At 70.2% G+C, this 55,599-nt stretch carries 54 protein-coding genes, 3 pseudogenes and 1 riboswitch (1 of these 58 only partly in view); of the genes and pseudogenes, 21 read left to right on the top strand and 36 right to left on the bottom strand.

Annotated elements, in window-relative coordinates:
• The 4 genes from HDC93_RS25110 to HDC93_RS25095 form a co-directional block, all read right to left on the bottom strand.
• Positions 1-1,149 carry the beginning of an AAA family ATPase gene (locus tag HDC93_RS25110; RefSeq protein ID WP_185013103.1) on the bottom strand. Its footprint begins 1,371 nt before the window's first position, so 1,149 of the gene's 2,520 nt are visible here — the first part of the coding sequence; the start codon lies at positions 1,147-1,149; its stop codon lies off the left edge, out of view.
• A gap of 457 nt (positions 1,150-1,606) precedes the next feature.
• Positions 1,607-2,410, bottom strand: coding sequence for a class I SAM-dependent methyltransferase (locus HDC93_RS25105; RefSeq protein ID WP_185013102.1), 804 nt, complete (start codon positions 2,408-2,410; stop codon positions 1,607-1,609).
• A gap of 683 nt (positions 2,411-3,093) precedes the next feature.
• On the bottom strand, positions 3,094-3,318 hold the full coding sequence (locus HDC93_RS25100) for a hypothetical protein (RefSeq protein WP_185013101.1): 225 nt from the start codon (positions 3,316-3,318) through the stop codon (positions 3,094-3,096).
• A gap of 24 nt (positions 3,319-3,342) precedes the next feature.
• On the bottom strand, positions 3,343-4,497 hold the full coding sequence (locus HDC93_RS25095; protein WP_185013100.1) for an inorganic phosphate transporter: 1,155 nt from the start codon (positions 4,495-4,497) through the stop codon (positions 3,343-3,345).
• Positions 4,498-4,602: 105 nt separating this feature from the next.
• On the opposite strand from HDC93_RS25095, the gene HDC93_RS25090 reads away from it, so the two are divergent.
• Positions 4,603-5,337: a VOC family protein gene (locus HDC93_RS25090; protein ID WP_185013099.1), complete on the top strand. Its 735-nt coding sequence runs from the start codon at positions 4,603-4,605 to the stop codon at positions 5,335-5,337.
• Here HDC93_RS25090 and HDC93_RS25085 read toward each other — a convergent pair.
• From HDC93_RS25085 to HDC93_RS25065, 5 genes are all read right to left on the bottom strand, one after another.
• Complete coding sequence (locus tag HDC93_RS25085) at positions 5,334-5,549, bottom strand: hypothetical protein (RefSeq protein ID WP_185013098.1); 216 nt, start codon at positions 5,547-5,549, stop codon at positions 5,334-5,336. The two genes, HDC93_RS25090 and HDC93_RS25085, sit on opposite strands and share 4 nt — an antisense overlap.
• A 10-nt stretch (positions 5,550-5,559) precedes the next feature.
• Positions 5,560-6,780 (bottom strand): RNA polymerase sigma factor, encoded by a 1,221-nt coding sequence (locus tag HDC93_RS25080; protein WP_185013097.1) that lies wholly within the window; start codon positions 6,778-6,780, stop codon positions 5,560-5,562.
• A 29-nt stretch (positions 6,781-6,809) separates the two neighbouring features.
• Complete coding sequence (locus HDC93_RS25075) at positions 6,810-7,223, bottom strand: YciI family protein (protein ID WP_185013096.1); 414 nt, start codon at positions 7,221-7,223, stop codon at positions 6,810-6,812.
• A gap of 85 nt (positions 7,224-7,308) precedes the next feature.
• Positions 7,309-7,626 (bottom strand): hypothetical protein, encoded by a 318-nt coding sequence (locus HDC93_RS25070; protein ID WP_185013239.1) that lies wholly within the window; start codon positions 7,624-7,626, stop codon positions 7,309-7,311.
• A gap of 26 nt (positions 7,627-7,652) precedes the next feature.
• Positions 7,653-8,237, bottom strand: coding sequence for a dihydrofolate reductase family protein (locus HDC93_RS25065; RefSeq protein WP_185013095.1), 585 nt, complete (start codon positions 8,235-8,237; stop codon positions 7,653-7,655).
• 111 nt (positions 8,238-8,348) lie between these two features.
• On the opposite strand from HDC93_RS25065, the gene HDC93_RS25060 reads away from it, so the two are divergent.
• Positions 8,349-8,981 carry a TetR/AcrR family transcriptional regulator gene (locus tag HDC93_RS25060; RefSeq protein WP_185013094.1) on the top strand — a complete coding sequence of 211 codons (633 nt, stop codon included), beginning with the start codon at positions 8,349-8,351 and terminating at the stop codon, positions 8,979-8,981.
• A gap of 24 nt (positions 8,982-9,005) precedes the next feature.
• Positions 9,006-9,371 (top strand): annotated as a pseudogene (locus HDC93_RS25055) (transposase domain-containing protein); the annotation flags it as partial.
• A gap of 136 nt (positions 9,372-9,507) precedes the next feature.
• On the opposite strand, the gene HDC93_RS25050 reads toward HDC93_RS25055, so the two are convergent.
• The 3 genes from HDC93_RS25050 to HDC93_RS25040 all read right to left on the bottom strand — a co-directional run bounded on the left by HDC93_RS25050 (position 9,508) and on the right by HDC93_RS25040 (position 13,155).
• On the bottom strand, positions 9,508-10,128 hold the full coding sequence (locus HDC93_RS25050; RefSeq protein ID WP_185013093.1) for an N-acetyltransferase: 621 nt from the start codon (positions 10,126-10,128) through the stop codon (positions 9,508-9,510).
• 339 nt (positions 10,129-10,467) lie between these two features.
• Complete coding sequence (locus HDC93_RS25045; RefSeq protein ID WP_185013092.1) at positions 10,468-11,637, bottom strand: family 2 encapsulin nanocompartment cargo protein polyprenyl transferase; 1,170 nt, start codon at positions 11,635-11,637, stop codon at positions 10,468-10,470.
• Between the two features lie 111 nt (positions 11,638-11,748).
• The gene (locus HDC93_RS25040) at positions 11,749-13,155 is read right to left on the bottom strand and encodes a family 2B encapsulin nanocompartment shell protein (protein ID WP_185013091.1); all 1,407 of its coding nucleotides are present in this window, start codon (positions 13,153-13,155) and stop codon (positions 11,749-11,751) included.
• Between the two features lie 255 nt (positions 13,156-13,410).
• On the opposite strand from HDC93_RS25040, the gene HDC93_RS25035 reads away from it, so the two are divergent.
• Positions 13,411-14,319 (top strand): 1-aminocyclopropane-1-carboxylate deaminase/D-cysteine desulfhydrase, encoded by a 909-nt coding sequence (locus HDC93_RS25035; RefSeq protein WP_185013090.1) that lies wholly within the window; start codon positions 13,411-13,413, stop codon positions 14,317-14,319.
• A 31-nt stretch (positions 14,320-14,350) separates the two neighbouring features.
• Here HDC93_RS25035 and HDC93_RS25030 read toward each other — a convergent pair whose 3' ends face one another.
• Positions 14,351-15,949 carry a Na+/H+ antiporter gene (locus tag HDC93_RS25030; protein WP_185013089.1) on the bottom strand — a complete coding sequence of 533 codons (1,599 nt, stop codon included), beginning with the start codon at positions 15,947-15,949 and terminating at the stop codon, positions 14,351-14,353.
• Between the two features lie 62 nt (positions 15,950-16,011).
• Between HDC93_RS25030 and HDC93_RS25025 the strand changes: the two genes are divergently transcribed.
• The 3 genes from HDC93_RS25025 to HDC93_RS25015 all read left to right on the top strand — a co-directional run bounded on the left by HDC93_RS25025 (position 16,012) and on the right by HDC93_RS25015 (position 18,100).
• The gene (locus tag HDC93_RS25025) at positions 16,012-16,272 is read left to right on the top strand and encodes a UBP-type zinc finger domain-containing protein (protein WP_185013088.1); all 261 of its coding nucleotides are present in this window, start codon (positions 16,012-16,014) and stop codon (positions 16,270-16,272) included.
• Between the two features lie 260 nt (positions 16,273-16,532).
• On the top strand, positions 16,533-16,946 hold the full coding sequence (locus HDC93_RS25020; RefSeq protein WP_003992877.1) for a hypothetical protein: 414 nt from the start codon (positions 16,533-16,535) through the stop codon (positions 16,944-16,946).
• 17 nt (positions 16,947-16,963) lie between these two features.
• Positions 16,964-18,100 (top strand): RNA polymerase sigma factor SigF, encoded by a 1,137-nt coding sequence (locus HDC93_RS25015; RefSeq protein WP_185013087.1) that lies wholly within the window; start codon positions 16,964-16,966, stop codon positions 18,098-18,100.
• 3 nt (positions 18,101-18,103) lie between these two features.
• Here HDC93_RS25015 and HDC93_RS25010 read toward each other — a convergent pair whose 3' ends face one another.
• Complete coding sequence (locus HDC93_RS25010; protein WP_185013086.1) at positions 18,104-18,553, bottom strand: hypothetical protein; 450 nt, start codon at positions 18,551-18,553, stop codon at positions 18,104-18,106.
• 116 nt (positions 18,554-18,669) lie between these two features.
• On the opposite strand from HDC93_RS25010, the gene HDC93_RS25005 reads away from it, so the two are divergent.
• Both HDC93_RS25005 and HDC93_RS25000 read left to right on the top strand, forming a co-directional pair.
• Positions 18,670-19,638 (top strand): diacylglycerol kinase family protein, encoded by a 969-nt coding sequence (locus HDC93_RS25005; protein WP_185013085.1) that lies wholly within the window; start codon positions 18,670-18,672, stop codon positions 19,636-19,638.
• Between the two features lie 321 nt (positions 19,639-19,959).
• The gene (locus tag HDC93_RS25000) at positions 19,960-20,217 is read left to right on the top strand and encodes a WhiB family transcriptional regulator (RefSeq protein ID WP_016639615.1); all 258 of its coding nucleotides are present in this window, start codon (positions 19,960-19,962) and stop codon (positions 20,215-20,217) included.
• 205 nt (positions 20,218-20,422) lie between these two features.
• Here the strand turns inward: HDC93_RS25000 and HDC93_RS24995 are convergent, their stop codons facing one another.
• Together HDC93_RS24995 and HDC93_RS24990 are read right to left on the bottom strand one after the other, a co-directional pair.
• Positions 20,423-21,889, bottom strand: a complete 1,467-nt coding sequence (locus HDC93_RS24995; RefSeq protein WP_185013232.1) for a sensor histidine kinase — start codon at positions 21,887-21,889, stop codon at positions 20,423-20,425.
• Positions 21,890-22,241: 352 nt separating this feature from the next.
• Entirely contained in the window at positions 22,242-22,931 is a 690-nt protein-coding gene (locus HDC93_RS24990) for a TetR/AcrR family transcriptional regulator (RefSeq protein WP_221517130.1), read from the bottom strand.
• Between the two features lie 97 nt (positions 22,932-23,028).
• Between HDC93_RS24990 and HDC93_RS24985 the strand changes: the two genes are divergently transcribed.
• Positions 23,029-23,781: an SDR family oxidoreductase gene (locus HDC93_RS24985; protein ID WP_185013084.1), complete on the top strand. Its 753-nt coding sequence runs from the start codon at positions 23,029-23,031 to the stop codon at positions 23,779-23,781.
• 147 nt (positions 23,782-23,928) lie between these two features.
• Here the strand turns inward: HDC93_RS24985 and HDC93_RS24980 are convergent.
• A pseudogene (locus HDC93_RS24980) lies at positions 23,929-24,138 on the bottom strand (glucosamine-6-phosphate deaminase); the annotation flags it as partial.
• Between the two features lie 323 nt (positions 24,139-24,461).
• Between HDC93_RS24980 and nagB the strand changes: the two are divergent.
• On the top strand, positions 24,462-25,247 hold the full coding sequence (nagB, locus tag HDC93_RS24975) for a glucosamine-6-phosphate deaminase (protein WP_185013083.1): 786 nt from the start codon (positions 24,462-24,464) through the stop codon (positions 25,245-25,247).
• Between the two features lie 193 nt (positions 25,248-25,440).
• Here nagB and HDC93_RS24970 read toward each other — a convergent pair.
• The 5 genes and pseudogenes from HDC93_RS24970 to HDC93_RS24950 form a co-directional block, all read right to left on the bottom strand.
• A pseudogene (locus HDC93_RS24970) lies at positions 25,441-25,545 on the bottom strand (IS481 family transposase); the annotation flags it as partial.
• A 64-nt stretch (positions 25,546-25,609) separates the two neighbouring features.
• Entirely contained in the window at positions 25,610-27,148 is a 1,539-nt protein-coding gene (locus HDC93_RS24965; RefSeq protein WP_185013082.1) for a glycoside hydrolase family 3 protein, read from the bottom strand.
• A 9-nt stretch (positions 27,149-27,157) separates the two neighbouring features.
• Entirely contained in the window at positions 27,158-28,000 is an 843-nt protein-coding gene (locus HDC93_RS24960; RefSeq protein ID WP_185013081.1) for a carbohydrate ABC transporter permease, read from the bottom strand.
• Positions 27,997-28,986, bottom strand: a complete 990-nt coding sequence (locus HDC93_RS24955) for a carbohydrate ABC transporter permease (protein ID WP_185013080.1) — start codon at positions 28,984-28,986, stop codon at positions 27,997-27,999. The genes HDC93_RS24960 and HDC93_RS24955 overlap by 4 nt, the downstream gene beginning before the upstream one ends.
• Positions 28,987-29,059: 73 nt before the next feature.
• Positions 29,060-30,340 carry an extracellular solute-binding protein gene (locus tag HDC93_RS24950; RefSeq protein WP_185013079.1) on the bottom strand — a complete coding sequence of 427 codons (1,281 nt, stop codon included), beginning with the start codon at positions 30,338-30,340 and terminating at the stop codon, positions 29,060-29,062.
• A gap of 312 nt (positions 30,341-30,652) precedes the next feature.
• Between HDC93_RS24950 and HDC93_RS24945 the strand changes: the two genes are divergently transcribed.
• The 3 genes from HDC93_RS24945 (at position 30,653) to mctP (ending at position 33,453) form a co-directional block, all read left to right on the top strand.
• Positions 30,653-31,417, top strand: coding sequence for a GntR family transcriptional regulator (locus HDC93_RS24945; protein WP_031109149.1), 765 nt, complete (start codon positions 30,653-30,655; stop codon positions 31,415-31,417).
• A gap of 144 nt (positions 31,418-31,561) precedes the next feature.
• Positions 31,562-31,828, top strand: a complete 267-nt coding sequence (locus HDC93_RS24940; protein WP_185013078.1) for a DUF3311 domain-containing protein — start codon at positions 31,562-31,564, stop codon at positions 31,826-31,828.
• The gene (mctP, locus tag HDC93_RS24935) at positions 31,825-33,453 is read left to right on the top strand and encodes a monocarboxylate uptake permease MctP (RefSeq protein ID WP_185013077.1); all 1,629 of its coding nucleotides are present in this window, start codon (positions 31,825-31,827) and stop codon (positions 33,451-33,453) included. Before HDC93_RS24940 ends, mctP begins: the two co-directional genes overlap by 4 nt.
• 82 nt (positions 33,454-33,535) lie before the next feature.
• On the opposite strand, the gene HDC93_RS38720 is transcribed toward mctP, so the two are convergent.
• Positions 33,536-33,712 carry a hypothetical protein gene (locus tag HDC93_RS38720; RefSeq protein ID WP_260419751.1) on the bottom strand — a complete coding sequence of 59 codons (177 nt, stop codon included), beginning with the start codon at positions 33,710-33,712 and terminating at the stop codon, positions 33,536-33,538.
• Positions 33,713-34,256: 544 nt separating this feature from the next.
• A riboswitch (cobalamin riboswitch) is annotated at positions 34,257-34,391 on the top strand.
• Between the two features lie 122 nt (positions 34,392-34,513).
• Between HDC93_RS38720 and HDC93_RS24925 the strand changes: the two genes are divergently transcribed.
• From HDC93_RS24925 to HDC93_RS24915, 3 genes are all read left to right on the top strand, one after another.
• Positions 34,514-36,913 carry a ribonucleoside-diphosphate reductase subunit alpha gene (locus HDC93_RS24925; protein ID WP_185013076.1) on the top strand — a complete coding sequence of 800 codons (2,400 nt, stop codon included), beginning with the start codon at positions 34,514-34,516 and terminating at the stop codon, positions 36,911-36,913.
• A complete protein-coding gene (locus HDC93_RS24920; RefSeq protein ID WP_185013075.1) occupies positions 36,913-37,920 on the top strand; it encodes a ribonucleotide-diphosphate reductase subunit beta in 1,008 nt (335 codons plus the stop codon). The genes HDC93_RS24925 and HDC93_RS24920 overlap by 1 nt, the downstream gene beginning before the upstream one ends.
• A 248-nt stretch (positions 37,921-38,168) precedes the next feature.
• Entirely contained in the window at positions 38,169-39,131 is a 963-nt protein-coding gene (locus HDC93_RS24915; protein ID WP_185013074.1) for a GlxA family transcriptional regulator, read from the top strand.
• A gap of 12 nt (positions 39,132-39,143) precedes the next feature.
• Here HDC93_RS24915 and HDC93_RS24910 read toward each other — a convergent pair whose 3' ends face one another.
• The 10 genes from HDC93_RS24910 to HDC93_RS24865 all read right to left on the bottom strand — a co-directional run bounded on the left by HDC93_RS24910 (position 39,144) and on the right by HDC93_RS24865 (position 49,227).
• Positions 39,144-40,514, bottom strand: a complete 1,371-nt coding sequence (locus HDC93_RS24910; protein ID WP_185013073.1) for a cytochrome P450 — start codon at positions 40,512-40,514, stop codon at positions 39,144-39,146.
• The gene (gene cyc1, locus HDC93_RS24905) at positions 40,511-41,596 is read right to left on the bottom strand and encodes an epi-isozizaene synthase (RefSeq protein WP_185013072.1); all 1,086 of its coding nucleotides are present in this window, start codon (positions 41,594-41,596) and stop codon (positions 40,511-40,513) included. Before cyc1 ends, HDC93_RS24910 begins: the two co-directional genes overlap by 4 nt.
• Before the next feature lie 295 nt (positions 41,597-41,891).
• Positions 41,892-42,542, bottom strand: a complete 651-nt coding sequence (def, locus tag HDC93_RS24900; RefSeq protein WP_185013071.1) for a peptide deformylase — start codon at positions 42,540-42,542, stop codon at positions 41,892-41,894.
• A 126-nt stretch (positions 42,543-42,668) separates the two neighbouring features.
• Positions 42,669-43,649: a hypothetical protein gene (locus HDC93_RS24895; RefSeq protein WP_031108068.1), complete on the bottom strand. Its 981-nt coding sequence runs from the start codon at positions 43,647-43,649 to the stop codon at positions 42,669-42,671.
• A gap of 117 nt (positions 43,650-43,766) precedes the next feature.
• Positions 43,767-45,014, bottom strand: coding sequence for an HD-GYP domain-containing protein (locus HDC93_RS24890; RefSeq protein ID WP_185013070.1), 1,248 nt, complete (start codon positions 45,012-45,014; stop codon positions 43,767-43,769).
• On the bottom strand, positions 45,011-46,348 hold the full coding sequence (locus HDC93_RS24885) for an HD-GYP domain-containing protein (protein WP_185013069.1): 1,338 nt from the start codon (positions 46,346-46,348) through the stop codon (positions 45,011-45,013). The genes HDC93_RS24890 and HDC93_RS24885 overlap by 4 nt, the downstream gene beginning before the upstream one ends.
• 154 nt (positions 46,349-46,502) lie before the next feature.
• Positions 46,503-46,814 (bottom strand): mycothiol system anti-sigma-R factor, encoded by a 312-nt coding sequence (gene rsrA / locus HDC93_RS24880; protein ID WP_031108065.1) that lies wholly within the window; start codon positions 46,812-46,814, stop codon positions 46,503-46,505.
• Positions 46,811-47,497: an RNA polymerase sigma factor SigR gene (gene sigR / locus HDC93_RS24875; protein ID WP_031108063.1), complete on the bottom strand. Its 687-nt coding sequence runs from the start codon at positions 47,495-47,497 to the stop codon at positions 46,811-46,813. Before sigR ends, rsrA begins: the two co-directional genes overlap by 4 nt.
• A gap of 256 nt (positions 47,498-47,753) precedes the next feature.
• On the bottom strand, positions 47,754-48,410 hold the full coding sequence (locus HDC93_RS24870) for an alpha/beta family hydrolase (RefSeq protein WP_398986324.1): 657 nt from the start codon (positions 48,408-48,410) through the stop codon (positions 47,754-47,756).
• A 1-nt stretch (position 48,411) separates the two neighbouring features.
• Positions 48,412-49,227: an SOS response-associated peptidase gene (locus HDC93_RS24865; RefSeq protein ID WP_185013068.1), complete on the bottom strand. Its 816-nt coding sequence runs from the start codon at positions 49,225-49,227 to the stop codon at positions 48,412-48,414.
• A 50-nt stretch (positions 49,228-49,277) separates the two neighbouring features.
• Here HDC93_RS24865 and HDC93_RS24860 point away from each other — a divergent pair, with 50 nt between their 5' ends.
• The 4 genes from HDC93_RS24860 (at position 49,278) to HDC93_RS24845 (ending at position 52,918) form a co-directional block, all read left to right on the top strand.
• Positions 49,278-50,000 (top strand): M50 family metallopeptidase, encoded by a 723-nt coding sequence (locus HDC93_RS24860; RefSeq protein WP_031108059.1) that lies wholly within the window; start codon positions 49,278-49,280, stop codon positions 49,998-50,000.
• Between the two features lie 111 nt (positions 50,001-50,111).
• Positions 50,112-51,428 carry a 3-phosphoshikimate 1-carboxyvinyltransferase gene (gene aroA / locus HDC93_RS24855; RefSeq protein WP_185013067.1) on the top strand — a complete coding sequence of 439 codons (1,317 nt, stop codon included), beginning with the start codon at positions 50,112-50,114 and terminating at the stop codon, positions 51,426-51,428.
• A gap of 17 nt (positions 51,429-51,445) precedes the next feature.
• Positions 51,446-52,456: a ribosome small subunit-dependent GTPase A gene (gene rsgA / locus HDC93_RS24850; protein ID WP_185013066.1), complete on the top strand. Its 1,011-nt coding sequence runs from the start codon at positions 51,446-51,448 to the stop codon at positions 52,454-52,456.
• 138 nt (positions 52,457-52,594) lie between these two features.
• Positions 52,595-52,918: a multidrug efflux SMR transporter gene (locus HDC93_RS24845; protein WP_185013065.1), complete on the top strand. Its 324-nt coding sequence runs from the start codon at positions 52,595-52,597 to the stop codon at positions 52,916-52,918.
• Positions 52,919-52,925: 7 nt separating this feature from the next.
• Here HDC93_RS24845 and HDC93_RS24840 read toward each other — a convergent pair whose 3' ends face one another.
• From HDC93_RS24840 to HDC93_RS24830, 3 genes are all read right to left on the bottom strand, one after another.
• Positions 52,926-53,531 (bottom strand): TetR/AcrR family transcriptional regulator, encoded by a 606-nt coding sequence (locus tag HDC93_RS24840; protein WP_185013064.1) that lies wholly within the window; start codon positions 53,529-53,531, stop codon positions 52,926-52,928.
• Positions 53,532-53,730: 199 nt separating this feature from the next.
• Positions 53,731-54,522 (bottom strand): ABC transporter permease, encoded by a 792-nt coding sequence (locus tag HDC93_RS24835; protein ID WP_185013063.1) that lies wholly within the window; start codon positions 54,520-54,522, stop codon positions 53,731-53,733.
• Positions 54,519-55,472 carry an ATP-binding cassette domain-containing protein gene (locus tag HDC93_RS24830; protein WP_185013062.1) on the bottom strand — a complete coding sequence of 318 codons (954 nt, stop codon included), beginning with the start codon at positions 55,470-55,472 and terminating at the stop codon, positions 54,519-54,521. Before HDC93_RS24830 ends, HDC93_RS24835 begins: the two co-directional genes overlap by 4 nt.
• Between the last annotated feature and the right edge of the window lie 127 nt (positions 55,473-55,599).

Raw genomic sequence — 55,599 nt, 5'->3', positions numbered from 1 at the left:
GCATATCGAACCAGGCGAAGTAATCTCCACAGCATCCTTATAAAGAGCATCCAGATGCTGAGCAATTCTCGGACTAGTCAGCTCGGGGGCACTTTCCAGTTTCTGGAACGCGCCATCCACGCCTGACATCGCCACTCTCAGGCGTTCTACGTCTGCGCCTGTGACTTCGACCGTGAGCGAGCCGGCGTCCACAAGATTATGTCGCGTTAGCCAGTCCTCGACATCATCATCAATTGCCGGCCAGGAAATGTCACCGATATTGACCGCTGACTCGTCGAGGCGAAATTTATGGTCAACCTCGGCGACCCGGGCTTTGCCATCCTTGAGAGCGGCATCGATTTTCTTTTTACTCGCCGAAGCAGCCTCACTCAACTCGGACACCAGGGCCTCTAGATGAGTGAACGCCCCTCCGAGCGCAAGGAGATTGGCAATATAGCGTTGCAAATCGTTACTCTGCTGAACACGCCGCTCCACCTCGGCGTACGAAAAGACAGGCGGATGTCCTTCCAGTGCATGACGCCACGCACTTCCCATATCAACACGGCATGCTTTGCCAGATGAGGTTGTCCATTCGCCGTAAGCATCCTTGACTTCGCCGTCGTCAGTGAGTTCACACCTCAGTACCAGCTCTTCACTGTTTCGCACAAGGGTGACTTCTGCCCAAGATTGTGCACTGTCACGAGCCCTGTTGATCTTTTCCCAGAGCGGATCAAATTTACTTCGCCCTGTCGGTGCGGCTACATCGGCCCACCATCCCGTTTTTCCGGAGATGGCGGTTCGAATACCGTCAGAAATGGTCGACTTACCAGATCCGTTCGGCCCGTGATAGATGCTGATCCCGGGAGAGGGATCGATCTGCATGAAAAATTCAGATGTAGTTCCCTGGAATCCGCAAAGGCGAAGTCCCTTTATTCCCCATGCCTCCCCCTGGGTAGGGTCAAGCGCACCTGCATTCTCGCCTTGGAGTCGAGCAATCAACGCTCGCAGGTTCTCCCAGCCCGCTTTCGTCTTAGTCGCACCAGCCTGCATCCTGGTTGCAGCCTCGGCCAGGTCGGCATAGGTGAGCAGGGAGAGCTTCTTCTCCTCATCGCTCGCCCCCGCACTCTTCGGGACCCCTGCATCAGGGGTTTCGTTGTCCGTGACGGTCATGCCGACTCCACTGCCATGGTGCTCGTGCCGCATCTAGGGGCGTAATGCTAGCCGTGGGGCGGTTCAGGAGTATGGGGTTTTTGTAGCTTCCCGGAACTCAGGGGGTATTTATATGCTTAGCCGGTTACGTCCTGATTCTGATCCATACAGACTGCAAGGCTCTGGCCATGACAGTCGTTGAGTCGTGATCGGGTAGCGGAGGATTGTGTAGGGGCGCGAGGACTAGATATCAAGCGCGCGATCGGGGAGGGCTGCGGCGCGGGATCCTCCAACTCTGCAGGTCGGGAGCGGATATGCAGGTGTGACCGGGGCAGTGAGCTGTTTCCAACCTCAGCTTGAGCAGGTCAGATGCAGGGTGAGGACCGCACCCGCAGCAACCGCTTCAAGCGCTGAACACTTCGCGAAGCGCTGCAGGCGGTCGCGAGCTGGCAGGTTGGCAACGACGACGAAAGGCGGATCAGCGCGCCGGCTCAGACGTGCCTCGCGTCTGGTCGCGGCTGGCGACCACCAGGTATCCATCGTTCTCGGGGTCGAAGGTGGTGGACTGCACCGTGAGCCCGACACTCCGCAACTGCGCCACGAGGTCCTCGTACCGGTAGGGCCAGATGGACAACCGCTCCGAGCAGGCTCGCACTGCCCCATCCGGCTCGATCTGGGCGACCACGATCTCGAGGAAGTGTTCCTGCTCCCAGCACTGCTCGATCTGCCAGTAGTAGCTGACGACCGCATCGCGGTCGTTGCGGCGGATGAGTCGATCGCGGACGTCTACCCGTGAGCCGGCGGAGCGCACGAGCTCCCAGTTGCGTGAGTGGAGCACAAGGCGTCCGCTCGGATTCAGCAGCCGCGACATCGCTTCCAGTGCGGTCAGGCGCCCGGCTGCGCCCTCGGCGTGCCCGAGCGAGTTGCCGACGCAGAACACCAGATCGAACGTGGAGTCCTCCAGGTGGTCGGGCAGCTCATCCCAGCTCGCGCGGAGGGCTCGAAGCGAGACACCCTGCTCGTCGGCGGCCTTCTCGGTCCGGCGAACCATCCCATTGCTGGCGTCTGCGGCGACCACGTCAAGGCCAAGACTCGCGAGACCGACGGCGAGCTGGCCGGTTCCACACGCGCAGTCGAGGACGCGCGCGTTGGGCGGCAGAGAGCCCGCGACATCGCTGTAGTAAACCGCGGCCGCCTTGGCGGGGGTCAACCTGTCGTCACCGATCAGCCACTCGTATACGTCGGAAAGCGCCCCATAACCAGCCACCGCGATAACCTCCATCACTCGACGCCACGCGGGCTAGACCGCGCCTGCGAGTCGGACCTTGCGCCTCGCACTGTGCCGGGCCGTGTCAGCGAAGCATTGAGCAGGACCCAACCACTTCCGGCCGCTGAGACTCCACCGGATTTCGTGGGAAACCGCGGCACGCCGCACCGACGCAGGTCCCCACTCCACCAGCGCCCCATCGGCCACGATGGGGACCGTGGTCGGCAAGCGCGCGTTCACTGCGGAGCGCTTTAGGCACAGCCATCCAAACTGATTGCCGAAACGCCGCGTCCGGATGAAGGACCGCCAGCGACCGCCTCTACTGCCAAGTATCCCGACGAAGTCCACGGTTTTTCCTACTTGGGCGTCATTTCAGTTGGTGAGCCTGCGGTGGCATATGAGGGTTGCGGCGATGGCGAGGAAGTGTCACTTACCGGAATGACTCGGGCCTGTCGACGTATCCGGATCGCTACTGCCCACGAGCGCCAGCGGTCCGCACCCAGTCCGCAAGACACCCGCTCAAGACCGTCGCACCCCATCGCCACCAATCACCAAAAGACCAGGTCAGCGCCCCACAGGAAAGATCCCCGCAGGCCACCGACCCGGCCCATTACTAGGAGACCAAGAAGGCCTGATCGCCTTCGTACGGCGAAGGGGCCCGACCGCGAACCGGTCGGGCCCCTTCGTCGTGGGCGCTGTCAGTGGAACTGAGGGACGATCAGGTAGATCCCGTACGCCACCACGGCCGCGCAGACGAGGAAGCACAGGGTGGCCTGGCCGAGGCCGAGGGCGGAGGTGCCGCCCTGCTGCGCGCGGGCGCCCTCCAGGCGGGCGAGGCCGAGGGCGAAGACGACGACCACGGCGACCGTGACGCCGACGCTCACCGCGGCGACCTCGCCGCGTGCGGTCCAGTCCGGATGCATGTCTGCATGTCCTGCTCCCGTCGTTCAGGCGGCCGTGCCGACCTTGGCCGGCGGCTCGGTGCGGATGCTGGCCTCGTGTGCGTCATTGACGTTGTGCGCGTGGACCGGGTTGCGGCGCGAGATGAGCACGATGCCGGCCGCGAGGGCCGCGCCGACCAGCGCGACGACCGCTGTGCCGAGGTCCCCGCCGTTCTGCACGACGGCGGCGGCCAGACCCCCGACCAGCGCGGCGGCGGGCAGGGTGACCACCCAGGCGACCGCCATCCGGCCCGCGACGCCCCAGCGGACCTCCGCGAGCCGGCGGCCGAGCCCCGCGCCGAGGATGCTGCCCGAGGCCACCTGCGTGGTGGACAGGGCGAATCCGAGGTGGGCGGAGGTCAGGATGACGGTCGTGGAGGCGGTCTCGGCGGCGAAGCCCTGCGGCGACTGGATCTCGGTGAGGCCCTTGCCCATGGTGCGGATGATCCGCCAGCCGCCCAGGTAGGTGCCCAGGCCGATGGCGAGGCCCGCGGACGCGATGACCCACAGCGGCGGGCCGGCGTGGTGGCCGAGCGCGCCGGCCGAGATCAGGGTGAGGGTGATGACGCCCATGGTCTTCTGCGCGTCGTTCGTGCCGTGGGCCAGGGAGACCAGCGAGGCCGAGGCGATCTGGCCGATGCGGAAGCCCTTGGTGACGGAGTCCCCTCGGGCCCGGTCGGTGAGCCGGTAGGCGAGGTAGGTGGCGATCAGCGCGGCGACACCGGCCACGATCGGCGAGGCCACCGCGGGCACCAGCACCTTCTCCACGACCTTCTCGAAGTTGACGCCCTGGCTGCCCGCCCCGACCCACACGGCCCCGATCAGACCGCCGAGCAGGGCGTGTGAGGAGCTCGAGGGCAGGCCGACCAGCCAGGTCAGCAGATTCCACACGATCGCGCCGACCAGTCCCGCGAAGATCATGCCCGCGGAGACGAGGGTGTCGTCCACGATGCCGCCCGAGATGGTCCTGGCGACCTCCGTGGACAGGAAAGCACCGACGACGTTGAGGACACCGCTGATCAGGACCGCAGTACGGGGTGCGAGCGCGCCGGTGGCGATGGATGTGGCCATCGCGTTCGCCGTGTCGTGGAATCCGTTGGTGAAGTCGAAGGCGAGCGCCGTGACGATGACGACCGCCACGAGGAACGTGATGTGGTCCATTCCTGAATGCAAACAAGCGCGGACCAATGGACGGGGAGCGGTGCGGCAGGGGCAGGTCAAGGTTCACGCAGGTGGCGGTGGCACGGCCCCTCTACGATCGCGCCCATGAGGATCAGCTGGACGTACGCCTTCATCGACCGCCCGCGTGAGGCCTTCGGCGCCGCCTGCGACTTCTGGGCGGCCGTCACGGACACCCGCCTGTCCGAACTGCGCGGAGAACACGACGAGTTCGTCACCCTGCTGCCCGACGGCGCCGACGCGTGCCTGAAGGTGCAGGCGGTCGGTCCGGGTTCCGGGGGCGCGCACATCGACTTCTGTGTGGACGACGTACAGGAGTTCGCCGCCACAGCGGTGCGGCTCGGTGCGGGCGTGGTGGCCGATCTGGGGTCGCTCGTCGTGCTGCGCTCGCCCGGTGGGCAGTTGTTCTGCGCGGACCCGTGGCGTGGGCAGTCGTCGCGGCCGGGTGTGGTGCGGGGCAGCCGGCTCGACCAGGTGTGCGTGGACGTCCCGGCCCCGGCCTTCGACAGGGAGGTCGCCTTCTGGAGCGCGCTGCTCGAGGGCTGGGAGTCGCGGCCGGGCTCCCGTGCGGAGTTCCACGTGGTCGAGCCGCCGCCCGGCCTGCCGGTCCGTCTGCTCCTGCAACGCCTCGACGAGGAACGCCCGGCCTCCGCCCACCTCGACCTCGCCTGCGCGGACGTCCCGGCGACCCGGGCACGGCACGAGGAACTCGGGGCCGCCTTCGTGGCCGCCTTTCCCGGCTGGACGGTCATGCGCGACCCGGCGGGCGGCACGTACTGCCTGACGACCCGCGACCCGGCGACGGGCGGGTTGCGCGCCTAGGGGGTGGTGACGTACGCGCAGGCCCGGGGCGTCGGGCACGGCGGCAGATGCTGCGCGTCGCCGGGGTCCGTTTGTTCCCAGACGTACGGGCCCGGTGGCTCCGTCGAGTCCTGCATCCACAGCGTCAGCCCGCCCGCTACGGCCACGGCCAGCGCCCACACGACCACGACCAGACGCCTCACGGTGCGGCGCCGCTCCCCCGGTATGCCCATGCCGTACACACTAGGCGCCCAACCGCGCCGCCCGGGACCGGAGATAGCGCTGCTCGGGCAGGCTGAGTGTCTGCGCGGCCGCCGACTCGTAGGCGGCCCGGGCGGCTTGGGGCTCGCCCGCGCGCTCCAGGAGGTGACCTCGTACGGCGTCCAGGCGGTGGCCCTTCAACTCGTCGGCCAGGGAATCCACTTCGGTAAGGCCCGCGCGCGGACCGTGGACCATGGCGACGGCGACGGCTCGGTTGAGGCGCTCGACCGGGCCGGGGACCAGGCCGACAAGGACGTCGTACAGGCCGAGGATCTCGGCCCAGTCGGTCGCCTCCGGCGAGGGTGCCTCGTCGTGCACGGCGGCGATCGCGGCCCGCAGTTGGAACGGCCCAGGCCGGCCCCGGGACAGGGCCCGGGTGATGAGCGCGACGCCCTCCTCGATCGCGGCGCGGTCCCAGAGGTCGCGGTCCTGCTCGTCGAGGGGGATCAGCTCGCCGTGCGGGCCGCTGCGCGCCTCGCGCCGGGCGTCGGTGAGCAGCATCAGCGCGAGCAGACCGGTCACCTCGCAGTCGCCGGGCAGCAGCCGGTGGACCGTGCGGGTCAGCCGCACGGCCTCGCCCGCGAGGTCGCGGCGTTGCAGGGTGGCGCCGGAGGTGGCCGTGTAGCCCTCGTTGAAGATCAGGTAGAGGGTCTGCAGGACGGACGGCAGCCGTTGATCCCAGCGGTCCGGGCGGCCGAAGCGCACGCCCCGCACCTTCTGCTTGGCCCGGCTGACGCGCTGCGCCATGGTCGTCTCCGGGACGAGACAGGCCCGGGCGACCTCCGCCGTGGTCAGCCCGCCCACGGCGCGCAGCGTGAGCGCGATCTGCGCGGGCGGCGACAGGTCCGGGTGGCAGCACAGGAACAGCAGCGAGAGCGTGTCGTCCTCGCGGGGTGCCCGCTCCCCCGGCGGCGGCGCCGTGAAGGCGTCGCGGGGCGTGAGCGCGGCCGCCCGCTCCTCGCGCCGGCGACGGGCCTGATCGCTGCGCAGGGCGTCGGTGAGCCGCCGCGAGGCGACCTTGATCAGCCAGCCGAGCGGATTACCGGGCACGCCCGCTTCGGGCCACTGCCCGGCGGCCGCGAGCAGCGCCTCCTGTACGGCGTCCTCTGCGGCGTCGAAGTGCCCGTACCGCCTGACCAGCGCGCCGAGGACCTGCGGCGCGCTGCCGCGCAGCAGGTCCTCGATCTCGGGTGTGCTTCGCACCAGCGTGTCCGTCGGCGTCGGGCGGTTCGTCAGATGTCCCCGGAACCGTCCATGATCGGGCGGATCACGACCGGGTAGTCGGGCGCACCGGGCGGCTGGGGGCAGCGGGCGACGCGGTCGGCGATCTCCGTGACCCGCTCCAGGCTCTCGCACTCCAGGACCCAGTAGCCGGCCAGCAGCTCCTTGGTCTCGCTGTACGGCCCGTCGGTGATCACGGCCTTGCCGTCGTCACCGAGGGTGACGTGCCGGGCCTGCGCCGGCTCGGCCAGGCCCTGCCCGTCGACGAACTCGCCGCTCTCGGACAGGTCGTCGTTGATGGCGCCCATGTAGGCGAACATGGTCTGCAGCTCCTCCTCGCTCCAGGCCGGAGAGTCCGCCGACGCCTTGCCGCGCATGGCTTCGTAGTCCGCCTGTGTGCCCTGCACCATGACCAGGTACTTCATGAGTCCGCTCCTTCGGCTCTCACCGCCCTGGTGGGCGGCTCTTCACAGGGAACGTCGGAGCCGGGCCGCGCATCTCGACAACGGGTCAGGGCTTCTTCGCGGCGGTTTCTCCCGGGGCCGGTTCGGGCGGGCTCGTGGCAGGTGGGGCGGTGGTGCCGGCGGGCCCGTCGCCTTCCGGGGGCCGGGCGCCCCGGCCGCCATCACCACTGCCGCCGTGGCCGGTATCGCGGCCGTGGCCGATATCGCCGCCGCGGGCGCCTTCCGCGTCGTAGGCCCCGCACTCGGGGTTGTGGCACGGGCCCGCCACCCACAGCGGGACCCATGTGCCCAGCGTCTTGTGGCGCCGGACGACTGTTTCCACTGGCTGTCCGCAGGTCGGACAGACGTGTTGTTCGCTGCCCATGACCTCAGAGTAGGCCGGTCGGAAGCTCAGCGCTTCCTGCTGTACGTGCGCACCAGTGCGCCGTTGCCGAACGTGCGCACCGACTCCAGGGCGAAGTCCGCGATCGTGACGCCGGAGCCGAACATCGGCATGCCCGCGCCGTACACCATCGGGTAGGTCTTGATGACGAGCTCGTCGACCTCGTCGAGCAGTTCACCGGCGACCGTGGATCCGCCGCACAGGTAGATGCCGAACTCGCCCTCCTCCGCCTTCAGTTCACGGACCTTCCCGACCAGGTCGTCCGCGATGATCTCGACGCTCGGGTCCGGCGACTCCGTCAGGGTGCTGGAGGCGACGTATTCGCGCAGGTGGGCGTAGGGGCTGGTGATGCCTTCCTGCAGGGCGAGGTCATAGCTGCCGCGCCCCTGGACGATCGTGTCGAACCGCTTGTTCGGCAGGTCGTCCATGCCGAGGGCCCGGCGACCATGGGTGGGCACCGCCTCGGGGTACTCCTGCCGGAAGAACTCGAGGAACTCCTCGTCGACGAAGCGGATCATCGCCGTTCCGTCGCCGCTCGGGTCGCCGATGAAGCCGTCGATGGAGCAGGCGATGTAGTACGTGAGCTTTCGCAAGCCGGTCTCTTTTCGTAGGATGGCGCTGCAACAACTTCATTTGTAGTACTCCTTCTGTAGTGGTTGCAAGGACTTAAGGCGCACCACCGAAAGTGGGAGAAGGGATTCCGCATGGTCAGCAACCCAGGGCGCCGGGCCGCGCTCGTCGACGCCGGTGTCGAGGTGCTCGCGCGCGAGGGGGCGCGCGGGCTGACGTTCCGCGCGGTGGATGCCGAGGCCGGCGTGCCCGTGGGCACCGCCTCCAACTACTTCACCGGACGCGCCGACCTGCTCCGCCAGATCGACACCCGGCTGCACGTACGGCTCGCGCCCGACCCCGGCGTGGTCGCCGAGCTCATGACCCGGCCGAGGGACCGTTCGCTGGTCACGGCCTTCATGCACGACCTCATGTCCCGAGCGACCCGCGACCGCACGGGCTACCTCGCCCTCATGGAGCTACGCCTCGAGGCCACCCGGCGCCCCGAACTGCTCGCCTCGTACACCGAGTCGGTGCGCGGGGACCTGGAGGAGGCCATGGAATTCCACCGCACGGCCGGGCTGCCCGGCGGGGACGAGTCCGTCGCCGTGCTGTACCTGGCCATGCTCGGGCTGCTCCTGGAGCATCTGACGCTGCCGGGCGTGCTGGACGGCGCCCTGCCCGGGGTGAGCGTGCCGGACGGGCTGGTGGAGCGGATCGTCGCGACGGTGCTGCCGGAGGAGGGCCGGGCGGGCGAGACGGGCGGGGCCTGGAGCCAATGCCGGTGACTCAGCCGTCCTGCCTCTCATCGGCTGCGGTGTGGTGAGTGTGACCAGGTCAGGTCGCGTACAGGTGAGCGGTTGTCGGACCGGATTGCGATCGGGGTGCTGACGCGGGCGTTTCCGCCGGACCTGGTCGATGAGGTGGTCGCGGACACCGGGCGGGCCGGGCAGCGCAGTCGTCTGTCGCCGGCCCGGGTGGTCGTGTACTTCGTGCTGGCGATGTGTCTGTTCTTCGGGCAGCCGTATGAGGAGGTGTCGCAGCTGCTGGGGGCGGGTCTGGGTGACGCGGGGCGCTCGTGGCGCGTGCCGACGACTGCGGCGATCGGGCGGGCGCGTCTGCGTCTGGGCGTTGAGCCGTTGAAGTTGCTGTTCGCCCGGGTGTGCCGTCCGGTGGCGGTGCACACCGGCATTGCGCCCATAAGACCGTTGAAGATCTTGCTCCGGCCGCCGGGACCGCCCCGGATTGCCGGTAAATGTCAATCGCCACGAACCGGTGCAAGCAGGGCGCAATTCCAAGATCTTCAGGGCACTCCTAGGCGGGCAGGTGCGGCCTGGGTTCGCGCCACATGGGCCACATCGCCGGGCCGTCCGGCAGGTCGAGAGTCGGTCCCGCGGGTTCGAAGCCGAGGCGCTCGTACAGCGCGCGACTGCGGGCGTTGCTGGCCTCCAGGTAGGCGGGCAGGCCTTCGCGGTCGCAGCGGTCGAGGACGGCCTCGATGAGGGCGGTACCCAGCCCCTCGCCCTGACGGCCGGGTGCCACACCGATCATCCACAGGTACTCGTGGGCACGCCCGGCGGGGTGGACGGCGGCCGTCAGCCGGCCGATCGCCTCGATGCGCTCGTTGTCCGGGTCGACGGCCTTGCGAACCTGAGCCGGACCTTCGTCGTCCCCGGCGTCGCCTTCGCCATGGCCCTCGTCGGCGGGCACGGGAAGCCACAGCGCGCAGGCCGAGCCGTCCTCCGTGACATCGATGCGGCCCGCCGCGAGCACGATATCGGTGAAGGCGGCCATGAGCGCGGGGTGCTTGGCGCGGCGGTCCGTCGTGCCCGGGAAGACCCAGCCGCTCACGGGGTCGTCCTGGAACGCGTCGTCCAGGAGCCGGACGATCAGCTCCCTGTCCCCTTCGCCCGCCGTCCGGATGGCCACACTCATGCCCCGCCCCTTCGCTCGACCCGACGGGCGTTGATCGTAGGGGCGTCGGCCCTCGCGGAGGGACGCGAGCAGGATCTTGGCGGGATTCAGTCGAACGTTTGCCCAAACCCGACGGATCCGCAGGGAGCCGGCAGAGGAAGGGGGCGGGCCCCGCACACCGTGGGGCAGTGCGGGACCCGCCGACCGGAGGCCGGTGGCCGTGCGGGGTCAGGAGCCGCACGGCCCCGGCGCTCCGGGGTCTTGCCCTTCGGTCACCCGAAGGTCGTCACAGATGCCGCCTATCAGCGGCCTGCCCTGGCCGGTCGTCGACTGCTGCCGGCCGACCGGCGTCGCCTGCCGTCAACTGGTCCGCCGTGTCACGAACTCGGCGAGCGCCAGCAGACCGCCCGCCGCCTCCGGGTCCGGCACCGCTCGGGCCAGCTGCTGCATCGCCCGGGCCATCCGGTCGGCCGCCTGGCTCTGCGCCCAGTCGCGGCCGCCCGCGCGCTCCACGGTCAGGGCGATATGGTCCAGGTCTCCCTCCTCGCTGGGTCGTGCGTACAGTCCGGCGAGTTCGGCCGCCGCCGGTGTGCCGGAGGCAAAGGCCGCCACCACCGGCAGCGACTTCTTCCGAGCGGCCAGGTCGGCACCGACGGGCTTTCCGGTGCGGCTCGGGTCACCCCATATGCCGATGACGTCGTCGATGAGCTGGAAGGCGAGCCCGGCTTCCCGGCCGAACGCGTCCAGCGCCGCCACTTCCTCGTCCGAGGCGCCCGCGTACAGCCCGCCGATCGCGCAGGCGCTTCCGAGCAGGGCGCCCGTCTTGGCCTCCGCCATGGCGAGCACCCTGTCGAGCGTGACCTCCGCGGGAGCGCAACGCTCCAGGGTCGTGTCCTCGTGCTGCCCCGCGCACAGTTCGATGACGCAGTCCGCGAGCCGGGCGGCGGCGGCCGGGGACACCGGGTGCGGGTCCTGGGCGAGCAGCCGCAGGGCCAGTGCCTGGAGGGTGTCCCCGGCGAGGATGGCGTCGGTGTCGCCGAACACGGTCCACGCGGTGGGGCGATGGCGGCGGGTGGCGTCCCGGTCCATCACGTCGTCGTGCAGCAGCGTGAAGTTGTGGACCAGTTCCACCGCGGCGGCGGCCCGGGCCGCCCCTGCCCGCGCCTCGGGTCCGCCGAGGGCGGCCGCCGCGGTCAGGACCAGCGCGGGCCGGATCGCCTTGCCGGAGCCGCCCTCCGCCGGACTGCCGTCGGACTGCTCCCAGCCGAAGTGGTAGAGCGCGATCCTGCGCATCGGGCCGGGCAGCGAGCCGAGCGCGGACCGCAGCACCGGATCGACCTCCGCCCGGGCCCGCTCCAGCAGCATGACCGCCTCGTGCCCTTCGGCCGGTGCGGCCCCGCCGTCCCGCTGCGTCCCGATGGGCCCCCGCCTTTCCGGTGCCCCGGACTTCTGCCCGGGCTCGGTGCCGCGCTGCCCGCAGGGTGCGGGCAGCGTCGTCTCCGTCCTGGACTCCGTGAGGGACTCACCCATGGGACCGCCTCGGAGAATGAGCGGGTGGTGGCGCTTCCGCTGCCGCTGGGCGCGTACCCCGAGGATGTACCCGCCCTGACGGGCGGGGACACGGCCGGCGTACCGGAAGTGTCACCGCCAGCGGCCGATCTCGACGTTCTCCAGGACCCCGAGCGCGTCCGGTACCAGCACCGCGGCGGAGTAGTAGGCCGTGACCAGGTATTTGATGATGGCCTGTTCGTTGATGCCCATGAAGCGCACCGACAGGCTCGGCTCGATCTCGTCCGGGATGCCCGAGGCGCGCAGACCGATGACGCCCTGGTCGGCCTCGCCGGTACGCAGGGCGATGATCGACGTCGTCCGGGCGTCCGAGACCGGGATCTTGTTGCAGGGGAAGATCGGCACACCGCGCCAGGTCGGGATGCGGTTGCCGGCCATGTCGATGGTCTCGGGGACCAGTCCGCGCTTGTTGAGCTCGCGGCCGAACGCGGCGATGGCGCGCGGGTGGGCGAGGAGCATCTTGGTGCCGCGGCGCCTGCTGAGCAGCTCGTCCAAGTCGTCCGGGCCGGGCACGCCGTCATGCGGCTGGATCCGCTGGTCGTACTCGCAGTTGTGCAGGAGCCCGAAGTCGCGGTTGTTGACGAGCTCGTGCTCCTGGCGCTCCTTCAGCGCCTCGACCGTCAGCCTGATCTGCTGCTCGGTCTGGTTCATGGGCTGGTTGTACAGGTCGGCCACGCGCGAGTGGATGCGCAGCACGGTCTGGGCGACGCTCAGTTCGTACTCGCGGGGCCGGGCCTCGTAGTCGACGAAGGTGTGCGGGATGTCCGGCTCGCCGGAGTGGCCGGCGGAGAGGTCGATCTCCTTCTCGCCGTACTTGTTGGAGCGCTGGGAGGGGATCGAGCGGCGCTGCTGGAGGTGCTCGCGCAGCGTGCCCGAGCGCTCCGCGATCTGCGCGAACTCCTGGCGGGGCAGCACCAGCACGGTGCACGCGGTGAGGGCGCGGGCCGTGTACTCCCAGATCGCGTCCTCGTTCAGCAGGGCGTCCTCGCCGAAGTAGGCGCCGTCGGCGAGGACTCCGAGGGACTCGTCCTCCCCGTACGGGCCCGTGCCGACCTTCTCCACCCTGCCGTGCGCGAGGAGGTACACCTCGTCGGACGGGCTGCCGAACGAGGCGATCACGTCGCCCGCCGGGACCTCGCGCTGCTCACAGCGGCGGGAGATCTCGAGGAGCACTTCCTCGTCCTCGTAGGACCGCAGCGCCGGCAGCTCGCCGAGCTCCGCGGGGATGATCTCGACCCGGTCGCCGGTCTTCACGAACGTCAGACGGCCGTCGCCCACGGCGAACGTCAGCCGCCGGTTCACCCGGTACGTACCACCCTGGATGTCGACCCACGGCAGCATCCGCAGCAGCCAGCGGGAGCTGATCTCCTGCATCTGTGGCACGGACTTGGTCGTGGTGGCCAGGTTCCGCGCGGCCGCCGTGCCGAGACTCTGCTGCGGCTTGGTCTGCTCCGTGCGGACCTCTTCGCCTACCGACATAGAGAACTGCCCTCCCGGTTGTGACCGACGCCCATATGCCTCGGGCATCGATGTGCACGGGCAAGCCTTCCCCACTCAAGGCGCTGATGCTATTACCCGAAAGAGCGGGAATGGATCTTTGCGAAGCTGGGCAGGGGGCCGCGCCACGGCGTTCAAAAGACGCCCGTGTCCGGCCCTCGGACCGGGGGCCCGCGCGTGGAGCGCGGCGTCAGCCCCGAACCCCACGCTTCCCCACTCCCGGGTGACAATGTGCCGGTGACCAGCCCCGAGACTCCCGGAATCGCCGCGCTGCGCCCCCGGCTGCCGTCGCCGGTGCAGGAGGTCGTGGACAGCCGCTTCGAGCGACGGGGCGTGCGGCTGCTGCTGAAGCGGGACGATCTCATCCACCCGGAGCTGATCGGCAACAAGTGGCGCAAGCTGGCTCCGAATCTGACCGCGGCGGCCGGCCGTACCGTGGTCACCTTCGGCGGTGCCTGGTCCAACCACCTGCGGGCCACGGCCGCGGCGGGCCGGCTGCTCGGCATCCCCACCGTCGGTGTCGTCCGCGGCGACGAGCTGGCCGGCCGGCCCCTCAACCCCTCGCTGGCCCGCTGCACGGCCGACGGCATGCGACTGCACTTCGTCGACAGGGCGACTTACCGAGGCAAGTCCGAGCCGCGGACGCTGGCCGGCATCCTGCGCGCGGCGGACGCGGAGGAGGCGTACGTCGTTCCCGAGGGCGGCAGCAACATCGAGGCTGTCCGCGGCTGCCGGGCGCTCGGCGCCGAGCTGCGCGGCCTGGCCGAGGTCGTCGCCGTGGCCTGCGGCACCGGTGGCACGCTCGCGGGGCTGGCGGCCGGTCTCGCTCCCGGCGAGCGGGCCCTGGGCGTCCCGGTGCTCAAGGGCGGCTTCCTGGCCGCCGAGACGGAAGCCCTGCAGTGTGCGGCTCTCGGTGGCAGGCGCGGCACCTGGAGCCTGGACGAGCGCTTCCACTGCGGCGGCTACGCACGCGTGCCCGCCGGGCTCGACGCCTTCGCGGCGGACTTCGAGCACCGGCACGGCCTGCCCGTCGAACGCCTGTATGTGGCCAAGCTGCTGTACGGACTCGTCACCCTGGCCGGAGAAGGCGCCTTCCCGCGCGGGACGGCGGTGGCAGCGGTGATCACCGGGCGCCCCTTCCCCTGAGAGGTCGCATGTCCCGGGCCGCGCCCGTCGCTCAGGCGGCCTCCCGGAAGGCCGCCGCCTCCTCCAGGTCCAGCCTGCGCAGCAGGGTCCGCAGCATCTCGTCGTCGATGTATCGGCCGTCCCGGAGCTTGACGAACACCTCACGCTCGGCGCTGATCATCTCCCGCGACAGCCGCCGGTAGGTGTCGTCGACGGACTCCTCGGTGACCGGGTTGGCCTGCCCCAGCCGCTCCCAGACGGCGTTGCGCCTGCGCTCCAGGACGATGCGCAGCCGGTCGGCGAGCGGGGCGGGCAGGGCGTTGCGCTCGTCGGCGAGGAGCTCGTCCAGGCGCCGCTCGGCGGCCCGGGAGGCCTGCGCCTGGGCGTTGGCCTCGGCGAGCGTCTCGGTCTGCGCGTCCCGCCCGGGGAACTTCAGCAGCCGGATCAGCGGGGGCAGGGTCAGGCCCTGCACGACCAGGGTCCCGATGACCGTCGTGAAGGTCAGGAAGAGGATGAGGTTGCGCTGCGGGAAGGGCACCTCGCCGTCGTGCATGGTGAGCGGGATCGAGAAGGCGATGGCCAGGGAGACCACGCCCCGCATCCCGGCCCACGCGATCACGAACGGCCCCTTCCAGGTCGGGTTCTGCTCCCGTTCCCGCACCCGGGCCGACAGCAGCCGCGGCAGGAAGGTGGCCGGGTACACCCAGACGAACCGGGTCGCGACGACGACAAGGAAGACGGCGATCGCGTACCAGGCGGCGTCGACACCCTCGTACTCCCCGAGGCCCCTGAGGACCACCGGCAGCTGCAGTCCGATCAGCGCGAACACCGCCGACTCCAGGACGAAGGCGACCATCTTCCAGACCGCCTCCTCCTGCAGGCGCGTCGCGAAGTCGACCTCCCACGCGCGGTGCCCCAGGTAGAGCGCGACGACCACGACCGCGAGGACACCGGAGGCGTGCACCTGCTCGGCGACCGCGTATGCGACGAACGGGATCAGCAGGGAGAGCGTGTTCTGCAGCAGCGCCTCCTTCAGGTGCGTGCGCAGCCAGTGGATCGGGGCCATCAGCAGCAGGCCGACCACGACGCCGCCGACCGCCGCGAGCAGGAACTCGCCGATGCCCCCGGCCCAGGTCGCGCCCTCGCCGACGGCTGCGGCCAGGGCCACCCGGTAGGCGGTGATCGCGGTCGCGTCGTTCAGCAGGGACTCGCCCTGGAGGATCGTGGTGATCCGCGACGGCAGCCCGACCCGGCGGGCCACCGCCGTCGCCGCGACCGCGTCCGGGGGCGCCACCACCGCCCCGAAGACCAGCGCCGCGGTCAGCGGCATGCCCGGCACGATCACGTACAGGGCCCAGCCGACGGCGAAGGTCGCGAACAGCACGTACCCGACCGACAGCATCGCGACCGGCCGCAGCTGCGCCCGCAGGCCGAGGTAGGAACTGTCGGTGGCCGCCGTGTGCAGCAGCGGGGGCAGGATGAGCGGCAGGACGACGTGCGGGTCGAGCGTGTACTCGGGCACCCCCGGGGCGTAGCTGACCGCCAGCGCCACGGCCACCAGCAGCAGCGGCGCCGGCACCGGGGTACGCCGCGCGGCCGCGGCGATCGCGGCGCTGCCCGCCACGAGCAGCAGCAGTGGCATCACACCCATCGTTATCGCCCGCCCTCATTTTTCGCCGCGGTCTTCCGGCCGACCGTCGTAACCTGGCAATCATGAAACAGTGCACGCACGCCGACGCGCTGCCGCACCCCGAACCCGGCCCGATCAGCGAGACGTGTCCGGAGTGCCTGGCAGAGGGCATGGATCCGGTGCAACTACGGCTGTGTCTGACCTGCGGTCACGTCGGCTGCTGCGACTCCTCGCCCGGACGGCACGCGGCGGAGCATCATAAGGAGTCCGGCCATCCCGTGATGCGGACCCACGAAGTCGGGGAGACCTGGCGTTGGTGCTTTGTCGACCATGTCCTGGTGTGACGCGACAGGACCCCGGCGGCGGACGGTTCGACCGTCTGACGTCTGGGTACGTCAATCCGGCGCGCGCTCTTCCCATTTGGGCCCGCCCAACCCCTAGACACGGAGCGTATCCACAGGTTTACTGTGAGTGACGACATGGGGTTGGGGTCCCGGGGACAGGACCGTCGAGAGCGCGATAGCGTCACCGCTGAACCACGTATCGCGTTATCCCGAGGGGCGACCCTCGGCCCTGAAACGCTTGTACCACCATGGAGGTGAGGGTGTCCCAGATCGCAGGCGAGCCCGCGACCCAGGACTTCGTGGAAGTCCGGCTGCCGGCCGCGGGTGCCTACCTGTCGGTGCTGCGTACGGCCACGGCCGGTCTCGCGGCCCGTTTGGACTTCACCCTCGACGAGATCGAGGACCTGCGCATCGCGGTGGACGAGGCCTGCGCGATCCTGCTTCAGCAGGCCGTGCCCGGCTCGGTGCTCAGCTGTGTCTTCCGCCTCGTCGACGACTCACTCGAGGTCACCGTCTCGGCGCCGACCACGGACGGCCATGCCCCTTCACGGGACACCTTCGCCTGGACGGTCCTGTCCGCCCTCGCGGGCAAGGTCTCCTCTGCCGTGGACAAGGACAAAACCGTTTCGATCAGCCTCTACAAACAGCGCGGCGCGGGACCCGGGCCGGCGTGAGGAGCGAGGACGGGCCGGTGCGGGACGAAGAGCGCGGCACACGAGAGCTGCCGGCCGAGGGCACGGGCACGAGCGGCCCGGGCGATGCCCGGCGCATGGCGGACGGCATCGACGGCATCCCCGAGCAGGCCCGACCGCATCCCGAGGACGACTCCGTGGAGGCCGTCCTCCCGGGCGGCGGGCGGCTGGACCGGGACGGTGCCGTGTGGAGCGCGCCTCCGGGCGGGGGGATCGCCGCATCCCCGGCCCAGGGGGGTCCCCCCACCCGCGCGAAGTCGAGGGTGGCGGAGGAGGCGAGCGCTCGGGGAAGGGCGACGGGCGGGACGATGAGCGAGCACGAGCGGAACTCCGAGGATCAGGCGCCGCGCGCACACCACACGCAAGGTGGGCATCACGGCTCTCCGGACCGCAGCGGTGCGCGCGAGATGTTCCTCAAACTGCGCACGCTGGACAGCGGCAGCCCCGAGTACGCGGAGCTGCGCAACCAGCTGGTCCGGATGCATCTGCCACTCGTGGAGCATCTCGCGCGCCGCTTCCGCAACCGCGGCGAGCCGCTGGACGACCTCACCCAGGTCGCCACGATCGGTCTGATCAAGTCGGTCGACCGATTCGACCCGGACCGCGGCGTGGAGTTCTCCACGTACGCGACTCCCACGGTCGTGGGCGAGATCAAGCGGCACTTCCGCGACAAGGGCTGGGCGGTGCGCGTCCCGCGCCGGCTGCAGGAGCTGCGCCTGGCGCTGACCACGGCCACGGCCGAGCTCTCGCAGCTGCACGGCCGCTCCCCCACGGTCCACGAGCTCGCCGAGAAGCTGGCGATCTCCGAGGAGGAGGTCCTGGAGGGCCTGGAGTCCGCCAACGCGTACTCCACGCTGTCCCTGGACGTCCCCGACACCGACGACGAGTCCCCGGCGGTCGCCGACACCCTCGGCGCGGAGGACGAGGCGCTGGAGGGCGTGGAGTACCGGGAGTCGCTCAAGCCGCTGCTGGAGGACCTCCCGCCGCGCGAGAAGCGGATCCTGCTGCTGCGGTTCTTCGGCAACATGACCCAGTCGCAGATCGCGCAGGAGGTAGGCATCTCCCAGATGCACGTCTCCAGACTGCTGGCGCGCACGCTCGCGCAGCTGCGGGAGAAGCTCCTCGTCGAGGAGTGACGGCTACTTCTCCAGGTTGCCGGGGTTGCCGGGCCCGCGGATCCCGAGGGCCCGGGTCGTCTCGGGGTTCACCAGCAACACGAGCGACGCGACGGCCACGACCGCGAGGGCGATCCCGGCCGGAATGGCCATGCTGTCGGCCTGCAGCAGGTTGTAGGCCACCGGCAGCGCCATGAGCTGGGTGATGACGGCCGGGCCGCGGCTCCAGCTGCGGCAGCCGAGCAGCCCGCGGGCGGCGAGCAGCGGAAGCAGTGCGAGCACGACCAGCGTGATGCCTCCGGTCACGGCCTGCTGCCGGTCGTCCGGATGCCCGGTGAGGCCGAGGACCAGGATCCAGACGCCGCCGACGACCAGCGCGATCCCCTCCAGCGCGGCCAGCAGCGCCGCGTACGTCAGACGCCGGGGGCGGGTGCCGGTGGTTTCCTCGGTGGTGGGGGTCTGCTCACTGCTCACCCCTGAAGAGTAGCCCCCGCCGTACACGCCCCCCGTGGCCCGGTTCACCCCGGTCCTCTTACCTGATCCCTACCTCGGTATGGGCCCGGTACCACCCAGTAGGTACGCTGCCAGTCATGCGTGCACTCCTCGTGGTCAATCCGGCGGCAACCACCACAAGTGCGCGCACGCGCGACGTGCTGATCCATGCGCTCGCCAGCGAGATGAAGCTGGAGGCGGTCACCACGGAGTACCGCGGCCACGCGCGCGACCTGGGCCGGCACGCGGCCGACAGTGACGACATCGACCTGGTGGTGGCCCTCGGCGGCGACGGCACGGTCAACGAAGTGGTCAACGGCCTCCTGCACGCCGGCCCCGCCCCGGAGCGTCTGCCCGGACTCGCCGTGGTCCCGGGCGGCTCCACCAACGTCTTCGCCCGCGCCCTGGGCCTGCCCAACGACGCCGTGGAAGCCACCGGCGCCCTGCTGGACGCCCTGCGCGACGGCAGCGAGCGAACCGTCGGCCTGGGCCTGACCTCGGGCACGGCGGGCACGGAGGACGAGGCGGTGCCGTCCCGCTGGTTCACCTTCAACGCGGGGCTCGGCTTCGACGCCGGTGTGGTGGGCCGCGTGGAGCAGCATCGCGAGCGCGGCAGGAAATCCACACACGCTCTCTACGTGCGCCAGGTGATGCGTCAGCTCCTGGGCGAGCCGAACCGCCGCAACGGCACGATCACGCTGGAGCGGGCCGGCCATGACCCGATCACCGATCTGGTGCTGTCCATAGTCTCGAACACCTCGCCATGGACGTTTCTGGGCAATCGCCCGATCTACGCGGCACCTAAAGCCTCGTTCGATACCGGGCTCGATCTCTTCGGTCTCAACCGCCTGTCGACCGCGGCGGTTGCCCGGTATGGCACCCAGTTGCTCACTTCGTCCCCTGAGCGTGGACCCCATGGCAAGCACGCCACTTCTCTGCACGACTTGACAGAGTTCACCTTGCATTCGAAGGTCCCGCTCCCCCTCCAGATGGACGGTGACCACCTGGGGCTGCGAACAAGCGTGACGTTCACAGGCGTACGCCGTGCACTGCGTGTGATTGTGTGAGCAGAACTGGCTAAAGTCCTTTCACTCGAACGTTTAGGCCAGGATCCACCCCATGGAAGTACGGCTGTGACCTAGTCGACACCGAAGAATCAAAAAAAACTTTCCAGAAGGGGTTGTATCCGCCGCTGAGGTTTGCGAGTCTCTACATGGCGATCGAGACGGCCCGCAACACCGGCCTCCACTGATCACCAGAACCCCTCTTCAACTCACAGGACCTTTGCCGGGGAACCTGGCAGTCGGCCCTTCACGTGTTGAGGGATTCGTGAAAGCGTTCACATTCACAAGCAACCCTGCACGTAATACCAAGGAGAGGTAGCAGCCATGGACTGGCGTCACAACGCCGTTTGCCGCGAGGAAGACCCCGAGCTCTTCTTCCCCATCGGCAACACCGGTCCTGCGCTGCTGCAGATCGAGGAAGCCAAGGCCGTCTGCCGTCGCTGCCCGGTTATGGAGCAGTGCCTGCAGTGGGCGCTCGAGTCCGGCCAGGACTCCGGCGTCTGGGGTGGTCTCAGCGAGGACGAGCGTCGCGCCATGAAGCGCCGCGCCGCCCGCAACCGGGCCCGTCAGGCCTCTGCCTGACAACCCACCCCTGCTGACAGCCTGAGCTTGGCGGCGCGTACAGCGAGTACGCATCTCCCGCCCCCGAGCCGCAGCGCGCAGTTCCCCCGATGCGCTTAGTTAAGCAGCAACGAGCTTTAGCCCCGGGCCACTTGGTGGCCCGGGGCTCATTGCTTCACTGGGCCCCTTTGCAAAGACTCCGGATTCCGTTGCTTGCGCGATCCCGTTACTTCGGCGACGGCACCGGGATGTCGAGGATCACGCGGGTGCCGCGCTCCGGGGCCGGAACCATGTCGAAGGTGCCGCCCAACTCGCCCTCCACCAAGGTCCGCACGATCTGCAGGCCGAGATTGCCGGCGGTGTGCGGATCGAACCCTTCGGGCAGACCGACCCCGTCGTCCTGGACCGTGACCAGCAGCCGGGCCTCCTTGGCGGTGCCCCCTCGGACCGCCGAGACCTCGACCGTGCCGGTGTCGCCCTCACGGAAACCGTGCTCCAGTGCGTTCTGCAGCACCTCGGTCAGCACCATCGACAGCGGGGTGGCCACCTCGGCGTCGAGAATGCCGAAGCGGCCGGTGCGTCGGCCCGCGACCTTGCCCGGGGAGATCTCCGCGACCATGGCCAGCACACGGTCGGCGATGTCGTCGAACTCCACCCGCTCGTCCAGGTTCTGAGAGAGCGTCTCGTGCACGATCGCAATCGATCCGACGCGCCGCACCGCCTCTTCGAGGGCCTCGCGCCCGCGGTCGGACTCGATGCGCCGGGCCTGGAGGCGGAGCAGCGCCGCCACCGTCTGGAGGTTGTTCTTGACGCGGTGGTGGATCTCCCGGATCGTCGCGTCCTTGGTGATCAACTCGCGCTCGCGCCGGCGCAGTTCGGTGACGTCGCGCAGCAGTACGAGGGAACCGATGCGGGTGCCCTTCGGCTTGAGCGGGATCGCACGGAACTGGATGACCCCGTCACTGGCCTCGATCTCGAACTCGCGCGGCGCCCAGCCGCTGGCGACCTTGGCGAGCGCCTCGTCCACCGGTCCCCGGGTCGGGGCGAGTTCGGCGGTGGTCTTGCCCAGGTGCTGGCCGACGAGGTCGGAGGCGAGGCCGAGCCGGTGGTAGGCGGACAGGGCGTTCGGGGAGGCGTACTGGACGATGGCGTCGGCGTCGAGCCTGATCAGACCGTCGCCCACCCGGGGCGAGGCGTCCATGTCGAGCTGCTGGTTCGCGAACGGGAAGGACCCGGCGGCGATCATCTGCGCCAGGTCGGAGGCGCTCTGCAGATAGGTGAGTTCCAGGCGGCTCGGGGTCCGCACGGTGAGGAGGTTGGTGTTGCGGGCGATGACGCCGAGGACACGCCCTTCTCGCCGTACGGGGATCGACTCGACCCGGACGGGAACCTCCTCGCGCCACTCGGGGTCTCCCTCGCGGACGATGCGTCCCTCGTCGAGGGCGGCGTCCAGCATGGGCCGCCGGCCGCGCGGCACGAGGTGGCCCACCATGTCGTCCTGGTACGAGGTCGGGCCGGTGTTGGGCCGCATCTGGGCGACCGATACGTACCGGGTGCCGTCGCTGGTGGGGACCCACAGGACCAGGTCGGCGAAGGAGAGGTCGGAGAGCAGCTGCCACTCCGAGACCAGCAGGTGCAGCCACTCGAGGTCGGTGTCGTCGAGTGCGGTGTGCTGGCGTACGAGTTCGTTCATGGAGGGCACGTCTGCGAGCGTACCCGGGGGTTCGTACGGCCCTGAAACACCCGCGGGCCGCGGCGCCTGAGAGGGACCCTCAACCCTCCCGGCACCGCAGCCCGGAGCAGCATCGGCCGTGGGGTGTGCGGTCCCGGTCGGCCGAAGGATGAGGAGCCGGGGCAGTCAGGGCAGAGAGCCTCGGTTCCTCGGTCCGTCCTCCTGTGCGGGGAAGACGGAGGCTGGTGCGCGTTGCACACGCGCTCTCGTCACGCATTGTGGACTAGACCACTTGCGGGTGTCCATGCGTGGGAGGCTGTTCGTTGTTGTCGTTTCCGCGACACGTCGGACGCACCGGCGTCCAGCAGACAGCCTATCCCGTGCGGGTTCCTGTGCGGGGCCAGATCGAGAGGGCAATTTCCGCGACCGCCTCCAGTTCCTCCCGGCTCGCCCCGTCGCGTGCCTGTTGTGACATGCCCTGGATCATCGCTCCGGTGTGGCGGGCCAGGGCGGCGGCATCGGTGGCCGGCGGCAGCACGCCGGCGGCGACGTCGGCCCTGATGCGGCTCTCGAATGCCGCGATGTTGGCGTTGCGGCGGTCCCGCAGGGACTGCTCCACCTCGAGATTGGAGCAGTTCGCCGCCGCGTGGACGACGAGGCAGCCGTGCGGGTGGCCGGGTTCGGTGTACGCGGTGGCGGCCTCGCGCAGGGTGCGCTCCACGGCGGCCCGTGCGGTCGGCTCCTCGGCGAGGGCGCGGTCCGTGAAGGATCCGTATCTCGTGCCGTACACGCGGACGACCTCCTCGAAGAGGGACCGCTTGTCGCCGAAGGCGGCGTAGAGGCTGGGGGCGCCGATGTCCATGACGCGGGTGAGATCGGAGACGGACGTGGCCTCGTAGCCGTGCTCCCAGAAGGCGAGGAGGGCCTTCTCCAGCGCGGTCTCGCGGTCGAAGGAGCGGGGGCGGCCGCGGGGCCTGGTCCTGGCCTTGCCGTCCCCGGCGGCTCTCGCGCTCGCGGCTTCGGGCCCCTCCGAGGCCGTGGCGGTTCCGTCGTCGTTCACCATGGGGTGCATTTTATAGCGGGCACTAGAGAAATGTCTGCGGGCTGCTGTACGGTCATTTGTGTAGCGACCGCTAGAGAAATGAGAAGGGGGCGCCACCATGGGCGTGCTCACGGGCAGGACCGCACTCGTCACGGGGGCGAGCAGGGGCATCGGGCGCGGAATCGCCGAGCGGCTGGGACGCGACGGCGCGCGGGTCGCGGTGCACTACGGCAGGAACGAGACGGCTGCGAAGGAGACGGTCGCGGCGATCGAGAGGGCCGGGGGCTCGGCGTTCGCGGTGGGTGTGGAGCTGGGAGTGCCGGGTGACGCCGAGGCGCTGTGGGCGGAGTTCGACCGGCACGCGGAGGGGCTGGACATTCTGGTGAACAACGCGGCGATCGGCAACACCCGGCCGATCGGGCAGCTGGAGGAGCGGGAGTTCGACGAGGTCTTCGCGGTGAATGTGAAGGCGCCGTTCTTCATCCTCAAGCAGGGCATGACGCGCCTGCGGGACGGCGGCCGGGTCGTCAACATCTCGTCGGGGCTGGCCCGCACGGCGGCGATGCCGGACAACGTGGCCTACGCGATGACGAAGGGCGCTCTGGACGTCTTCTCCCGGGACCTGTCCAAGGTGCTGGGGCCCCGGGGCATCACGGTCAACTCGGTGGCCCCGGGGATCATCGACACGGACAACACGGCGGAGCTGCTGCGCGGCACCCCCGACGGCTGGGCGAAGGCCTCGGCGATATCGGCGCTGGGCGGGGTGGGCGAGCCCGCCGAGGTCGCCGACGTGGTGGCGTTCCTGGTGTCGGACGGGGGACGCTGGGTGACGGGCAGCTGGGTGGATGTGACGGGGGGATCGCTTACCTAACCGGGGCGGTCGGCCGGGCGGTGGGGTGAGAGCGGATGGAGTGGGAGGAATGCGTTGACTTCACCGGCCGCGGTGACCTGACCGCCGTGCACGTGGCCGGCCAGGTCTCTCCCGCCGACCGCGATGACGTTCACGGACTCCCCGCCTTCAGCGGGTCTCCGTCACCTTCGCCAGCGCCCGCGGCGCGTCCGGGTCCTGCCCCCGGGCGATGGTGACCTCGTAAGCCAGGAGCTGGAGGGGGATGATCTCCAGCACGGGCTGGACCTCCTCGGCCACGTCGCCGGTGGGCATGACGAAGCCGGCCGACGCCTGCTCGACCTGGCGCCCGGGGCCGATGACGACGAGGTCGGCGCCGCGCCACGGGCCATGGCCCGGCCCGGGAGTTCGCCGAGGGGGTCCGGGGTGGCGGCGGCTGTCATGGCGGGATCCTTCCGGGGTGGGGCGGCTGCAGATCCCATTCCACTCCCCCGGACCGCGCTGCGCCCGCCCGGGAGGCCGTCGCCCTGCCTCCGTATCCTCCGTGTGGTGGCCCGATCGGCACGGCAGCGCTGCCCGCGTGGAAGCAGCGGTGTTCACCCTGGGAGGGACAGAGCCGCTCTGTTAGATTGGTCTAAACCACCACACGACCCCTCCCGGGTCCAGTCCCAGTTGAGCACTCCTCTCAGATCGGCAGGCCCAGCGTGGAAGTTGTCATCGTTCCGGACGCCAAGGCGGGCGGCGAGCTCATTGCCGAGGCCATGGCCAAGCTGCTGCGGCGCAAGCCGGACGCCCTGCTCGGTGTGGCCACCGGCTCGACGCCGCTTCCCGTGTACGAGGCGCTGGCGGCGAAGGTGCGCTCCGGTGCCGCGGACGTCGGGCGGGCTCGGATCGCGCAGCTCGACGAGTACGTGGGGCTGCCGGCCGATCATCCGGAGTCCTACCGCTCGGTGCTGCGCCGTGAGGTGCTGGAGCCGCTCGGGATGGGGATGGACCAGTTCACGGGCCCGGACGGCACGGCGGATGACGTTCAGGGGGCGTGCGAGGCCTACGACAAGGCACTGTCGGACGCCGGGGGTGTGGACCTTCAGCTCCTCGGGATCGGGACGGACGGGCACATAGGCTTCAACGAGCCGTGCTCCTCGCTGGCTTCGCGGACGCGCATCAAGACACTGACCGAGCAGACCCGGATCGACAACGCGCGCTTCTTCGACGGCGACATCGACCAGGTGCCTCACCACGTGATCACGCAGGGCATCGGCACCATCCTGGAGGCCCGGCATCTGGTGCTGCTCGCCACCGGTGAGGGCAAGGCGGACGCCGTCGCGGCAACGGTGGAAGGGCCGATCGCCGCGGTGTGCCCCGCGTCCGCGCTCCAGCTCCACCCGCACGCGACCGTCGTCGTCGACGAGGCCGCCGCGTCGAAGCTGAAGCTGGCGGACTACTTCCGGCACACGTACCTCAACAAGCCGGAGTGGCAGGGGATCTGAGGCCTCTCACAGGCCGCCGGACCCACCGCGAGCTCCCGCGCCCCGGGCGTGATGGGTGCCGGGGCGACGCTCGCCGACCGGCACCCGACAGCGGCCCGCTTTCCCCCCGCCTGATCCGGACGAGAGACCGTCCGCCGAGGGCCCAGCCCCCCCCCAGAGCCCCGGCCGCCCAGAGCCCTGGCCGCCATGAGCCCTAGCTGGTCTGACCCGTGAGGTTGGGGACGCGGCTGGCGGGTGGTTGCCCTTTCAGCGCGGTGTGTCCGCGGTGGTGATTGTAGGTGTGCAGCCAGCCGGGGAAGGCGTCGCGCCCGTCGGGACAGTCCGCGTGAGGGCCCTCCCAGGCCCCGGCTCCCCCCCAGTTGTCACAGCCCCGGAGCCCCGGTGATCACCTCGGCCGCGGCCCGGCCGCAGACGCGGGCCGCGCCGTGGGTGGCGATGTGCAGGGCGCCGCGGGGGGAGGCCTGAGGGACGCCCATCTCGACGACGATCGTGTCGGGACGGGCCGCCAGCAGGGCGTCGAGGGCCGCGGCCATCCAGGGGTGGCGGTGTTCGTCGCGGACGACGGCGACGATGCGGCGGGGGCCGGCCGCCTGGAGGGCGGCCCGGCCCGCGCTCTCCCCGGCCTCGTTCTCCGGGCCGTCCCCGGCGGAGAAGCTGCCCGTCACTGTGCCCGGCAGGAGGTGGATGAGCTCGGCGGCGACGCCCCACGGGGTCTCGTCGCCCACGGCGATGTTGGCGACGGGGGTGAGGGCGGCGACGTAGGGCGGTTCGGTGAGGGGCTCGAAGGTGTCAGGGCTGCCGAGGCCCGGCGCGGCGGTCACGGTGAGGGCGCGGCGGGCGGCGTGCAGGCCGATCCCGGTGCCGTGGGTGCTCTCGGCCGGGCTGCCCGCCGCGCCTGCCCAGCGGGCCAGTGCCCGGACACGGTCGGCGGCCTCCGCGAGGCGTTCCTCGGGGAGTTCGCCCGCCCGCACGGCTCCGACCAGGGCGTCCCGCAGGCGCAGGACGGTCGCGTCGTCGGCGAGGCCGCCGCCCACGCAGATCGCGTCGGCGCCCGCGGCGATGGCGAGGACGCTGCCGCGTTCGATGCCGTAGGTGCCGGCGATGGCCCGCATCTCCATGCCGTCGGTGACGATGAGGCCGTCGTAGCCGAGCTCGTCGCGGAGCAGGCCGGTGAGGATGCGGCGGGAGAGGGTGGCCGGGCGGTCCGGGTCCAGGGCGGGGACCAGGATGTGGGCGCTCATGACGGCCCGGGTGCCGGCGGCGATGGCGGCGCGGAAGGGGGCCAGTTCGCGTTCGGCCAGCACGTCGGCGGAGACGTCGATGCGCGGCAGGGCGTGGTGGGAGTCGACGGCGGTGTCGCCGTGGCCCGGGAAGTGCTTGGTGCAGGCGGCGACACCGGCGGACTGCAGGCCGGTCACATAGGCGGCGGTGTGCCGGGCGGCCAGTTCGGTGTCGGCGCCGAAGGAGCGGACACCGATGACCGGGTTGCGCGGGTCGGAGTTCACGTCGGCCGACGGGGCCCAGTTGAGGTTGACGCCGCAGGAGGCGAGGCGTCGGCCCAGTTCGTGGGCGACCTGGTGGGTCAGCTCCACGTCGTCGACCGCGCCGAGCGCGTGGTTGCCCGGGAAGGAGGAGCCGCTGCGCACCTCCAGGCGGGTCACGTCGCCGCCCTCCTCGTCGATCGCGACGAGGACGTCGTCGCGCTCGGCGCGCAGCTGGGCGGTCAGCGCGGCCAGTTGGCCGGGGGAGGCGATGTTGCGGCCGAACAGTCCGACGGAGGCGAGGCCCTCACCGAGCCGGCGCAGCAGCCAGTCGGGAGCGGTGGTGCCGGTGAAGCCGGGCTGGAGGACCGTCAGGGCGTCGCGGGTGAGCGTGTCGGTGCCGCTGGCGAGTGTCGTCATCGGGTGAGGTCATCCCTTCACTGCGCCCGCGGTCAGGCCCGCGGCCATCTTGCGCTGGACGAGGAGGAAGAGGGCGACGATCGGCACGGCCATCATCGTGGCGCCGGCCATCATCGGGGCGTATTCGGTGCCGTGTTTGGTGGTGAAGTTGCCGAGCCAGACGGTCGCGGTCTGGTTCTTCTGGCTGAGCAGCATCAGGGCGTAGAGGTACTCGTTCCAGGCCTGGATGAAGCCGTAGACCGAGGTGGCGACCATGCCGGGGGCCAGGAGGGGGAAGACGACCCGGAGGAAGGCGCCCGTGCGGGAGCAGCCGTCGACCATGGCCGCCTCCTCCAGTTCCTTCGGGATGTTGACGATGAAGCCCCGCAGCGTCCACACGGTGAACGGGAGGATGAACGTCAGATACGTGATGATGAGGCCGGTCAGCCGGTCGTACTGGCCCAGGTCGTTGAGCAGCAGGAACACCGGGATGATCATGGCGACCAGCGGGACCATCTGGACCGCGAGGATGCCCACGATCACGATTTTGCGGCCGCGGAAGGCGAACCGGGAGATGGCGAGCGCCGCCAGCAGCCCGACGATCATGCCGATGACGACCACGGCCAGCGACACCACCAGGCTGCGGCCCACCGGACCCCAGAAGTCGGCGATGTCCAGCGCCCGGCCGAAGTTGTCGAAGGTGAGGCCGGTCGGCAGCAGGCTCGGATCCGAGTCGATGGCGTCCTTGGCGGGCTTGAACGCCGTGTTGAGCATCCAGTAGAGCGGGAAGCCGGCGACGACGAAGACGAGGAGGCCGAGGAGGTTCCAGCCGAGCCGCGACTTGCGGCGGCCGGCTCCGACGAGCGTGCTCATTCGACCTCTCCGATCTTCAGCATCTGCCGCATGTAGACGGCGACCACGCCGAGCAGCAGCAGGACGGTGATCAGCGCGATGGCCGAGCCCTGGGCGTAGTCGTTGACCACGAACGCCCGGTCGTAGGAGTAGGTGTTGAGGACCTGGAACTCAGGCTCGGGGTGGCCGTTGCGCATGACGAACACCTGGGGGAAGACGCCCATGTCCCAGATGACCGACAGGGTCGTGAGCATCACGATGATCGGCTTGAGGACGGGCAGGGTGACATAGCGGAAGACGCCCCAGGAGCCGGCGCCGTCCAGGCGGGCGGCCTCCTCCAGCTCCCTGGGGATCTGGGTGAGACCGGCGCTGAGGGTGATGACCACGAAGGGCACGGCTCCCCAGATCACCAGCAGCATGATCACGGCCAGCCCCTCGGGGCCGCTCGCGAACCAGTTGTGGCCGATCATCTCGACGCCGGGCAGCTTGCTGAGCAGCGCGTTGAAGACACCGTAGTCGGAGTCGAAGAGCCACTTGAAGACCGTGGTGGCGACGATCACCGGCATGCCCCAGCTGGCCACCAGCACGATGTTGATGAGCATCTTCAGCCAGCCGGAGACCCGCTGGAGCAGCAGGGCGAGGGCCATGCCGATCACCATCGTGAAGACGACGGCGCCGGCGGCGAAGACCATCGTGCGCAGGACGACGGCCCAGAACTCGCCGTCGCCCAGCACCTTGGCGAAGTTGTCGAACCCGACCGTCTCGGCCGGCTGGAAGCCCCACAGCTGGGACTGGCCGAACTTCTGGAAGGACAGGGTGACCAGGCGGGCCAGCGGATAGCCCATGACCAGGGCGAGGATCAGCAGGCAGGGCGCGAGCAGCAGCCACGGCGCGGAGGCCCCGCCCGACGTGCGCTGCCCGCGGGTCCGCCGGTCCTTCGGGGGCGGCGGTGGTGCCTGCCGTGGTGGCGGCACCTTGGCGGGGGTGGTGGTGTCTGCGGCACTCATCGCGCGCTCCTCGGCGGTCCCTCAGGTCTTGACGGCGGCGGGGCTCCGCAAGCCAGGGAGCCCCGCGCGCAGGTCACTTGGTGTTGATGACCTTGTCGATCGCGGCGTCCGCGTCCTTGGCGGCGGCCTCGACGGACTTCTTGCCGGTGCCGATGCTCTGCAGCATGGTCTGCAGGATCTGCGCCTTCTCGACCTGGCCCCAGCCGGGGGCCATCGGGACGAACCAGTTGGACTCGGCCGCGGTGGCGGGGACCGCCGTCTTCGGGTCGTTCTTGAGCGTCGCGAGGTCGGTCTTGTTGTTGGGCAGGTTGCCCTTGGCCATCAGGCCCTTCTGCCCCGAAGAGCCGGTGAGGGCGTTGATCCACTCGGCGGCCAGAGCCTGCGCGTCGGACTTCACCGGCACGGCGAGGTCCGAGCCGCCCAGGAAGACGGGCATGTTCTTGCCGGACGGGCCGGGCATCACGAAGTTCTCGAGGTTGCCCTTGAGCGTGCCGGTCTTGTCGTTCTTGGGGTCCTCGGCGGTCGCGCCCTCCCAGGCCGCCGCGAAGATCATGGCGGACTTGCCCTGGCCGTAGACGATGTAACGGTCGGACTCGTCCTTGGTCTTGTCGCCGTGCATGTACGAGTCGACGACGTTCTTGAACTCGGTGAGGCCCTTGAGGGACTCGGGCGAGGAGAGGGAGGCCTTCCACTGGCCGCCGGACTCGGTGGCGATGGCGCCGCCGGCGTCGTAGACGAAGGACATGGCCGCGTACCAGTCCCGGGTGGGCTGGTACCAGGCGTTGTACTTGTCGCCCTGCTTCTTCTGGATCTTGTCCAGGGCGGCGGTGAGCTCCTTGTACGTCTTGGGCGTCGACTTCACCCCGACGGAAGCCGCCACGTCCTTGCGCCAGTTGGCGACGCGGCCGCCGGCGTAGTACGGGACCCCGTAGGTCTTGCCCTCGTAGGTGACGGAGGCCTTGAGGCCGTCCAGCCAGGCGTCGGAGTTGTCGAACCTGGCCTGGTCGAGGGGGGCGAAGGCGCCCTTGACCATGTAGCCGAGCATCTCGGTGTTGCCCATCTCGACCACGTCGGGAGTCTTGTCCGTGGCGAGGACGGCGTCGAGCTTGGCGTTCTTGTCGGGCCAGCCGTAGTACTCGTGGTTGATCTTGACGCCGGGGTGCTTCTTCTTCACCGCGGCGTCGGCGGCCTTCACCAGCTCCGGCCAGTTGTTCTGCGCGTCGACGGTGAGCCAGACGGTCAGCTCCTTGGCGTCCGCGCCCTTGTCGGAACCCCCGCCGCCCTCGCCGCCGCACGCCGCGATGGAGACCATCATTCCCGCGATACCGATCGCGGCTGTCAGCTTGCGCTTCACGCCACCCTCCTCAGGGATCCCACAACCCCCCTGGCTCCCCGCAGTGAACGTGGGGCCGGGCCTGGACCAATGGTGTAGACCAGTACGGGGAGCTTGGACCAGACCAGAAGGCCTGTCAAGGGTCGCGTTACAGCCCTGACCAGCCGTTATGCGACCTACATATGCAGGAACCTTTAAGTAAGAAGCCAGCGAAAATCCCGGCGGGCACGGCATACTGCGGGTAGACCACAGCGATTGGTGGACTAGACCAAAAGAGGCGCCGACGGTATACAAGTGGGATTGTGTCGGCAGACCCAGCCGGGAAGGCGGAGCATGAGCACCGACGTCAGCAGTGCGGAGAACGAGAACGGGGTGCCCGTCCGTACCGCGCGCGTGCCCAAGTACTACCGCCTGAAGAAACACCTGCTCGACATGACGGAGACCCAGGCGCCCGGCACGCCGGTCCCGCCCGAGCGCACCCTGGCGGCGGAGTTCGACACCTCGCGCACCACCGTGCGCCAGGCGCTGCAGGAGCTGGTCGTCGAGGGCCGGCTGGAGCGCATCCAGGGCAAGGGCACGTTCGTCGCCAAGCCGAAGGTCTCGCAGGCACTGCAACTGACCTCGTACACCGAGGACATGCGCGCCCAGGGCCTCGAACCCACCTCACAGCTGCTGGACATCGGCTACATCACCGCCGACGACCGCCTGGCCGGGCTGCTCGACATCACGCCCGGCGGACGCGTGCTGCGCATCGAGCGCCTGCGCATGGCCAACGGCGAGCCGATGGCGATCGAGACCACGCACCTCAGCGCGAAGCGCTTCCCGGCGCTGCGGCGCTCGCTGGTGAAGTACACGTCCCTCTACACGGCGCTGGCCGAGGTCTACGACGTCCACCTCGCTGAGGCCGAGGAGACCATCGAGACGTCCCTGGCCACCCCGCGCGAGGCCGGCCTGCTCGGCACGGACGTGGGGCTGCCGATGCTGATGCTCTCCCGGCACTCGCTGGACCGGAGCGGCCAGCCGGTGGAGTGGGTGCGGTCGGTCTACCGGGGCGACCGGTACAAGTTCGTGGCGAGACTGAAGCGGCCCGCCGACTAGGGGCACCCAGAGCGCTTCCGCCACTGCTGAGGCCTGGTTTCGGTTGGGTACCGCATTGCGGACGAGGGGTTCCGCTATCGGCACGCCCTGACCTAGATTGCCTGCGCATTACACAGGTGATCACCAAGGGGACGGAGCCGCCTGATGTCGCAAGCCCCAGAAGCCAGTGGAGGGCCGGTGGTGACGCCCCTGCGCGTCGTCATCGCCGTCTGCCTCATAGCGCCGTTCGTGGCCATGCTGTGGGTCGGCTCGTACGCCAAGACCGACCCGGCCTTCATCGGGATCCCGTTCTTCTACTGGTACCAGATGGCGTGGGTGCTCATCTCCACCGTCCTGACGATGATCGCCTACAAGCTGTGGCAGCGTGACCAGCGCGCCCGCTCGGCCGCGAAGGGCGGTGCGTCGCAGTGAAGGACGGCGTGAACGGCGTCGCGCTCGGCGTCTTCATCTTCTTCTTCCTGGCCGTGACGGTCATGGGCTTCCTGGCCGCGCGCTGGCGCAAGGCCGAGAACGAGCACAGCCTGGACGAATGGGGCCTGGGCGGCCGGTCGTTCGGCACCTGGATCACCTGGTTCCTGCTCGGCGGCGACCTGTACACGGCGTACACCTTCGTCGCCGTGCCGGCGGCGATCTACGCGGCGGGCGCGGCCGGCTTCTTCGCCGTGCCGTACACGATCCTGGTTTACCCGCTGATCTTCACCTTCCTGCCCCGCCTGTGGTCGGTGTCGCACAAGCACGGCTACGTCACGACGTCCGACTTCGTGCGCGGCCGCTTCGGCTCGAAGGGCCTGTCGCTGGCGGTGGCCGTGACCGGCATCCTGGCGACGATGCCGTACATCGCGCTCCAGTTGGTCGGCATCCAGGCCGTGCTGGACGTGATGGGCGTCGGCGGCGGCGAGAACACCCACTGGTTCATCAAGGACCTGCCCCTGCTGATCGCGTTCGGCGTGCTGGCGGCGTACACGTACTCCTCGGGTCTGCGGGCCCCCGCGCTCATCGCGTTCGTGAAGGACACGCTGATCTACATCGTCATCGCGGTGGCGATCATCTACATCCCGATCAAGCTGGGCGGCTTCGACGAGATCTTCGCCAAGGCCGGTGAGGCGTACAGCCAGACCAACCCGGCGACGGGCGCGCCGCGCGGTGCGCTGACACCGGCCGAGCCGGGCCAGTGGACGTACGCCACGCTGGCGTTGGGCTCCGCCCTGGCGCTGTTCATGTACCCGCACTCGATCACGGCGACGCTGTCCTCGAAGAGCCGTGAGGTGATCCGCCGCAACACCACGATCCTGCCGCTGTACTCGCTGATGCTGGGTCTGCTGGCGCTGCTCGGGTTCATGGCGATCGCGGCCGGCATCAAGGTGCAGAACGGGCAGCTGGCGATTCCGCAGCTGTTCGAGACGATGTTCCCGGACTGGTTCGCGGGCGTGGCGTTCGCGGCGATCGGCATCGGCGCGCTGGTGCCCGCGGCCATCATGTCCATCGCGGCCGCGAATCTCTTCACCCGCAACATCTACAAGGACTTCATCAAGCCGGACGCCACTGCGGCGCAGGAGACCAAGGTCTCCAAGCTGGTCTCCCTGCTGGTGAAGGTCGGCGCGCTGGCCTTCGTCCTCACCATGGACAAGACGGTCGCCATCAACTTCCAGCTGCTGGGCGGCATCTGGATCCTGCAGACCTTCCCGGCCCTGGTCGGCGGCCTGTTCACCCGCTGGTTCCACCGCTGGGCGCTGCTCGCCGGCTGGGCGGTCGGCATGATCTACGGCACGGTCGCCGCGTACGGCGTCGCCTCGCCGACGCAGAAGCACTTCGGCGGCTCCGCGAAGGAGATTCCGGGCATCGGCGAGATCGGCTACATCGGCCTCACGGCGTTCGTCCTGAACGTGGTGGTGACGGTGGTCCTGACCTTCGTCCTGAAGGCCCTGAAGGCCCCCGACGGCGTCGACGAGACCAAGCCGGAGGACTACACGGCGGACGCGGGCGACCCGGGGGTCCAGGTGGAGCTTCCGCCTGCGACCGCGGGATCCGCGCACTGAGTCCTGCACAGCGGGGGCGGGCCGTCGGGGGATCCCGGCGGCCCGTCGTCGTATCCTCCCAGGGGCACACCTACCCCGTGCCCTAGTCGCGCGTGCGTGTGGCCATGGCATGCCAGAAGCGGTCCAGTTCGCGGACGCGCATGCTCACCCAGGGCGGTGTCTTCCGGCGCAGCAGCCTCGGGAACCAGCGGCGCAGGCGTCCGGGCAGCAGAGCCTGCTGCTGGCGGCAGAACGGCTCCCGGATCTCTCCATGGGGCACGCCCCGTGACGGGTACGGGCAGAGTCGGAACTGCAGTCGGGCAGGCATGTGGTGCCGGGCTGGGGCGGGGTCGCGGTACCGGGCCGCAGCGGTTCGCGGTTCGTACGGAGACACGGCGGAAGCGGCATGCCGGACTGCTCCGCGCGGATCATGCGCTCCTCGACCTCGTCGGGGCGCCCGTCCCTTCTTCGGGCGGGTGGTGCCTCGGGCCTCAAGACGGATGGTCAGACTGTGCCAGTGGCCGACGAAGCCGCGGCTGGTCCACTTTGCCGCCCGGCGCAGATCACTGTCACCGTCGGCGCGTTGCGCGGCCGCTCCTTGCCCGGCGTGCGACGGACGGCCCTCGTCATGGCGTTTGCTCCCTCCGAGAGGGTTCCCGCTGCGGAGGATCTGACGGGCGCCGGCACCTACTTCCATGGAAAGCACTCCAAGGCGCCCCGCAACCCGGTGGGACATGCCCCGAGGGATCACTCTCCTCATCCATCAGCTGACGCTCCGACACCACCGCGACACAACATCTGGGGGTGCCGACCGAGCCCGGCACAAGATGTATGCTCATGCTCGCTGTCGCCGCAGGGGAATCCGGTGGGAATCCGGAACTGTCCCGCAACGGTGTACCCATGCCCATATAGGCGCACGGGAGTCAGTCCGAGGACCTGCCGACAGCGCACCCGGCCACCCGGCCGGTGTGCCCTGACGTCCGGGCCTCGTGGAATGGGCCGGTGGACGCGACGCCGCGTGCGCTCGTGTGCTGCCCCCCGCCCTCGACGAGGCCCCGTGCCGAGCGAGGGAGAGCCCCACGTGACCATCGCGCCAGCCGAACCGGTCTCAGCCGCCGAGGAGGAGCACGACGCTCCCGGTACCGCGCTGCTGCGGACCCTGACCGAGCTGACCGCCGACCTCCCCGACGCCGACCCCGGCCGGGTCGCCGCCGCCGCGCTGCGCGGCCGGTCCGCCGCCGCGGACGAAGCGGAGTTGCGGGGGCTTGCGACGGAGGCCGCGGCCGGTCTGATCTCCGAGGACCCCGCCTACTCCCGGCTGGCCGCCCGGCTGCTGACCATCGGCATCCGCGAGGAGGCCGCCTCGCAGGGCGTCACGTCCTTCACCGAGTCCGTGGCGGTCGGCCACCGCGAGGGCCTCATCGCCGACCGGACCGCCGAGTTCGTACGGCTGCACGCGGCCCGGCTCGACGCCCTGATCGACACCGGCGCCGACGACCGCTTCGGCTACTTCGGCCTGCGCACGCTGCACAGCCGCTATCTGCTCCGGCACCCGATCACCCGCAAGGTGGTCGAGACACCCCAGCACTTCATGCTGCGGGTGGCGAGCGGCCTCGCCGAGGACGACACCACCCGCGCGCTGGAGGAGGTGGCGTCCCTGTACGGGCTCATGAGCCGCCTCGACTACCTCCCCTCCTCCCCCACCCTCTTCAACTCGGGCACCCGGCACCCGCAGATGTCGTCCTGTTACCTCCTCGACTCCCCCAAGGACGAGCTGGACTCCATCTACGACCGGTACCACCAGGTGGCCAGGCTGTCGAAGCACGCCGGGGGCATCGGGGTCGCCTACTCCCGCATCCGCGCCCGCGGTTCGCTGATCCGCGGCACCAACGGGCACTCCAACGGCATCGTCCCGTTCCTGAAGACCCTCGACGCCTCGGTCGCCGCGGTGAACCAGGGCGGCCGGCGCAAGGGCGCGGCGGCGGTCTACCTGGAGACCTGGCACGCCGACATCGAGGAGTTCCTGGAGCTGCGCGACAACACCGGCGAGGACGCCCGCCGCACGCACAACCTGAACCTGGCGCACTGGGTGCCGGACGAGTTCATGCGGCGCGTGAACGCCGACGCGCAGTGGTCGCTGTTCTCCCCCTCGGACGTGCCCGAGCTGGTCGACCTGTGGGGCGAGGAGTTCGACGCCGCGTACCGGGCGGCCGAGGCGAAGGGCCTGGCGAGGAAGACCCTGCCGGCCCGTGAGCTGTACGGCCGCATGATGCGCACCCTCGCGCAGACCGGCAACGGCTGGATGACCTTCAAGGACGCCGCCAACCGCACCGCCAACCAGACGGCCGAGCCGGGTCACGTCGTCCACTCCTCCAACCTCTGCACGGAGATCCTGGAGGTCACCAGCGACGGGGAGACCGCGGTCTGCAACCTGGGCTCGGTCAACCTGGGTTCCTTTGTCGACACATCGACCGGCGACCTGGACTGGGAGCGGCTGGACGAGACCGTCCGTACGGCCGTGACGTTCCTCGACCGGGTCGTCGACATCAACTTCTACCCGACCGAGCAGGCGGGCCGCTCCAACGCCCGCTGGCGCCCGGTCGGCCTCGGTGCGATGGGCCTCCAGGACGTCTTCTTCAAGCTGCGCCTGCCCTTCGACTCGCCCGAAGCCAAGGCCCTCTCCACCCGCATCGCCGAGCGGATCATGCTCGCCGCGTACGAGGCCTCCGCCGACCTGGCCGAGCGCCCCCGAACACCTACGACAAGCTCCGGTGCAGGGGGGACCCCCATCGGCCCGCTGCCGGCCTGGGAGAAGACCCGTACGGCCCGGGGCGTGCTGCACCCCGACCACTACGACGTCGAGCTCACCTGGCCGGAGCGCTGGGCGGCCCTGCGCGAGCGCATCGCCACGACCGGCATGCGCAACTCCCTGCTCCTCGCGATCGCCCCCACGGCCACCATCGCCTCGATCGCGGGCGTGTACGAGTGCATCGAGCCGCAGGTGTCCAACCTGTTCAAGCGCGAGACGCTGTCGGGCGAGTTCCTCCAGGTCAACTCCTACCTGGTGGACGAGCTGAAGCGGCTCGGCGTGTGGGACGCCCGCAGCCGGGAGGCCCTGCGCGAGGCCAGCGGCTCGGTGCAGGACTTCGCCTGGATCCCCGAGGACGTGCGCGCCCTCTACCGCACGGCGTGGGAGATCCCACAGCGCGGCCTGATCGACATGGCGGCGGCCAGGACCCCGTTCCTGGACCAGTCCCAGTCCCTGAACCTGTTCCTGGAGACGCCGACCATCGGCAAGCTCTCCTCCATGTACGCCTACGCCTGGAAGTCCGGGCTGAAGACGACGTACTACCTGCGCTCGCGCCCGGCGACCCGCATCGCCCGCGCCGCCCAGGCCACCGTCCCCGCGCAGACGACCCCGGACCCCGAAGCGGTCGCCTGCTCCCTGGAAAACCCCGAGTCCTGCGAGGCCTGCCAGTAATGAGCACCCAGAACCTTCTCGACCCCGGCTTCGAGCTCACCCTGCGCCCCATGCGCTACCCGGACTTCTACGAGCGCTACCGGGACGCCATCAAGAACACCTGGACCGTGGAGGAGGTCGACCTCCACTCGGACGTCACCGACCTCGCCAAGCTGTCACCGGCGGAGCAGCACCTGATCGGCCGGCTGGTCGCCTTCTTCGCCACGGGCGACTCGATCGTCGCGAACAACCTGGTGCTGACGCTGTACAAGCACATCAACTCCCCCGAGGCGCGGCTGTATCTGAGCCGTCAGCTCTTCGAGGAGGCCGTGCACGTCCAGTTCTACCTGACGCTGCTCGACACCTATCTGCCCGACCCGGAGGACCGCGCGGCGGCCTTCTCGGCCGTGGAGAACATCCCGTCCATCCGGGAGAAGGCCTCGTTCTGCTTCACGTGGATGGACTCGGTGGACAAGCTGGACCGGCTGGAGACCCAGGCCGACCGGCGCCGGTTCCTGCTCAACCTGATCTGCTTCGCGGCGTGCATCGAGGGCCTGTTCTTCTACGGCGCCTTCGCGTACGTCTACTGGTTCCGCAGCCGGGGCCTGCTGCACGGCCTGGCCACCGGCACCAACTGGGTGTTCCGCGACGAGACGATGCACATGTCCTTCGCCTTCGACGTGGTCGACACCGTCCGCAAGGAGGAGCCGGAGCTGTTCGACGACCGGCTCCAGCAGGAGGTGACGGACATGCTCCGGGAGGCCGTCGAGGCCGAGCTGCAGTTCGCGCGCGACCTGTGCGGTGACGGCCTGCCGGGCATGAACACCGAGTCGATGCGGCAGTACCTGGAGTGCGTCGCCGACCAGCGGCTCACCCGCCTCGGCTTCGCTCCGGTCTACGGCTCGGAGAACCCCTTCTCCTTCATGGAGCTCCAGGGGGTTCAGGAGTTGACCAACTTCTTCGAGCGACGGCCCTCCGCATACCAGGTGGCGGTGGAGGGCACCGTCGACCTGGACGAGGACTTCTGAGCCGGAAGCTCTCCGCGGGCCTCCTGAGCCTCCCGGATCTGCCGGTCGATGCGCCGCTCGCGCACCAGGCCGATCACGGACGGGAGGATCAGGAGCACCAGGATCCCTAGTGTGGCGGTCAGTCCGATCAGTGCTTCGATCTGGTTCGTGTTCATGGACACCACTGTCGCGCCGATCGCTCCTTACCGTCAGTGGCAGTACTGCCGTAGACCCTCGAATTACTGCCAACGGCGAGGCACACTGGATCCATGCTGCAGAACGTGGCCGTCGCCCTCCTCGACGGCGTGAACCCCTTCGAACTCGGTGTGGTGTGCGAAGTCTTCGGCACGGACCGGAGCGACGAGGGCCTGCCGGTCTACGACTTCGCGGTCGCCTCGGCCGAGGGCCCGGTGCTGCGGATGAACTCGGGCTTCTCGCTCCAGGTGGAGCACGGTCTCGAGCGGCTGGAGACGGCCGACCTGATCGCCGTGCCCGCGGGGCACAGCTACGCGTCCCGGGACTTCCCGCCTGAGCTGCTGGACGCCCTGCGCGGCGCGGTCGACCGCGGCGCGCGGGTGCTGAGCGTCTGCTCCGGTGTCTTCGTGCTGGCCGCGGCCGGACTGCTGGACGGCCGCCGGTGCGCCACGCACTGGAAGCACGCGAAGGACCTCGCCCGGCTGTACCCGCAGGTGGTCGTCGAGCCGGACGTGCTCTACGTCGACGAGGATCCGGTGATCACCTCCGCGGGCACGGCCGCCGGCATCGACGCATGCCTCCACCTGGTGCGCAAGGAGCAGGGCACCGAGGTCGCCAACAAGATCGCCCGGCGGATGGTGGTGCCGCCGCACCGCGACGGCGGCCAGGCCCAGTACATCGAGCGCCCGCTCCCCCAGCCCGAGGGCGACACGATCGGCGAGGTGCTGGCGTGGATGGAGCGCCATCTCGACGAGGAGGTGACCGTCGAGCAGCTCGCCGCCCACGCCCTCATGTCTCCGCGCACCTTCGCCCGCCGTTTCCAGCAGGAGACCGGGACCACTCCCTACCGCTGGATCCTGCGCCAGCGCGTGCTGCTGGCCCAGCGGCTGCTGGAGGCGACGGACGAGACCATGGACGCGATCGCCGGCCGAACGGGGTTCGGCAACGCGGCCACACTGCGCCACCACTTCGTCCGGGCGGTCGGGACGACCCCGAACGCCTACCGGCGGACGTTCAGGGGTCCCGAGGCGGCCTGAGCCCGGGTGCCCTCACCTCGCCACCGGCCGCACCCGCAGGTCGTGCGGCCGCAGCGTGATCCCGACGCGCGTGGCGTCCTTCGACCCCGCCACCTGCTCGAAGCGGTACCGCGTGGCCAGCGCCGCCGTGACCAGCGTCAGCTGGGCCATGGAGAAGTGGTCGCTGGGGCACTTGCGGTTGCCGACGCTGAAGGGGCTCATGGCGTGCTTCGGGATGTCCTTGACCCGGTCCGGGAGCCAGCGGTCGGGGTCGAACTCCAGGTGCCGCTCGTACGACTTCGGGTCGCGCTGGATCGCGTACGGGCTGTAGATGATGTCCGCCCCGGACGGAATACTGTATCCACCGAGTTCCGTGTCCCGCACCGCCCGACGGGTCAGAATCCAGACGGCCGGGCTCAAACGCATGGACTCGACGACGACATTGTTGGTGTGCCTGAGTCGTCGGACGTCTGCGAATGCCACCGGCCTCCCACCGGTGACGGCTTGCACTTCGGCATGCACCCGGTCGGCGTGTTCGGGGTGCTCCGCGAGCATATGCAACAGCCACATGATCGTGGAGGCGATGGTTTCGCTGCCGGGGGTGAGGATCGCGACGACCTGATCGTGGATCTCCTGTTCCCCGATCGGGTCGCCATTCTCGTCCTTCGCCTCCAGCAATGCCGTCAGCAAATCGTCCGGCTTTTGACCGGATGCCCGGCGCTCGGCGACGATCTCGTCGACGAGGAGATGCAAATCGGCCAATGCCCGGTTGAATTCGCGATTGGCCGGGAGCGGCAGGTTGTAGAGCGGTCCGAGCGGGACCACCATCCGCCGGTACATGCCACGGAAGACGGTGGCGAGGGCGACGCACAGCCGCTCCGCCCGCTCGTCCATGTACTCGCCACGCAGCAGACAGCGGGCCGCGATGCGCACGGCCACCCGGAAGGACTCGGACGTGCAGTCGATCGTCTCGCCGGGCTTCCAGCGCTCGGTGAGCGCGTGTGCCTCCTCCTCCATGATCGGGCCGTAGCCGGGGATCGCGTCGAGCCGGAAGGCGGGCTGGATGGTGCGCCGCTGGCGCCGGTGGCGCGGGCCGTTGGCCGTGGCCACGCCCTTCTTGCCGAGCAGGCCCTCCAGGGACTCCCACAGCGGCCCGGCGATGATGAAGTCGTTGCTCAGCGCCAGGGCGCCGGTCAGGGACGGGGCGGTGACCGCGTACACCGTCTTCGGCCCGAGCTTCAGCCGCACGACGTCGCCGTGCTCGCGCAGCCGGGACATGAAGGCCAGCGGATCGCGGGCCAGCTTCCAGCCGTGCCCGAGCACGGGGACACCGCCGCCCGCCCGGGGCGGCTCGCGCAGTTCCACGGCCGTCGGGGTTTCGGGCTGCACAGACTCGACGGTCATTTCTCACCTGCCGCTTCGTTGTTGACGTACGGGGGCGTCGACCGGTCGTCCCAGTTGTCGACCATGTACCGGCCGGACTCGTGGTGGAACCAGTAGACGGAGCTGAACCAGTTCCGCATATTGCTCAGGCAGGCCCGCACGGCGGCGCTCAGTTCCTTTCCCCGCACAGATCCGTCGGCGAGGCCGTCGGCGAACCGCAATGCTTCCTGCTCGACATCGAGGAAATCGGTGATGCTTTTCTCGACTCGGCGCCTGACTTCCACGACGGCCTGTTCCAGAGTCAGCCCCTCATGGGTGATGAGACTGATTCCGAGATTGTGCACCTCATCGCCCGCGATTTCCTTCGGGAGTGAGCACAGGTCGTTGTACCAGGCGGCGAATTCCTGGCTCAGCAGCGCCGCCCGCCGATACGCCGGGTGTTTCCTGACGACGTCGGGAAGTTCACAGTCGGCCGTCGTCTCCAGCAGGTCCGTCCATATCCAGTGAGCGAAGGTGAGCCGGCGCAGTTGCAGGTATTCCTCGACCGTCGGGACGATTCCCCGGGTGCGATTGTGGAACTCCCGATCGTACGCGTCGATCACCGCGTGGAAGTGCCGGGCGAACCGGAGGTTCCACGTCTGGGGCAGGAACGCGTACAGCCGCAGCACGCTGTCCGCGAACCCGGCGACCAGTGGGTCCTCGTGGTGCAGGTGCTCTCCGGGGGAGTCGAGGGCCACGTGCAGCCGGTCCCTCAGCCGCCGCCAGGCGACAGGACGGCCGTGCACGATGTCGCGGTCGTGGCGGTCGTCCCAGACGAAGAACCACGCGCTGTAGTCGGCGATCGCCTGCATGACCTCGTCGGAGGCGCCGATGTAGTACCCGGCCATGAGGTCGGTGTAGCAAAGGCCGTCGGCATATTCCTCCACCTTGTCCGCCGGCATGAGCCGCTTTTCCAGCAGCCAGGCCCGGGTCTTCTCCTGGCACTTCGGCCAATACGGGTGGAGTTGCCGGGGAAACTCCGCCTCGATCGCCGGGAGAGAGAGCGACGGTGGAACTGCGATCGTGACCGGTGTCGATGTGGTGCCGTGTGACAAAGCATGCACGAACTAACCCCTCTCAGCCGCCAGTTGGCGCGGGCGCCCCTCCCTTCGTGCCGGGCGTGCGCCGTTGCATACCCCGCTCATCCCATTCAGCACTACAACTGACCGTTCTGGGAACGCATTTGCTTCATTCGCTACCCCACAGTGCCGGGAACCTCCCTCTGTGTGACTACCGGCGGATCACCTGGAGAGCAGAAGCGAGCGAACGGGCGACGGACAGTCGAACGACACAGCTGCACGGCGCCTGTTCGGGGTGGGGAACCCGAACAGACGCCGTGCGCCTGGTGAGGCTGAGGTCTCAGTCGTTGGCCACGACCGGGTAGCGGGGCTCGTTCTCGGCCATCTGCCGCAGGGCGTCCTTGCGTTCGCGCTTGGAGAGCCGGTCGATGTACAGGTAGCCGTACAGGTGGTCCGTCTCGTGCTGCAAACACCGTGCAAAGTATCCGGTGCCGCGCACCTTGATCGGGTTGCCCTTCTCGTCCTGCCCGGTCACCTCGGCGTAGTCCGGCCGGGCGAGCGGGGCGTACGCCGTGGGCACCGACAGGCAGCCCTCGTTGCTGTCGTCCAGGCGGCGCTTGTCGGCGGGCAGCTCGACGAGCTCGGGGTTGCAGACGACGCCGGTGTGCCGGACGCCCTCGTCGTCGGGGCAGTCGTAGACGAAGACCTTCGCGTCGACGCCGATCTGGTTGGCGGCGAGGCCCACGCCCTCGGCGGTGCGCTGGCTGGCGAACATGTCCGCGACGAGCTGCTGGAACTCCTCGCCGAAGTCGGTGACGTCCTTGCACTCCTTGTGCAGCACCGGGTTCCCGACGACCGTGATCGGCCGCGAGGTCCCCCGCTCCCGCCAGGCAGCCTCGCGCTCCTCGCAGTCCTCCGTGTCGATCACGTACCCCTCGTCATCGACGGGGAGCACGCCCGCGCGCTGCTGATCGGTGTCCTGCTGAGCCATGACGTCCGTACGCCTTCCTGAACAAATCCAACCCGGGATGCTGATACAGGGTACGGGGAAGGCGCCCCCTGAGGGGCGCGGGGAACCGCGCGGACAACCACGACGCAGCCGCACCCGGCAACGGCGCTAACAGACCTCCTCCAGATCCCGCCAGTCACGGGAATCCGGACTGTCCGCCACCCACCCGTCCAGCAACCCCCGGACCAGCGCAGCCGGCGCTGCCAACCCGCACTCCCGCTCGGGAACCCACAGCTGCCCGTCCGTCCGGTGCCCCAGCGGCCCGGGATGCCCCGGCTCACTGTGATCGTGCGGATCGAGATGCTCCCCGTCGCCCTCGTCCGACGGCATCCGGGACTCCGAGCACATCCGGCACAGCAACCGCACCGACGAGGACCAGTCCTCCGCGGCGAACCCGGCGTCCGCGGCCAGCTGCTCCAGCGCGTCCCGGTCCGCCTCCGTCGCCGCCTCCAGCAGCACCACCCACGTCGGCACCGGCGACGGCGCCCACAGCTCGATCTCGTCGAACACCGGGTACGTGTGCCCGGCGGCGGTCGTCCGCTCCCCGTGCGGCACCCCGTCGTGCAGGACGACCTCTCCCCAGCGCCGCCCGGACGACGGCAGCGGGATGGACAGCACCTCGATCCGCGCGGGATCCAGCCGCCGCCCCCACACGACCTCGGCCTCCCCCTCCGGGGACAGCCGTACGGCCGCGCTGCCGAGGTCCATGCCGAGGGGCTCACCGGAGTCGTTGGCCGCCCCGGGCACCCGCAGCCCGTAGGCCTGCCAGGCGCGCCGGGCCAGCGGCCAGTCCTGGAGCGCGGTCGCGGCGATACCGACGTTCCACCAGTCGGGCGCGCCGGTGTCACGGTCGAGCAGCGCCACGGCCCTGAGTCCGGCCGCCCGCGCCTGCTCCCAGTCGTGCCGGAACTTGTGCAGCAGCGCGAGGTTGAACCAGGACTCGGAAAGCCAGGGCTCCAGATCGGCGGCACGTGTCAACAGTGCGCCTGCGTCCTCGTACCGGCCGTCGCCGATGAGGGTGAACGCCCGGTCCGTGGCCTGCCGCCAGGAGGCGGAGGGCCGGTGCCGTCCCTTGCCGAAGATCCTCACGATTCCCGCCTGCCAGTTCCGTGCGGTGGGCTGGCCGTAGCTGTGTTTCGAGCCCCCGGACACCTTCTCCTTCGCATCCAACCACGTACGGCCTCGAGGGCGCTCATTACCCATGGGTTACCCAGCCACGGGCAGGGTCAGACTGCTCCTTGCCAGTACGCGGGCCAGTGATTCCACCACCTCCGGGGCGTACGTCCCGGCGGTGGCGAGCCGGAGTTCCTCCAGCGCCGTCAGCGGCCCGCCGGGCCCTCCTTCCCGGGACTTCTCCTCGTACGCGTTCACGGCCCGGACGATTCGCGCGGCGAGCGGCTGCTCGGCGTAGGGGTCGGCCTGCCGTTCCACGACCACGGCCACCGCCTCGTCGACGCCCGTCTGCCGTACGACGGCTCCGCCGAGCAGGGCGATCCGCCGCTGCTCCGCGGCGGGCAGCGCGGCGGTGGCGCCCGACGGAACGGGGTCGACGAGGCTCAACTGGCCGATGTCGTGCATGAGCGCGGCGTACTCCAGCACGGCGAGCTCGGGCTCGGTCAGCCCCAGGTCACGCCCCACCGCCTTGCTGACCACGGCGACGCGCCGGGCGTGCCCGGCCGGGGTGTATCCGGCGACCTCGGTGGCCCGGGCGAGGGAGGCGATGGTCTGCCGGTAGGTCGCCCGGACGGCGGCGTACCGGCGGAACGCCATCTGGGCGAGCAGCAGCGGCACGGAGAAGACGGGCAGCGCCCACAGCCCCACCACGGCGACCGCCAGCGCCATCACCGCCCCGGTCGCGATGACGGCGGACCCGATGCCGTACACGGCCCGCAGCTCGTCCCGCAGCGCCGGCCCGAAGGGCCAGCCGGTGCGGGTGTGGGCCAGGGCGGCGGCGAACACCGCGTCGCACCATGCGGTCAGGGACAGCAGCGCGAGGAGCAGCAGGGCGTAGGCGGGACCGCCCCAGTCGTCGAACATGCCCCGGTTGTACGGAGGCTGGAAGCACACGGCGACGAATCCGACGGTGAGCACGCGGCGCGCCAGGTGGTCGAGGGTGGGCCCCTGCCCGCGCGCGACGTGCGGGACGCTGCCGAGCAGGGAGGCGGCCAGCACGACGGCGACGACCTGGGCGGGGCCGTGGTGGGTGGCCCGTCCGCCGGCTTCCCCGAGCAGGGCGTAGGAGAGGGCCGCGGCGGCCCCGAGGGGTGCCGGCTCCCGGACCCGGGCGCCGTTGCGCCGGGTGAGCTCGCCGACGGTGACGAGGACGCCGAAGGCGAGGGCGACCCGGGGTTCGGCCAGGCCGTGGTGGAAGGTGACGGCGAGGGAGCCGGTCGCCAAGAGGGCGGCGCAGGCGTGGACGAGGCTGAGGAGCGGTGGCGGCCGGTGGGCGCTCATCGGTGCGCTCCCGGACGGCCGGCCAGGCGGGTGCCGGGCGGGGGCACGCGGGACGGGCGGGTCTCCTCCTCGTCGGCGGTCACGGCGGGGTGCCATCCCGTGCGCCCGACGGCCTCGACGAGCGCCGCGACCATCACCGGGTCGAACTGGCTGCCCGCGCAGCGCTCCAGCTCCGCCAGGGCCACGGAGACGGGCCGGGCCCTGCTGTAGCTGCGGGTGGAGGTCATGGCGTCGAAGGCGTCCGCGACGGCCACGACCCGTGCGGACTCGGGGATCTGACGGCCCACCAGGCCGTAGGGGTAGCCGCTGCCGTCGAGCCGCTCGTGATGGTGCAGCACGGCGGCGCGGGCCTCGCCGAGGAAGCCGATGCCGCGCACCATCTCGTGCCCGTACTCCGGGTGCAGCTCGATCACCCGCCGCTCCTCGGGTGTCAGCGGCCCGTCCTTCCTGAGCAGCCGGGTGGGCACGCCCAGCTTGCCCACGTCGTGCAGGATCCCGGCGAAGCGGAGCACCTCCACGCGATCGTCGGCCATGCCCAGCTCGCGCGCGATCATCATGGAGGCCTGCCCGACGCGCTCGCTGTGCCCGCGGGTGTACCCGTCCTTGATGTCGACGGCCTGCACCAGCGCCCGGATGGTCGCCTGATGGGCGGCGCGTTCCCGGTGGTACTGCGCGAACGCCCACCACGAGACACACATGGGCAGCAGGACGAGCAGCGCCGAGACGGGCCCGTAGGGGCTGCGCCACAGGACGGCCATCATCAGCCCGGCGAGGCCGTGCACGACGATCGGGGCGAGCGAGCGGGCCACCAGGCCACGCCAGGCCCGTCGTACCGGCACCCGCTCCGCCACGGCCAGGATGCCGCCGTCGAGCAGCGCGAGCACCAGGCAGAACGCCAGCACGGCCGCTCCGGCCGGACCGAGGGCGTACGGGACGTCGCCCGCCGCGACCGCGTCCCGCCCGCCGAGCAGCCGGTGCACCTCGGCCGCGGCCCGCACCCCGAGGACGAGCTGTGCGGCCCGCCAGACGCGCCGCAGCGCCACGGGCCGCTGCGTGACCTGCGAGAGCAGTGCGCCGGGCACGACCACCAGCGCCGCGACGGGCGCCGGCAACAGGAAGGCGCCGGCGAGCAGAACGGGGTAGAAGGTCCCGGCCGGGTGCGAGATCCCCACGAACCGGGACCGGGCCACGCGCTCACACCCCGCGTACAGCGCCGCGAGCAGCGCGGCCGCCCACCAGGGCGCGCGGACGCCCGGCAGGGGCAGCAGGCAGAGCAGCGCGGCCATGACGGCACCGGCGATGTAGACACGTGCCCGTGCCGGTACCGCTTCCATGAGCCCCTCCCCCGGCCATGTCCGTCAGGCATCGGAGCCTAGGGCGGCGGCAGGGGGGTTGGTGGGGCGACAACCCGCGCATTAGCACGTTCGAGTGACGTGTTCGAGGGTGACTACCCCTGCAGAGGCGGGGTAGTTGAAACGCGCAGGAGTGTCAGGACTCCTGTGGCGTGGCGGGCGAGGCCGTGACGTCCTGCTCGGGGACGGCCTGGCCGGAGCGGATCAGGTCGATCCGCCCCATGACCTTGTCCCGCAGGTCGCCCGGCACGTCGTCGTGCCCGCAGCAGCGCTTGACGAGCTTCTTCACGGCCTGCTCGAGCCCGTACTTCTCCAGGCAGGGCGAGCACTCCTCGAAGTGGTGCTCGAACTTCACGCAGTCCGAGTCCGGCATCTCACGGTCGAGGAACTCGTAGAGATGATCGAGGATTTCGCTGCAATCCGTCTCGTGCGGCTCTCCGCAGCTCATGACCCCGAGCCTTTCGCTTCGTTCGACTCTCCGGCACCGGCCGGGACCATCCCGCGGTCACGGGCGTAGTCCTCCAGCATGCCGCGCAGCTGACGGCGGCCCCGGTGCAGCCGGGACATCACCGTACCGATGGGTGTCCCCATGATGTCGGCGATCTCCTTGTAGGCAAACCCCTCGACGTCCGCGAGATAGACGGCGATGCGGAACTCCTCGGGGATGGCCTGGAGCGCCTGCTTCACGTCCGAGTCGGGCAGGTGGTCGAGCGCCTGCGACTCCGCGGAGCGCAAGCCCGTCGACATGTGCGACTCGGCGCGGGCGAGCTGCCAGTCCTCGATCTCCTCGGCCGCGGAGCGCTGAGGTTCGCGCTGCTTCTTGCGGTACGAGTTGATGAAGGTGTTGGTGAGGATCCGGTACAGCCACGCCTTGAGGTTGGTGCCCTCACGGAACTGGTGGAAGGACGCGTACGCCTTGGCGTACGTCTCCTGCACCAGGTCCTCGGCGTCGGCCGGGTTGCGCGTCATGCGCAGCGCGGCCGAGTACATCTGGTCGAGGAACTCGAGCGCGTCCCGCTCGAAGCGCGCACTGCGCTCCGCGGCCGTCTCCGCGCCCGTGCCGCCCTGGCCCTCGGGCTGCTCCGACCGGCCGTTTTCGGTCCCTGCGTCGGTCCCAGTGACCGGACCCACCTCCTCGAGTGTTCTCGTGAGACCGGGACCGGTCTCACCCGAATCGGAGGATAGACGACGATCCGGTCCGCCCGCCGCCCGAACAGGGGCGGTCCTGGCCGCGTGCAGCACCGTCCAGTCCAGGTCGGCGCGGCTGCTGCGGGTCGGGCAGATGGTCGAACCCATGCGGCGGACTTCCTCTCCTATGACGTCGGCGCTGGTCTGCAGCACATACGTCCCGCACAACAGTGACCGCCGCCCCGGCATTCCCGAAGCTTTACCCGAGTGACCCGGTCCACTCCACGACCGCGTCCGTGATGACCGCCACGGCCGCGTCCTGCGAGATGTCCGCACGCTTCGGCACGGCGAAGCCATGATCCCCGTACGGGATCTCCACGAGCGCGTACGTCCCCTCGGGGAACTCCGCCGGCTTCCCGAACGGGTCGTTGCCGCCCTGCACGACCAGGGTGGGCACCCCGGAGCCCAGCAGCTCGTCGGCGCGGGACTTCTCCGGCTTGCCCGGGGGGTGGAGCGGGAAGCTGAGCGCGAGCACGGCGTGGGCGCCCAGCCCGGTCGCGGTGCGGCAGGCCACCCGGGCCCCGGCGCTGCGCCCGCCGGAGATCACCGGCAGCCCGGACTTCGCCAGCGCGGGCCAGATGCCGCGCCAGCCGGCGTCCAGGGTCTTCGGCGCGGGTGCCAGCTTCTTCCCGGCCACCCGCCAGGGCTGCTCCACCCGGGCGACGGTCACGCCGTGGGCGGGCAGGACCTCGGCCAGGGCGGTCAGGTCGCGGGCCTCGATGCCGCCGCCCGCGCCGTGGCTGACGGCGAGGACCAGCCGGGCCTTCTTCGCCTGGTGCCAGGTGATACGGGCGGTTCCGGCCTCGGTCTCGACGGTCTCGGTGGTCGTGCGGGCCGTCTTCGTCACATGCGTCACGTCAGAAGAGTGTGCCCTCTTCGGGCCCCTCCAGCTCCTTCAGCAGCTCCGGCCCGTTGTTGCGGACGTTGCTGACGGCCGTGGCGACCGGGTAGGCCCGCATCAGCCCGGCGGGGGGCGGGGCGAGCAGCTCGCGCAGGTCGTCGGCGTCCGTGCGGGACGGGTCCAGCCAGGCGTCCCAGCGGTCGGGCGTCAGCATCAGCGGCATCCGGGGGTGGATCTCGGCGAGCGCCCGGGGGCCGTCGGCCGGGGAGACCGCGAGCGGGGTCTGCTCGGCCTGGGTGGTGATGACCGAGCACGTCACCCACCAGGCCTGCGGGTGGTCGTCCGGCAGGGTCTTGTCGCGCCAGAACTCGTACAGCCCGGCCATCGCGAAGACCGACCCGTCGGCCGGCGTCACGAAGTAGGGCTGCTTGCGGGGGCGCTTCTTCTTGCCCTCGACCTCCAGCTCGCGCTCCTGGGTGCCGGTGACCCACTCGTAGTAGCCGTCGGCGGGCAGGATGCAGCGCCGGGAGGTGAAGGCGCGGCGGTAGGACGGCTTCTCGTGGACGGTCTCCGCGCGGGCGTTGATCATCCGGGCGCCGCCCTCGGGGGTCTTCGACCAGGAGGGGACCAGTCCCCACTTCAGCGTGCGCAGCTGCCGAACCGGGCGCGGGTCGTCCGCGTCTTTCAGGGGGCGGTCCAGGACGGCGTAGACCTCTTTGGTGGGTGCCACGTTGTAGTCCGGCGCGAGGGTCTCCTCGGGCTCCCACTTCTCGATCTCAAAGATTCCTGCGAGATCCTCTGGCCTACGACTCGCTGAATACCGTCCGCACATACGTGCCACACTGCCAGATTCCATCCGACCGCAGGGAGCCAACGCCGCACATGGACAGCACCGCAACCGCCTCGCTCGCCTCCCTCTGGGACGAGGTGTCCGGCACGCAGCCCGACCCCGACCTGTGGGTGGTGATCGCGACTCTGGGCGCCGCACTCGCCGTGGTGATCCCGCACGGCCTGTGGCGCATCTCCCGCAACGCCATCACCATCGCCCACGAGGGCGGCCACGGGCTCGTGGCCCTGCTCACCGGCCGCACCCTCACCGGGATACGCCTGCACTCCGACACCAGCGGCCTGACCGTCAGCCGCGGCAAGCCGCACGGCATCGGCATGATCCTGACCGCCGCCGCGGGCTACACCGCCCCGCCCCTGCTGGGCCTGGGCGGGGCGGCCCTGCTGGGCGGCGGCCGCATCACGCTCCTGCTGTGGCTGGCCACTGCCCTGCTCCTGGCCATGCTCGTGATGATCCGCAACGCCTACGGCGCCCTGACCATGCTCGTCACCGGCGGTCTGTTCGTGCTGGTGTCCTGGCTGGCCGGGCCCCAGGTCCAGGCGGCGTTCGCGTACGCGGTGGTGTGGTTCCTGCTGATCGGCGGAGTCCGCCCGGCCTTCGAACTCCAGGCGAAGCGGGCGCGGGGCGGGGCGGGCGACTCGGACGCGGACCAGTTGTCGCGGCTGACGCACGTACCGGCGGGGCTGTGGTTCTTCCTCTTCCACGCGGTGTCGTTGTGCTCGCTGATCGGCGGCGGGCGCTGGCTGCTGGAGATGTGACGGCCGGGCCGAGGGGCACGTGGCCCCCCGCGGTGTGCGGCTCCACCACGCGGGCGCGACCGGCGCCGACGGCGCCGCACTAGGAAGTCGGCTGGCTTATAAAGTGGGGCCATGGCCCCGAACACCGCAGACACCGCCCTCTGGCCCGCCCCGCACGCGAGCGGAGCCGTCGACGCGACGGTCCACGTGCCCGGGTCAAAGTCGGTCACCAACCGTGCCCTGGTCCTCGCCTCCCTCGCCTCCGAGCCCGGCTGGCTGCGCCGCCCCCTGCGCTCCCGGGACACCCTGCTGATGGCCGGGGCGCTGCGCACGATGGGCATCGAGATCGAGGAAGGCGTGGGCCCCGACGGCACCGGCGAGGCCTGGCGGGTGATCCCCACGGGCCTGCGCGGCCCGGCCACGGTCGACGTCGGCAACGCCGGCACGGTGATGCGGTTCCTGCCGCCGGTCTCCGCGCTCGCCGACGGCCCCGTCCGGTTCGACGGCGACCCCCGTTCCTACGAGCGTCCGCTGAACGGCGTCATCGACGCGCTACGTCAGCTCGGCGCCCGGATCGACGACGACGGCCGCGGCGCCCTGCCGATGACCGTGCACGGCAGCGGCGCCCTCGAAGGCGGTACGGTCGCCATCGACGCCTCCTCCTCGTCGCAGTTCGTGAGCGCCCTGCTGCTGTCCGGGCCGCGCTTCAACCAGGGCGTCGAGGTCCGCCACACCGGCGCCACGCTGCCCTCCATGCCGCACATCCGCATGACCGTCGACATGCTGCGCGCGGTCGGCGCCCAGGTGGACACGCCCGAGTCGGGCGGCGAGCCGAACGTCTGGCGGGTCTCGCCGGGCGCCCTGCTCGGCCGGGACCTGGTCATCGAGCCGGACCTGTCCAACGCCCAGCCGTTCCTCGCGGCGGCACTGGTGACCGGCGGCAAGGTCGTCGTCCCGGACTGGCCCTCCCGCACCACGCAGCCCGGTGACCGGCTGCGCGAGATCTTCACCGAGATGGGCGGCTCCTGCGAACTGACCGAGTACGGGCTGGTGTTCACCGGCTCCGGCTCGATCCACGGCATCGACGTCGACCTGGGCGAGGTCGGCGAGCTGACGCCGGGCATCGCGGCCCTCGCGGCCCTCGCGGACGCCCCGTCGACCCTGCGCGGCGTGGCCCACCTGCGGCTGCACGAGACGGACCGGCTGGCCGCGCTGACCAAGGAGATCAACGAACTCGGCGGGGACGTCACGGAGACCGCCGACGGCCTGCACATCCGCCCGCGCCGGCTGCACGGCGGGATCTTCCACACCTACGACGACCACCGCATGGCCACGGCCGGCGCGATCATCGGGCTCGCCGTGGAGGGCGTGCAGATCGAGAACGTGGCGACGACGGCCAAGACCCTGCCCGACTTCCCCGATCTGTGGACCGGGATGCTCGGGGCGTAGGACGCGGGGATCAGGTCATGCGCCGCTACGGCAAGCACACCGACGAGGACGACATCCGCACCCGTCCGGGCCGCCGGAACACCCGGCCCCGGACGAACATCCGCCCCAAGCACGAGGACGCCTCCGAGGGCCTCGTGCTCACCGTCGACCGGGGCCGCCTGACCTGCCTCGTCGAGGACCGTGTGGTCATGGCGATGAAGGCCCGCGAGCTGGGCCGCAAGGCCGCGGTCGTCGGTGACCGGGTGGCCATCGTCGGCGACCTGACGGGCAGGAAGGACTCACTCGCGAGGATCGTGCGCATCGAGGAGCGCACGTCCGTACTGCGTCGCACGGCGGACGACGACGATCCGTACGAGCGGGTGGTCGTCGCCAACGCCGACCAACTGGCCGTCGTCACCGCCCTCGCCGACCCGGAGCCCCGCCCCCGGCTGATCGACCGTTGTCTGGTCGCCGCCTACGCCGGCGGCCTGGAGCCGCTGCTGGTCCTGACCAAGTCGGACCTCGCCCCGCCCGACAAACTGCTGGAGTTGTACGGCCACCTCGACATCCCCTACGTCGTGACCAGCCGCGAGGAACTGCAGAACGGCACCGCCGTCGCCCGCGTGCGCGAGCAGCTCGACGGCAAGATCACCGCGTTCGTCGGCCACTCCGGCGTCGGCAAGACGACTCTGGTCAACTCGCTGGTTCCAAGGGAGCAGCGGCGTACGACCGGGCACGTGAACGCGGTGACGGGCCGCGGGCGCCACACCACCACCTCGGCGTTGGCGCTGCCGCTGGCGGGCAGCGATGGCTGGGTCATCGACACACCGGGCCTGCGGTCCTTCGGCCTGCACCACGTGGACCCGTCCCAGGTCATCCACGCCTTCCCCGACCTGGAGCCGGGCACCGAGGGCTGTCCGCGCGCGTGCAGCCACGACGAACCGGACTGCGCGCTGGACGCGTGGGTGGCCGAGGGGCACGCGGATCCGGCGCGGTTGTACTCGCTGCGCCGCCTGCTGGCCACGCGCGAGCGCAAGGAAGGCGACTGACCTCCGCGTTGTTTGTCCTGGCGTGCGGACGGTAAGTGCATAATCGCACCCAAGCCGGACGCGAGCCAGGCCACTGTCTGACGAGCGCGACGGAACTGACGAAGCGGTCACTGAACGTGGGATACGGGAGGACGACTCATGGCGTGGCTGCTGGTCATCGTGGCCGGGTTGCTTGAGACCGGATTCGCGGTGTGTCTGAAGCTGTCGCACGGCTTCACCCGGCTGTGGCCGACGATCGCGTTCTGCATCTTCGCCCTCGGCAGCTTCGGACTGCTGACCCTGGCGCTGAGACGGCTCGACGTGGGTCCCGCGTACGCGGTGTGGACCGGCATCGGAGCGGCAGGAACAGCCATCTACGGCATGATCTTCCTGGGCGACCTGGTGTCCACACTGAAGATCGTGTCGATCAGTCTCGTCATCATCGGTGTGATCGGGCTGCAGTTGTCGGGGTCGGCACACTGACGCTCCGTCACCCCGCTCGCCGTTGAAGAGCGCTGCGGACCAGTTCGGCGACGCCGCCCTCGCCGGGTGGCGCGGCCACGCACGACAGGGCCAGGCGGACGGCGAGTTCGCAGGAGCGGGCCAGGTCGGCGGAGTCGGACTTGGCCGTGCCGGGGGCGGCCAGGAGGCCGACGGCCCGGTCGCGGACGAGGGCGACGAAGTCGCCGGGTGAGGGCAGCGGCCCGTCGGCGCGGCGCTGGGCGGGCACTGCGGAGGCGGACGGCACGGCCGTCAGGGACGGAGCGGGCAGCCGCTCGCTCCAGCAGCCGGTGAGCATGGCGCGCACGAGGAGGTTCTCCCGGGCCGCTGAAGCGGTCCACTCGGCGGTGGCGGTGAGCCGGTCGCGGGGATCGCTGTGCCCGGTGAGGGCGCGGTCCACACCGGCGAGGAACCCGTCGGCCTCTCTCCTGACGAGCGCCCGGGCGAGGCCGTCCTTGCTGCCGAACTCGTTGTACAGCGTCTGCCGGGACACTCCGGCCGCCGCGGCCACGTCCACCATCCGTACGGCGGACCACGGCCGGCGCACGAGCGCCGTGTAGGCGGCGTCCAGTAGAGATTCCCGCGCTGCAGGCATCTTCGCCTCCCCTTGGGGCGAGCGGTCTGCGCCCAGATTTGACGCGCGTGGAACCACTGTCAAGGGTTCGCGAGCGCGCTCGGGGGCGCGTTTCGGCCTTGTCGCGCGCAGCGTGGGCCCGAGGTCCATGGCCTTGGCGCGCGGGGCATGGGCCCGGGGGCCCACGGCCTTGGCGCGCGGGGCATCGCCCCCAGGGGGGCTACTTCGGGTCGTCGTTGAACTTCGAGGCCGACCAGAAGTAGCCGAGCACCGCGAGGCCGAGGCACCAGGCGAGGGCGAGCCATCCGTTGTGGCCGATCCCGGTGCCGAGCAGCAGGCCGCGCAGGGTCTCGATGGCCGGGGTGAAGGGCTGGTACTCGGCGATCGGCTGGAACCAGCCCGGCATCGCGTCGAGCGGGACGAAGGTACTGGACAGCAGCGGCAGCAGGATCAGGGGCATCGCGTTGTTTCCGGCGGCCTCGGCGTTCGGGCTGACCAGGCCCATGCCGACCGCGATCCAGGTGAGCGCGGTCGCGAACAGCACGAGCAGTCCGAAGGCCGCGAGCCACTCCAGGACGGTGGCGTCGGTGGAGCGGAAGCCGATGGCGACACCGACGGCACCGACGAGCACCACGCTGATGACCGCCTGCAGCACACTGCCGATCACGTGCCCGATGAGCACCGAGCCGCGGTGGATCGCCATGGTGCGGAAGCGGGCGATGACGCCCTCGGTCATGTCGTTGGAGACGGAGACCGCGGTGCCGATCGTGGTGCTGCCGATGGTCATCAGCAGCAGGCCGGGGACGACGAAGGCGATGTACGCGGAGCGGTCCGGGCCCCCGCCCCCGATACCGGCGCTCATGGTGTCGCCGAAGATGTAGACGAAGAGCAGCAACAGCATGATCGGCGTGAGCAGCAGGTTCAGGGTGAGGGACGGGTAGCGCCGGGCGTGCAGCAGGTTGCGGCGCAGCATGGTGGCCGAGTCCCGCACGGCGAACGAGAGGGAGGTCATCGGGCCGTCTCCTTGGGCTGGTCGGTGCTGCCCGTCAGGGCGAAGAACACGTCGTCGAGGTCGGGTGTGTGCACGGTCAGTTCGTCCGCTTCGACGCCTGCGGTGTCGAGACGGTCGAGGATGGCGCGCAGTGCGCGCTGGCTGCCGTCGCTGGGGAGTCGGAGCGCGAGGGCTTCGTCGTCGCGGGTGGTGTCGCCGAGGGCGGTGGCGGCGTTCCGGTAGGCGGCGGGGTCGGTGAAGCGGAGCCGGACGTGTCCGCCGGGGACGATCCGTTTGAGTTCCTCGGCGGTGCCTTCGGCGGCGAGGGTGCCGTTGTGGAGCACGGCGATGCGGTCGGCGAGCTCGTCGGCTTCCTCCAGGTACTGGGTGGTGAGGAAGACGGTGACGCCGGTGGTGACGAGGTCGCGGATGATCTGCCACATGTTGTGGCGGGCGCGGGGGTCGAGGCCGGTGGTGGGCTCGTCGAGGAAGATGATCCTGGGGTCGCCGACCAGGGTCATGGCGATGTCGAGGCGGCGTTTCATGCCGCCGGAGTAGGTGGAGGCGGGCTTCTTCGCGGCGTCGGTGAGGTCGAAGCGCTCCAGCAGCTCGGCGGCGACGTGGCGTCCCTCGCGTTTGGGCAGGTGGTGCAGATCCGCCATGAGGAGCATGTTCTCCTCACCGGTGATCAGGCCGTCGACCGCGGAGAACTGACCGGTCACCCCGATCGCGGCGCGTACGGCCTGCGGGTCGGCGGTGAGGTCGTGGCCGCCGACCCGGATCTCGCCGCTGGTCGGGTCGGGCGAGATGAGGGTGGAGAGGATCTTGACGGCGGTGGTCTTGCCGGCGCCGTTCGGGCCGAGGAGGGAGAAGATCGTTCCTTCCGGGACGGCCAGGTCGACGCCGTCCAGGACGGTCTTGTCGCCGTAGGACTTCCGCAGCCCGTTCGCCGCGATGGCCAGATCGGTCATGACAGGTGCTCCTTCGGACGGGTGGCGGGCTTCTAGTAGACCGTCGCGGCTTAATTTCGCTTTGTGGTTGGGTAGAGGTGGCGCAGTTTCACGCGGGCGTCGTCGGTGGTGAAGTGCCAGTCGACTT

The organism is Streptomyces sp. AK010 (assembly GCF_014207295.1).
Classification (GTDB): Bacteria; Actinomycetota; Actinomycetes; order Streptomycetales; family Streptomycetaceae; genus Streptomyces; species Streptomyces massasporeus.
Note: the sequence above shows the minus strand (reverse complement) of the source record. Positions and strands in the feature narration are given on the sequence as shown.

Bases quoted from the DNA above. Each gene is read 5' to 3' on its own strand.
- HDC93_RS25105 (WP_185013102.1), bottom strand. From the start codon at position 2,410: ATGGAGGTTATCGCGGTGGCTGGTTATGGGGCGCTTTCCGACGTATAC.
- HDC93_RS25100 (WP_185013101.1), bottom strand. From the start codon at position 3,318: ATGCATCCGGACTGGACCGCACGCGGCGAGGTCGCCGCGGTGAGCGTC.
- HDC93_RS25095 (WP_185013100.1), bottom strand. From the start codon at position 4,497: ATGGACCACATCACGTTCCTCGTGGCGGTCGTCATCGTCACGGCGCTC.
- HDC93_RS25090 (WP_185013099.1), top strand. From the start codon at position 4,603: ATGAGGATCAGCTGGACGTACGCCTTCATCGACCGCCCGCGTGAGGCC.
- HDC93_RS25085 (WP_185013098.1), bottom strand. From the start codon at position 5,549: ATGGGCATACCGGGGGAGCGGCGCCGCACCGTGAGGCGTCTGGTCGTG.
- HDC93_RS25075 (WP_185013096.1), bottom strand. From the start codon at position 7,223: ATGAAGTACCTGGTCATGGTGCAGGGCACACAGGCGGACTACGAAGCC.
- HDC93_RS25070 (WP_185013239.1), bottom strand. From the start codon at position 7,626: ATGGGCAGCGAACAACACGTCTGTCCGACCTGCGGACAGCCAGTGGAA.
- HDC93_RS25060 (WP_185013094.1), top strand. From the start codon at position 8,349: ATGGTCAGCAACCCAGGGCGCCGGGCCGCGCTCGTCGACGCCGGTGTC.
- HDC93_RS25050 (WP_185013093.1), bottom strand. From the start codon at position 10,128: ATGAGTGTGGCCATCCGGACGGCGGGCGAAGGGGACAGGGAGCTGATC.
- HDC93_RS25045 (WP_185013092.1), bottom strand. From the start codon at position 11,637: ATGGGTGAGTCCCTCACGGAGTCCAGGACGGAGACGACGCTGCCCGCA.
- HDC93_RS25040 (WP_185013091.1), bottom strand. From the start codon at position 13,155: ATGTCGGTAGGCGAAGAGGTCCGCACGGAGCAGACCAAGCCGCAGCAG.
- HDC93_RS25030 (WP_185013089.1), bottom strand. From the start codon at position 15,949: ATGGGTGTGATGCCACTGCTGCTGCTCGTGGCGGGCAGCGCCGCGATC.
- HDC93_RS25025 (WP_185013088.1), top strand. From the start codon at position 16,012: ATGAAACAGTGCACGCACGCCGACGCGCTGCCGCACCCCGAACCCGGC.
- HDC93_RS25005 (WP_185013085.1), top strand. From the start codon at position 18,670: ATGCGTGCACTCCTCGTGGTCAATCCGGCGGCAACCACCACAAGTGCG.
- HDC93_RS25000 (WP_016639615.1), top strand. From the start codon at position 19,960: ATGGACTGGCGTCACAACGCCGTTTGCCGCGAGGAAGACCCCGAGCTC.
- HDC93_RS24995 (WP_185013232.1), bottom strand. From the start codon at position 21,889: ATGAACGAACTCGTACGCCAGCACACCGCACTCGACGACACCGACCTC.
- HDC93_RS24990 (WP_221517130.1), bottom strand. From the start codon at position 22,931: ATGGTGAACGACGACGGAACCGCCACGGCCTCGGAGGGGCCCGAAGCC.
- HDC93_RS24985 (WP_185013084.1), top strand. From the start codon at position 23,029: ATGGGCGTGCTCACGGGCAGGACCGCACTCGTCACGGGGGCGAGCAGG.
- HDC93_RS24965 (WP_185013082.1), bottom strand. From the start codon at position 27,148: ATGACGACACTCGCCAGCGGCACCGACACGCTCACCCGCGACGCCCTG.
- HDC93_RS24960 (WP_185013081.1), bottom strand. From the start codon at position 28,000: ATGAGCACGCTCGTCGGAGCCGGCCGCCGCAAGTCGCGGCTCGGCTGG.
- HDC93_RS24955 (WP_185013080.1), bottom strand. From the start codon at position 28,986: ATGAGTGCCGCAGACACCACCACCCCCGCCAAGGTGCCGCCACCACGG.
- HDC93_RS24945 (WP_031109149.1), top strand. From the start codon at position 30,653: ATGAGCACCGACGTCAGCAGTGCGGAGAACGAGAACGGGGTGCCCGTC.
- HDC93_RS24940 (WP_185013078.1), top strand. From the start codon at position 31,562: ATGTCGCAAGCCCCAGAAGCCAGTGGAGGGCCGGTGGTGACGCCCCTG.
- HDC93_RS24920 (WP_185013075.1), top strand. From the start codon at position 36,913: ATGAGCACCCAGAACCTTCTCGACCCCGGCTTCGAGCTCACCCTGCGC.
- HDC93_RS24915 (WP_185013074.1), top strand. From the start codon at position 38,169: ATGCTGCAGAACGTGGCCGTCGCCCTCCTCGACGGCGTGAACCCCTTC.
- HDC93_RS24910 (WP_185013073.1), bottom strand. From the start codon at position 40,514: ATGACCGTCGAGTCTGTGCAGCCCGAAACCCCGACGGCCGTGGAACTG.
- def (WP_185013071.1), bottom strand. From the start codon at position 42,542: ATGGCTCAGCAGGACACCGATCAGCAGCGCGCGGGCGTGCTCCCCGTC.
- HDC93_RS24890 (WP_185013070.1), bottom strand. From the start codon at position 45,014: ATGAGCGCCCACCGGCCGCCACCGCTCCTCAGCCTCGTCCACGCCTGC.
- HDC93_RS24885 (WP_185013069.1), bottom strand. From the start codon at position 46,348: ATGGAAGCGGTACCGGCACGGGCACGTGTCTACATCGCCGGTGCCGTC.
- rsrA (WP_031108065.1), bottom strand. From the start codon at position 46,814: ATGAGCTGCGGAGAGCCGCACGAGACGGATTGCAGCGAAATCCTCGAT.
- HDC93_RS24865 (WP_185013068.1), bottom strand. From the start codon at position 49,227: ATGTGCGGACGGTATTCAGCGAGTCGTAGGCCAGAGGATCTCGCAGGA.
- HDC93_RS24860 (WP_031108059.1), top strand. From the start codon at position 49,278: ATGGACAGCACCGCAACCGCCTCGCTCGCCTCCCTCTGGGACGAGGTG.
- aroA (WP_185013067.1), top strand. From the start codon at position 50,112: ATGGCCCCGAACACCGCAGACACCGCCCTCTGGCCCGCCCCGCACGCG.
- rsgA (WP_185013066.1), top strand. From the start codon at position 51,446: ATGCGCCGCTACGGCAAGCACACCGACGAGGACGACATCCGCACCCGT.
- HDC93_RS24845 (WP_185013065.1), top strand. From the start codon at position 52,595: ATGGCGTGGCTGCTGGTCATCGTGGCCGGGTTGCTTGAGACCGGATTC.
- HDC93_RS24840 (WP_185013064.1), bottom strand. From the start codon at position 53,531: ATGCCTGCAGCGCGGGAATCTCTACTGGACGCCGCCTACACGGCGCTC.
- HDC93_RS24835 (WP_185013063.1), bottom strand. From the start codon at position 54,522: ATGACCTCCCTCTCGTTCGCCGTGCGGGACTCGGCCACCATGCTGCGC.
- HDC93_RS24830 (WP_185013062.1), bottom strand. From the start codon at position 55,472: ATGACCGATCTGGCCATCGCGGCGAACGGGCTGCGGAAGTCCTACGGC.